54 protein-coding genes (1 of these 54 cut by a window edge) are annotated in these 56,278 nt (G+C 55.8%); 29 read left to right on the top strand and 25 right to left on the bottom strand.

The window, feature by feature from the left end:
* A protein-coding gene (carB, locus tag ACR0DU_RS15085) for a carbamoyl-phosphate synthase large subunit (RefSeq protein ID WP_480875653.1) crosses the window boundary here: on the bottom strand, positions 1-3,325 show its 5' portion. 20 nt of this gene lie to the left of the window's left edge; 3,325 of the gene's 3,345 nt are visible here — the first part of the coding sequence; the start codon lies at positions 3,323-3,325; its stop codon lies off the left edge, out of view.
* Between the two features lie 177 nt (positions 3,326-3,502).
* On the opposite strand from carB, the gene ACR0DU_RS15080 reads away from it, so the two are divergent.
* From ACR0DU_RS15080 to aspS, 4 genes are all read left to right on the top strand, one after another.
* Positions 3,503-4,630, top strand: coding sequence for an aminodeoxychorismate synthase component I (locus tag ACR0DU_RS15080; protein ID WP_480455809.1), 1,128 nt, complete (start codon positions 3,503-3,505; stop codon positions 4,628-4,630).
* The gene (locus tag ACR0DU_RS15075) at positions 4,585-5,232 is read left to right on the top strand and encodes an aminotransferase class IV family protein (RefSeq protein ID WP_480875650.1); all 648 of its coding nucleotides are present in this window, start codon (positions 4,585-4,587) and stop codon (positions 5,230-5,232) included. The genes ACR0DU_RS15080 and ACR0DU_RS15075 overlap by 46 nt, the downstream gene beginning before the upstream one ends.
* On the top strand, positions 5,229-5,900 hold the full coding sequence (locus ACR0DU_RS15070; RefSeq protein WP_480875648.1) for a CPBP family intramembrane glutamic endopeptidase: 672 nt from the start codon (positions 5,229-5,231) through the stop codon (positions 5,898-5,900). Before ACR0DU_RS15075 ends, ACR0DU_RS15070 begins: the two co-directional genes overlap by 4 nt.
* Before the next feature lie 79 nt (positions 5,901-5,979).
* Positions 5,980-7,755 (top strand): aspartate--tRNA ligase, encoded by a 1,776-nt coding sequence (gene aspS, locus ACR0DU_RS15065; protein ID WP_480875645.1) that lies wholly within the window; start codon positions 5,980-5,982, stop codon positions 7,753-7,755.
* A gap of 231 nt (positions 7,756-7,986) precedes the next feature.
* On the opposite strand, the gene ACR0DU_RS15060 is transcribed toward aspS, so the two are convergent.
* Positions 7,987-8,703 carry a response regulator gene (locus ACR0DU_RS15060; RefSeq protein WP_480875643.1) on the bottom strand — a complete coding sequence of 239 codons (717 nt, stop codon included), beginning with the start codon at positions 8,701-8,703 and terminating at the stop codon, positions 7,987-7,989.
* 135 nt (positions 8,704-8,838) lie between these two features.
* On the opposite strand from ACR0DU_RS15060, the gene mce reads away from it, so the two are divergent.
* Positions 8,839-9,243 (top strand): methylmalonyl-CoA epimerase, encoded by a 405-nt coding sequence (gene mce, locus ACR0DU_RS15055; RefSeq protein ID WP_480530325.1) that lies wholly within the window; start codon positions 8,839-8,841, stop codon positions 9,241-9,243.
* 5 nt (positions 9,244-9,248) lie between these two features.
* Positions 9,249-9,524, top strand: a complete 276-nt coding sequence (locus ACR0DU_RS15050; protein WP_170472854.1) for a DUF1467 family protein — start codon at positions 9,249-9,251, stop codon at positions 9,522-9,524.
* A 1-nt stretch (position 9,525) separates the two neighbouring features.
* On the opposite strand, the gene ACR0DU_RS15045 is transcribed toward ACR0DU_RS15050, so the two are convergent.
* From ACR0DU_RS15045 to ACR0DU_RS15035, 3 genes are all read right to left on the bottom strand, one after another.
* Positions 9,526-10,224, bottom strand: coding sequence for an EI24 domain-containing protein (locus ACR0DU_RS15045; RefSeq protein WP_480875639.1), 699 nt, complete (start codon positions 10,222-10,224; stop codon positions 9,526-9,528).
* The gene (locus ACR0DU_RS15040) at positions 10,221-10,799 is read right to left on the bottom strand and encodes a nitroreductase family protein (RefSeq protein ID WP_010441824.1); all 579 of its coding nucleotides are present in this window, start codon (positions 10,797-10,799) and stop codon (positions 10,221-10,223) included. Before ACR0DU_RS15040 ends, ACR0DU_RS15045 begins: the two co-directional genes overlap by 4 nt.
* Before the next feature lie 137 nt (positions 10,800-10,936).
* Positions 10,937-11,185: a hypothetical protein gene (locus ACR0DU_RS15035; protein ID WP_010441825.1), complete on the bottom strand. Its 249-nt coding sequence runs from the start codon at positions 11,183-11,185 to the stop codon at positions 10,937-10,939.
* A 120-nt stretch (positions 11,186-11,305) separates the two neighbouring features.
* Here ACR0DU_RS15035 and ACR0DU_RS15030 point away from each other — a divergent pair, with 120 nt between their 5' ends.
* From ACR0DU_RS15030 to ACR0DU_RS15010, 5 genes are all read left to right on the top strand, one after another.
* Complete coding sequence (locus tag ACR0DU_RS15030; RefSeq protein ID WP_480875638.1) at positions 11,306-12,007, top strand: M48 family metallopeptidase; 702 nt, start codon at positions 11,306-11,308, stop codon at positions 12,005-12,007.
* Positions 12,007-12,375 carry a YigZ family protein gene (locus tag ACR0DU_RS15025; RefSeq protein ID WP_480875637.1) on the top strand — a complete coding sequence of 123 codons (369 nt, stop codon included), beginning with the start codon at positions 12,007-12,009 and terminating at the stop codon, positions 12,373-12,375. Before ACR0DU_RS15030 ends, ACR0DU_RS15025 begins: the two co-directional genes overlap by 1 nt.
* A 67-nt stretch (positions 12,376-12,442) precedes the next feature.
* Complete coding sequence (locus ACR0DU_RS15020) at positions 12,443-12,694, top strand: DUF6455 family protein (protein ID WP_010441828.1); 252 nt, start codon at positions 12,443-12,445, stop codon at positions 12,692-12,694.
* A gap of 9 nt (positions 12,695-12,703) precedes the next feature.
* Complete coding sequence (locus tag ACR0DU_RS15015) at positions 12,704-12,973, top strand: DUF6455 family protein (protein ID WP_480875633.1); 270 nt, start codon at positions 12,704-12,706, stop codon at positions 12,971-12,973.
* Positions 12,966-13,235, top strand: coding sequence for a DUF6455 family protein (locus ACR0DU_RS15010; protein ID WP_170779558.1), 270 nt, complete (start codon positions 12,966-12,968; stop codon positions 13,233-13,235). Before ACR0DU_RS15015 ends, ACR0DU_RS15010 begins: the two co-directional genes overlap by 8 nt.
* A 3-nt stretch (positions 13,236-13,238) precedes the next feature.
* On the opposite strand, the gene ACR0DU_RS15005 is transcribed toward ACR0DU_RS15010, so the two are convergent.
* Positions 13,239-13,481: a CDGSH iron-sulfur domain-containing protein gene (locus ACR0DU_RS15005; protein WP_010441831.1), complete on the bottom strand. Its 243-nt coding sequence runs from the start codon at positions 13,479-13,481 to the stop codon at positions 13,239-13,241.
* 215 nt (positions 13,482-13,696) lie between these two features.
* Between ACR0DU_RS15005 and ACR0DU_RS15000 the strand changes: the two genes are divergently transcribed.
* A complete protein-coding gene (locus ACR0DU_RS15000) occupies positions 13,697-13,885 on the top strand; it encodes a hypothetical protein (RefSeq protein WP_010441832.1) in 189 nt (62 codons plus the stop codon).
* A gap of 134 nt (positions 13,886-14,019) precedes the next feature.
* Positions 14,020-14,376, top strand: coding sequence for a diacylglycerol kinase (locus ACR0DU_RS14995; RefSeq protein WP_480875630.1), 357 nt, complete (start codon positions 14,020-14,022; stop codon positions 14,374-14,376).
* Between the two features lie 12 nt (positions 14,377-14,388).
* Here ACR0DU_RS14995 and rimO read toward each other — a convergent pair whose 3' ends face one another.
* Positions 14,389-15,786 carry a 30S ribosomal protein S12 methylthiotransferase RimO gene (rimO, locus tag ACR0DU_RS14990; protein WP_480875628.1) on the bottom strand — a complete coding sequence of 466 codons (1,398 nt, stop codon included), beginning with the start codon at positions 15,784-15,786 and terminating at the stop codon, positions 14,389-14,391.
* Positions 15,787-15,879: 93 nt separating this feature from the next.
* Between rimO and ACR0DU_RS14985 the strand changes: the two genes are divergently transcribed.
* Positions 15,880-17,811 carry an AsmA family protein gene (locus ACR0DU_RS14985; protein WP_480875626.1) on the top strand — a complete coding sequence of 644 codons (1,932 nt, stop codon included), beginning with the start codon at positions 15,880-15,882 and terminating at the stop codon, positions 17,809-17,811.
* A gap of 45 nt (positions 17,812-17,856) precedes the next feature.
* On the opposite strand, the gene ACR0DU_RS14980 is transcribed toward ACR0DU_RS14985, so the two are convergent.
* From ACR0DU_RS14980 to ACR0DU_RS14965, 4 genes are read right to left on the bottom strand one after another with little or no spacing between them, the layout of a single operon-like run.
* On the bottom strand, positions 17,857-19,353 hold the full coding sequence (locus tag ACR0DU_RS14980; protein ID WP_480875623.1) for a phosphomannomutase/phosphoglucomutase: 1,497 nt from the start codon (positions 19,351-19,353) through the stop codon (positions 17,857-17,859).
* A 15-nt stretch (positions 19,354-19,368) separates the two neighbouring features.
* On the bottom strand, positions 19,369-20,202 hold the full coding sequence (kdsA, locus tag ACR0DU_RS14975; RefSeq protein WP_319545035.1) for a 3-deoxy-8-phosphooctulonate synthase: 834 nt from the start codon (positions 20,200-20,202) through the stop codon (positions 19,369-19,371).
* A 5-nt stretch (positions 20,203-20,207) separates the two neighbouring features.
* On the bottom strand, positions 20,208-21,794 hold the full coding sequence (locus ACR0DU_RS14970; protein ID WP_170472815.1) for a KpsE/RkpR family capsule polysaccharide export protein: 1,587 nt from the start codon (positions 21,792-21,794) through the stop codon (positions 20,208-20,210).
* Positions 21,772-22,431: an ABC transporter ATP-binding protein gene (locus tag ACR0DU_RS14965; RefSeq protein ID WP_480455591.1), complete on the bottom strand. Its 660-nt coding sequence runs from the start codon at positions 22,429-22,431 to the stop codon at positions 21,772-21,774. Before ACR0DU_RS14965 ends, ACR0DU_RS14970 begins: the two co-directional genes overlap by 23 nt.
* A 209-nt stretch (positions 22,432-22,640) precedes the next feature.
* Here ACR0DU_RS14965 and ACR0DU_RS14960 point away from each other — a divergent pair, with 209 nt between their 5' ends.
* Both ACR0DU_RS14960 and ACR0DU_RS14955 read left to right on the top strand, forming a co-directional pair.
* Positions 22,641-23,228 (top strand): uracil-DNA glycosylase family protein, encoded by a 588-nt coding sequence (locus ACR0DU_RS14960; protein WP_480455592.1) that lies wholly within the window; start codon positions 22,641-22,643, stop codon positions 23,226-23,228.
* Entirely contained in the window at positions 23,221-24,009 is a 789-nt protein-coding gene (locus tag ACR0DU_RS14955) for an SseB family protein (protein WP_480875621.1), read from the top strand. The genes ACR0DU_RS14960 and ACR0DU_RS14955 overlap by 8 nt, the downstream gene beginning before the upstream one ends.
* Before the next feature lie 9 nt (positions 24,010-24,018).
* Here ACR0DU_RS14955 and yghU read toward each other — a convergent pair whose 3' ends face one another.
* A complete protein-coding gene (gene yghU, locus ACR0DU_RS14950; RefSeq protein WP_480875618.1) occupies positions 24,019-24,894 on the bottom strand; it encodes a glutathione-dependent disulfide-bond oxidoreductase in 876 nt (291 codons plus the stop codon).
* A gap of 243 nt (positions 24,895-25,137) precedes the next feature.
* Between yghU and ACR0DU_RS14945 the strand changes: the two genes are divergently transcribed.
* A complete protein-coding gene (locus tag ACR0DU_RS14945; protein ID WP_010441843.1) occupies positions 25,138-25,656 on the top strand; it encodes a YHS domain-containing (seleno)protein in 519 nt (172 codons plus the stop codon).
* 60 nt (positions 25,657-25,716) lie between these two features.
* Here the strand turns inward: ACR0DU_RS14945 and ACR0DU_RS14940 are convergent, their stop codons facing one another.
* Complete coding sequence (locus ACR0DU_RS14940; protein ID WP_480875883.1) at positions 25,717-26,379, bottom strand: J domain-containing protein; 663 nt, start codon at positions 26,377-26,379, stop codon at positions 25,717-25,719.
* A 203-nt stretch (positions 26,380-26,582) separates the two neighbouring features.
* On the bottom strand, positions 26,583-27,449 hold the full coding sequence (metF, locus tag ACR0DU_RS14935; RefSeq protein WP_480875615.1) for a methylenetetrahydrofolate reductase [NAD(P)H]: 867 nt from the start codon (positions 27,447-27,449) through the stop codon (positions 26,583-26,585).
* Positions 27,450-27,543: 94 nt separating this feature from the next.
* On the opposite strand from metF, the gene ACR0DU_RS14930 reads away from it, so the two are divergent.
* Positions 27,544-28,449 carry a LysR family transcriptional regulator gene (locus tag ACR0DU_RS14930; protein WP_010441846.1) on the top strand — a complete coding sequence of 302 codons (906 nt, stop codon included), beginning with the start codon at positions 27,544-27,546 and terminating at the stop codon, positions 28,447-28,449.
* Positions 28,450-28,544: 95 nt separating this feature from the next.
* Positions 28,545-29,330, top strand: a complete 786-nt coding sequence (locus ACR0DU_RS14925) for an inositol monophosphatase family protein (RefSeq protein WP_010441847.1) — start codon at positions 28,545-28,547, stop codon at positions 29,328-29,330.
* 56 nt (positions 29,331-29,386) lie between these two features.
* Here the strand turns inward: ACR0DU_RS14925 and bhcD are convergent, their stop codons facing one another.
* The 4 genes from bhcD to bhcA all read right to left on the bottom strand — a co-directional run bounded on the left by bhcD (position 29,387) and on the right by bhcA (position 33,776).
* A complete protein-coding gene (gene bhcD / locus ACR0DU_RS14920; protein WP_480875611.1) occupies positions 29,387-30,352 on the bottom strand; it encodes an iminosuccinate reductase BhcD in 966 nt (321 codons plus the stop codon).
* 75 nt (positions 30,353-30,427) lie between these two features.
* On the bottom strand, positions 30,428-31,591 hold the full coding sequence (bhcC, locus tag ACR0DU_RS14915) for a 3-hydroxy-D-aspartate aldolase BhcC (RefSeq protein WP_480875609.1): 1,164 nt from the start codon (positions 31,589-31,591) through the stop codon (positions 30,428-30,430).
* Between the two features lie 11 nt (positions 31,592-31,602).
* Complete coding sequence (bhcB, locus tag ACR0DU_RS14910; RefSeq protein ID WP_480875607.1) at positions 31,603-32,574, bottom strand: beta-hydroxyaspartate dehydratase BhcB; 972 nt, start codon at positions 32,572-32,574, stop codon at positions 31,603-31,605.
* 11 nt (positions 32,575-32,585) lie between these two features.
* Entirely contained in the window at positions 32,586-33,776 is a 1,191-nt protein-coding gene (gene bhcA / locus ACR0DU_RS14905; RefSeq protein WP_480875604.1) for an L-aspartate--glyoxylate aminotransferase BhcA, read from the bottom strand.
* 203 nt (positions 33,777-33,979) lie between these two features.
* Between bhcA and ACR0DU_RS14900 the strand changes: the two genes are divergently transcribed.
* Complete coding sequence (locus ACR0DU_RS14900) at positions 33,980-34,801, top strand: IclR family transcriptional regulator (RefSeq protein ID WP_480875601.1); 822 nt, start codon at positions 33,980-33,982, stop codon at positions 34,799-34,801.
* A 7-nt stretch (positions 34,802-34,808) separates the two neighbouring features.
* On the opposite strand, the gene ACR0DU_RS14895 is transcribed toward ACR0DU_RS14900, so the two are convergent.
* Positions 34,809-35,552: a rhomboid family intramembrane serine protease gene (locus ACR0DU_RS14895; RefSeq protein WP_010441853.1), complete on the bottom strand. Its 744-nt coding sequence runs from the start codon at positions 35,550-35,552 to the stop codon at positions 34,809-34,811.
* A gap of 42 nt (positions 35,553-35,594) precedes the next feature.
* Positions 35,595-38,993, bottom strand: coding sequence for a bifunctional proline dehydrogenase/L-glutamate gamma-semialdehyde dehydrogenase PutA (gene putA, locus ACR0DU_RS14890; RefSeq protein WP_480875598.1), 3,399 nt, complete (start codon positions 38,991-38,993; stop codon positions 35,595-35,597).
* 103 nt (positions 38,994-39,096) lie between these two features.
* Here putA and ACR0DU_RS14885 point away from each other — a divergent pair, with 103 nt between their 5' ends.
* Entirely contained in the window at positions 39,097-39,582 is a 486-nt protein-coding gene (locus tag ACR0DU_RS14885; RefSeq protein ID WP_260022948.1) for an Lrp/AsnC family transcriptional regulator, read from the top strand.
* Between the two features lie 31 nt (positions 39,583-39,613).
* The gene (locus ACR0DU_RS14880; protein ID WP_480875597.1) at positions 39,614-40,171 is read left to right on the top strand and encodes a tetratricopeptide repeat protein; all 558 of its coding nucleotides are present in this window, start codon (positions 39,614-39,616) and stop codon (positions 40,169-40,171) included.
* 59 nt (positions 40,172-40,230) lie between these two features.
* On the opposite strand, the gene ACR0DU_RS14875 is transcribed toward ACR0DU_RS14880, so the two are convergent.
* Both ACR0DU_RS14875 and ACR0DU_RS14870 read right to left on the bottom strand, forming a co-directional pair.
* Positions 40,231-42,120 (bottom strand): PhoX family protein, encoded by a 1,890-nt coding sequence (locus tag ACR0DU_RS14875; RefSeq protein WP_480875594.1) that lies wholly within the window; start codon positions 42,118-42,120, stop codon positions 40,231-40,233.
* A 170-nt stretch (positions 42,121-42,290) separates the two neighbouring features.
* On the bottom strand, positions 42,291-43,934 hold the full coding sequence (locus ACR0DU_RS14870; protein WP_480875592.1) for a hypothetical protein: 1,644 nt from the start codon (positions 43,932-43,934) through the stop codon (positions 42,291-42,293).
* A gap of 251 nt (positions 43,935-44,185) precedes the next feature.
* Here ACR0DU_RS14870 and ACR0DU_RS14865 point away from each other — a divergent pair, with 251 nt between their 5' ends.
* The 6 genes from ACR0DU_RS14865 to ACR0DU_RS14840 all read left to right on the top strand — a co-directional run bounded on the left by ACR0DU_RS14865 (position 44,186) and on the right by ACR0DU_RS14840 (position 52,600).
* The gene (locus ACR0DU_RS14865; protein WP_480875591.1) at positions 44,186-45,067 is read left to right on the top strand and encodes a LysR family transcriptional regulator; all 882 of its coding nucleotides are present in this window, start codon (positions 44,186-44,188) and stop codon (positions 45,065-45,067) included.
* A gap of 87 nt (positions 45,068-45,154) precedes the next feature.
* The gene (locus ACR0DU_RS14860) at positions 45,155-45,970 is read left to right on the top strand and encodes a putative hydro-lyase (protein ID WP_319545019.1); all 816 of its coding nucleotides are present in this window, start codon (positions 45,155-45,157) and stop codon (positions 45,968-45,970) included.
* A 20-nt stretch (positions 45,971-45,990) separates the two neighbouring features.
* Complete coding sequence (locus tag ACR0DU_RS14855; RefSeq protein ID WP_480875589.1) at positions 45,991-47,028, top strand: TRAP transporter substrate-binding protein; 1,038 nt, start codon at positions 45,991-45,993, stop codon at positions 47,026-47,028.
* 64 nt (positions 47,029-47,092) lie between these two features.
* On the top strand, positions 47,093-47,656 hold the full coding sequence (locus ACR0DU_RS14850) for a TRAP transporter small permease subunit (protein WP_480875586.1): 564 nt from the start codon (positions 47,093-47,095) through the stop codon (positions 47,654-47,656).
* Positions 47,657-47,660: 4 nt separating this feature from the next.
* Entirely contained in the window at positions 47,661-48,944 is a 1,284-nt protein-coding gene (locus ACR0DU_RS14845; protein WP_010441863.1) for a TRAP transporter large permease, read from the top strand.
* 71 nt (positions 48,945-49,015) lie between these two features.
* Positions 49,016-52,600, top strand: coding sequence for a hydantoinase B/oxoprolinase family protein (locus ACR0DU_RS14840; RefSeq protein WP_480875583.1), 3,585 nt, complete (start codon positions 49,016-49,018; stop codon positions 52,598-52,600).
* Between the two features lie 385 nt (positions 52,601-52,985).
* Here ACR0DU_RS14840 and ACR0DU_RS14835 read toward each other — a convergent pair whose 3' ends face one another.
* From ACR0DU_RS14835 to ACR0DU_RS14825, 3 genes are all read right to left on the bottom strand, one after another.
* On the bottom strand, positions 52,986-53,255 hold the full coding sequence (locus ACR0DU_RS14835; RefSeq protein WP_480875580.1) for an HAD family hydrolase: 270 nt from the start codon (positions 53,253-53,255) through the stop codon (positions 52,986-52,988).
* Entirely contained in the window at positions 53,188-53,556 is a 369-nt protein-coding gene (locus tag ACR0DU_RS14830) for an adenylate/guanylate cyclase domain-containing protein (protein ID WP_480875881.1), read from the bottom strand. The genes ACR0DU_RS14835 and ACR0DU_RS14830 overlap by 68 nt, the downstream gene beginning before the upstream one ends.
* 260 nt (positions 53,557-53,816) lie before the next feature.
* Complete coding sequence (locus ACR0DU_RS14825; RefSeq protein ID WP_480875578.1) at positions 53,817-54,179, bottom strand: hypothetical protein; 363 nt, start codon at positions 54,177-54,179, stop codon at positions 53,817-53,819.
* Between the two features lie 256 nt (positions 54,180-54,435).
* Here ACR0DU_RS14825 and ACR0DU_RS14820 point away from each other — a divergent pair, with 256 nt between their 5' ends.
* The gene (locus ACR0DU_RS14820) at positions 54,436-56,145 is read left to right on the top strand and encodes an adenylate/guanylate cyclase domain-containing protein (RefSeq protein WP_480875576.1); all 1,710 of its coding nucleotides are present in this window, start codon (positions 54,436-54,438) and stop codon (positions 56,143-56,145) included.
* Positions 56,146-56,278 lie beyond the last annotated feature (133 nt).

Below are 56,278 nucleotides of genomic sequence, written 5' to 3'. Positions count from 1 at the left end.
CCTCAACATCGCCTTCGGCCTGCGCCTTAATCGCCAGCGCAGCGGCGTAGCTGGCGGCGGCTGTGGTGTAGTATGGAATCTTGTCATACAACGCGATCGAACGGATTGAGCGGCTGTCTTCTACCGCCTGTGCGCCCTCGGTCGAGTTCATGACCAACTGCACGCCACCGTCCTTCATCAGGTCGGTCACATCCGGGCGGCCTTCGTACACTTTGTTGACCACGCCGCACGGTACGCCTTCGCCGTCCAGCCAGCTTTGTGTGCCGCGGGTCGCAACAAGCTCGAAGCCCTGCTCAACCAGAACACGCGCTGCTTCGAGCATATCCGGACCTTTATCGGCATCCTTGATCGAGATAAACGCACGACCTGTGCTGGGCAGCACCATTCCGGCCCCCATTTGTGCTTTCAGGAAAGCGCGCGGGAAGTCGCGGTCCCAGCCCATGACCTCTCCGGTCGAACGCATCTCAGGGCCCAGAATGGTATCTACGCCGGGGAAGCGGGCGAAGGGCAACACCGCCTCTTTCACCGAGAACCACGGCATGTCCGGGTCGGCCAGGGTCATCTGATCGGCGATCTTGGTGTCGTCGACGGTCTTGTAGGCCGGGCGCTGCGGGAAGCTGGACAGCTTCTCGCCGGCCATCACGCGGGCGGCGATGGACGCAATCGCGCTGTCGGTTGCCTTGGCGACAAACGGAACCGTACGCGAGGCGCGCGGGTTTACCTCAATCAGATAAATCTCGCCGTCCTTGATCGCGAACTGCACATTCATCAGGCCCACAACGTTCAGCGCCTTGGCCAGCTTGAACGCCTGATCCTTGATCTGTTCAATGATCTCTTTTGAAAGCGAATAGGGCGGCAGCGAACAGGCCGAGTCGCCCGAATGGACGCCTGCCTCTTCGATATGCTGCATAATGCCCGCGACGTGAACATCGGTGCCGTCACACAGCGCATCCACGTCCAGCTCGACCGCCCCGGCCAGATAGCTGTCCAGCAGAACCGGGCTGTCGCCCGAGACCACGACGGCCTCGTTTATATAGCGCCGCAGCTGATCCATATCGCGCACGATTTCCATCGCGCGACCACCAAGGACATATGAGGGACGGATAACCAGAGGGAAGCCGATCTCTTCGGCAATTTCGAGCGCTTGCTCATCAGTCGAAGCAATGCCGTTCTTGGGCTGTTTCAGACCCAGATCGTTGACCAGCGCCTGGAAACGCTCGCGGTCTTCGGCCAGATCGATGGCGTCTGGAGTGGTGCCCAAGATCGGAATGCCTTCGGCTTCCAAAGCGTTCGCCAGTTTCAGCGGAGTCTGACCGCCGAACTGAACGATCACACCGTGCAGCGTGCCGTTTTCCTGTTCTTTCGTCAGGATTTCCATGACGTGCTCAAACGTCAGTGGTTCGAAATACAGCCGGTCCGAGGTGTCGTAGTCGGTCGAGACTGTCTCGGGGTTACAGTTGACCATGATGGTCTCGTACCCGGCTTCGGTCAGCGCGAAACAGGCGTGGCAGCAGCAATAGTCGAACTCGATCCCCTGGCCGATCCGGTTCGGACCACCGCCGAGGATAACGACCTTCTTGCGGTCACTCGGACGGGCCTCACATTCAACCTCACCCATCATCGGGGCCTCGTAGGTCGAGTACATATAGGGTGTCTGCGCCTCGAACTCAGCCGCACAGGTGTCGATGCGTTTGAAGACGGCGTTCACACCCAGATTGCGGCGGGCGCGGCGAACATTGTCTTCGTCGCGGCCGGTCAAGTTGCCCAGACGCGCGTCGGTGAAGCCCAGCATTTTCAGCTTGCGGATGCCGTCTTCGGTGACGGGCAGGCCGTCTTTACGAACCTGACGCTCGGCTTCGATGATCTCACGGATGCGGGCTAGGAACCACGGGTCGAACTTGGTGACGCCGAAAATCTCATCATCGGTCAGCCCATGACGCATGGCCTGCGCGATGGTGCGCAGACGGTCGGGGGTCTGCTGGCTGATCGCCTTGATCACGGCGGCCTTGTCGTCGGCTTCGTCCCAAACACCTACATTCAGGCCGGGGATTTCAATCTCATCAAAGCCGGTCAGACCGGATTCCATCGAAGCCAGGGCCTTCTGCATTGATTCGTGGATCGTGCGGCCGATCGACATGGCCTCACCCACCGATTTCATCGCGGTGGTCAGGTAGGGCTCAGACCCAGGGAATTTCTCAAACGCGAATTTCGGGATTTTGGTGACGACATAGTCGATGGTCGGCTCGAACGAGGCAGGGGTGACCTTGGTGATGTCGTTGTCCAATTCGTCCAGCGTGTACCCAACTGCCAGTTTTGCCGCGATCTTGGCAATCGGGAAACCGGTTGCTTTCGAGGCCAGAGCAGAGGACCGCGAAACACGAGGGTTCATCTCAATCACGACCATACGGCCATCAACCGGGTTGATCGCCCATTGCACGTTCGAGCCGCCCGTTTCGACGCCGATTTCACGCAGCACGGCAATCGAGTGATTGCGCATGATCTGGTATTCTTTGTCGGTGAGCGTCAGGGCAGGGGCCACTGTGATCGAGTCACCTGTGTGTACGCCCATCGGGTCTACGTTTTCGATGGAGCAGACGATGATGGCGTTGTCAGCGGTGTCGCGTACCACCTCCATTTCATATTCTTTCCAGCCCAGCAGGCTTTCGTCGATCAGGATCTGACCCACGGGCGAGGCATCCATGCCCGAGCGGCAAATATGGATATAATCCTCGCGGTTATAGGCGACACCACCGCCAGTGCCACCCAGCGTAAAGGCAGGGCGGATGATGGCGGGCAGGCCGACGGTTTCGAGGGTTTCAAGAGCCAGCGCGACACCAGCATCCAGGTCTTTCTTGCCGGCGTCATCCTTGGGCGCGCTCACGATTTCGGCTTTGGGGTTTTCGATACCCAGCCGGTCCATTGCTTCGCGGAACAGAGCACGGTCTTCGGCCATTTCAATGGCGTCGCGTTTGGCGCCAATCATCTCGACACCGAACTCGTCCAGCACGCCCATCTCTTCCAGTGCCAACGAAGTATTTAGGCCGGTTTGCCCGCCCATTGTGGGCAGCAGGGCATCGGGGCGTTCTTTTTCGATGATCTTGGCGACAACCTCGGGCGTGATCGGTTCGATATAGGTCGCATCGGCCAGGCCGGGGTCGGTCATGATCGTGGCCGGGTTCGAGTTCACCAGAATGACCCGGTAGCCTTCTTCGCGCAGAGCCTTGCAAGCCTGTGCACCGGAATAGTCAAACTCGCACGCCTGACCGATAACAATGGGCCCCGCCCCGATGATCATGATCGACTGGATGTCGGTTCTTCTCGGCATGGCCTTGTTCCTTCGATTGTCCGCGAGTCAGGGCACCGCCCCAGCGCCCAAATTGTCCTGCGTTATAGGGACCGCGCGAAAAGGTGCAAGAGCTATCGGAAATGGGTTTAAAATTGCCGCTTTCCCCTCTTTCCCTCGGCGCGCTATTCTCTATACCGCGCAGCACGGCAAATGAGGATGCAATTGCGTATTCGTTTCGATCAAGGACCAGCCGGGCGCGGAACTCGTTTCGAGCGTCCAATCCGGATCATCCGCGCGGACAACGCGGAAGAGGTGCCCCAGGCTCTGGCGGCGCTTGATCAGGTGCGCGCGGATGGGGCTTGGCTGGCAGGATACGCAAGTTACGAACTTGGCTATGTGCTGGAACCACGACTCGCGGATCGATTGCCAGCAGGTCGTCGCCTGCCGTTGTTGTGTTTCGGGGTGTTTGATGAACCGGATCGCGTTGGCCTGTCACAAAATACTGGCGGTATCACCGAGTTTGAACCTCGTTGGGACGAGGCGCGCTACACCCAAGCCTTTCGGTTGGTGCATGACGCCATCGGTGCTGGGGACATCTATCAAGCTAATCTCACTTTCCCGATAGACCTTGAAGTGACCGGAGACAGCGCCGCGCTTTACGCTACGCTGGCGGCGGGCCAGCCTGTTGGTCATGGCGCATTGGTCCAGCAGGATGGCTTGCCCGACTTGCTGAGCCGATCTCCTGAACTGTTCTTCCGCACCGATGCCGAAGGTCGGATCGAAACGCGCCCGATGAAGGGCACCCAACCGCGCAGCGAAGACCCGGTCGAAGACGAACGCCGCCGCGTTTTCTTGTCATCAGACGGAAAGAACCGGGCTGAGAATCTGATGATCGTTGATCTGTTACGCAACGATATCAGCCGGGTGGCTTTGGCCGGGTCGGTAAAAGTGCCAGAGCTGTTCAAGGTCGAGACCTATGCAACCGTGCACCAGATGGTCTCGCTGGTGCAGGCGCAATTGCATGTCGGCGTCGGGTTGTCGGATATTCTGACGGCCCTCTTCCCGTGCGGCTCGATCACCGGGGCACCTAAGATCAGGGCGATGGAAATCCTGTCTGATCTTGAGCCGTGGCCCCGCGATGCCTATTGCGGCACCATTGGCTGGGCAGCACCGGATGGGCGATCTGAATTCAACGTGGCCATCCGCACTCTTATGGTTGAAGACGACAAAGCGACCCTGAATGTGGGCGGCGGACTGGTCTGGGACAGCACTGCCCCTTCAGAATATGAGGAGGCGCTATGGAAAGCCCGCTTCGCCCACCAACTGAGCCTGATTTCCGTCTGATCGAAACTCTGGCGTTCCGGCCGGGGCAGGGGTTTGTTCGGCTCGACCGACATCTGTCCCGCATGGCCCGCACAGCTGAGAAGTTGGGGATAGCGTTTGACCGAGCCTCTGCCCATCAAACTTTGGAGAATGCATCGCGGGAAACCTCGATGCGCTGCCGCCTGACGCTGGACGCACGTGGTAATTTTGAGCTGACAACCGGGGAACTTGCAGCCAACCCATCGGTCTGGCGTGTGGGTCTGGCGGATCGGAGGTTGTCCTCGTCGGATATCTGGCTGCGCCACAAAACGACCCGCAGGGCCGTTTATGACATGGCGCGGGCAGAGTTGCCGCAGGGTGTTGACGAACTGCTGTTTCTCAACGAACGGGAGGAGCTTTGCGAAGGTACAATCACGAACCTGTTCCTGACCATGCCCGATGAAAGACAACTGACGCCTTCTCTGTATTGCGGTTTGCTCCCGGGTATTCTGCGTGAGGAATTACTGGATAATAAACAAGTTACCGAAGCAGTTCTAACCTTGAGCGATTTGCAAAACGCACAATCTATCTACTTTGGAAATTCCCTGCGGGGGCTGATCCGGGCGGAGCTTGTGGCACCTTGAGCAAAAACACCGAGCGGGTGGAAACCCCAGAAACCAACCAACGCTTCAGGATCGAGTTCATACTATTCTATGTCGCCGTCCCGGTCCTGATCGCGACTTTGTTCCCGCCGAGCTGGATGTTTCCTTCTCTCTTTGCATTTACCGGCCTCGGCATTTTGCTGCTGCAGGATACGCCCGGATTCTCTTGGGCCGAGCTTCGATATGGTTGGCGAAACTGGTCGTGGACGGAAGTCGTTGCATTTGCCCTGTTCATGGCTGCCTTCTGTTCCGTCCTAGTATTGTGGGCACGACCAGATGCAGCCTTTGCTCTGCTGCTGTATCGCCCGGAGATGCTGATATTCATTTGGATCGGCTACCCGTTGTTGTCCGCTCTGCCGCAAGAACTGCTATTCCGCTCTCTCTTTTTCCGACGCTACCACGCGATCCTGCCCCAAGGCCGCGCGGCCTATCTGCTGAACGCCGGGCTGTTTTCGCTTGCGCACCTGATGTATTGGAGTTGGGTCGTCGCGATCATGACCTTCGCCGGAGGCCTTCTGTTCACCTGGGCCTATCGCAAGCGAGGGTCATTCTTCTACGCTGTTCTTCTGCATGCAATTGCCGGCAATATTATCTTTGCGGCTGGGCTTGGTGTCTATTTCTACTCGGGCAACGTGCAAAGGCCGTTTTGACGGCGCGACCCGCCTTGACTTTCCTAGCCCAAAGGGGTGTATCGGCGCGACGAATTCTGCGCCCGAAGGGATATGATCCATGCACGCCTATCGCAGCCACACCTGCGCCGCTCTGACCGCCGCCAATGTCGGTGAAACCGTCCGCCTGTCTGGCTGGGTGCATCGGGTTCGAGATCACGGCGGTGTGCTGTTCATCGACTTGCGCGACCATTTCGGTGTGACTCAGGTTCTGTGCGATGGCGACAGTGCGGCATTTGCTGAGCTTGAGAAGGTGCGGTCCGAATGGTGTATCCGCATCGACGGTACTGTCAAAGCCCGCGACGCTGATCTCGTTAACCCGAAATTGCCAACAGGCGAAATCGAGGTTTACGTGCGCGAGCTGGAAGTTCTGGGCGCTGCCGATGAACTGCCGTTGATGGTGTTCGGCGATCAGGAATACCCAGAGGAAACGCGGCTGCGCTATCGTTACCTCGACTTGCGGCGCGAGGCGATGCAGCAGAACATGACCCTGCGCTCGGACGTTGTTGCATCCATGCGCCGCCGCATGTGGGATCAGGGCTTTCGTGAATATCAGACGCCGATCATTACAGCCTCGTCGCCAGAAGGCGCACGCGACTTCTTGGTGCCGTCGCGTTTGCATCCGGGCAAGTTCTACGCTCTGCCACAGGCACCGCAGCAGTTCAAACAGCTGATCATGGTGTCGGGTTTCGACAAATATTTCCAGATCGCACCCTGCTTCCGCGACGAAGACCCGCGTGCTGACCGTTCGCCGACCGATTTTTACCAGCTTGACCTCGAGATGTCGTTTGTCGAGCAGCAGGATGTGTTCGACACCATCCAGCCCGTTCTGACCGGTGTGTTCGAAGAGTTCGGCGGCGGTCGCAAGGTCGATCAGGAGTGGCCGCAAATCTCCTACAAGGACTCGGCCTTGTGGTACGGCACCGACAAGCCCGACCTACGCAATCCTATTAAAATGCAAGTGGTCTCTGACCACTTCCGCGGGTCTGGCTTCGCGATATTCGCGAAGCTGTTGGAGCAGGAAGGCACTGAAATCCGCGCCATTCCTGCACCAAGTGGTGGTAGCCGCAAGTTCTGTGACCGTATGAATGCCTTTGCCCAGAAAGAAGGTCTGCCCGGTATGGGTTACATTTTCTGGCGGGATCAGGGCGAAGGTATGGAAGCCGCAGGTCCGCTGGCCAAGAACATCGGCCCCGAACGCACCGAGGCAATCCGTCAGCAATTGGGTCTGGGCGTCGGTGATGCGGCGTTCTTCTTGGGCGGTAAACCGAAGGCCTTTGAAAAGGTCGCTGGCAAAGCGCGGGATGTGATTGGCGAAGAGCTTGGTCTGACTGAAAAAGACCGTTTTGCCTTTGCCTGGATCGTGGACTTCCCGATCTACGAGCAGGATGAAGAAACCGGCGCGATTGATTTCGAACACAACCCGTTCTCGATGCCGCAGGGCGGAATGGAAGCTTTGCAGGGCGACCCTCTGGACGTACGTGGGTATCAGTATGATCTGGCTTGCAACGGCTATGAGTTGGTGTCGGGTGCGATCCGGAACCACAAGCCCGAGATCATGTTGAAGGCCTTTGAACTGGCTGGATATGGCGAAGACGAAGTCAAATCCCGCTTTGGCGCTTTGTTCAACGCATTCCACTACGGCGCGCCTCCACACGGTGGCTGTGCTGCAGGAATCGACCGGATTGTGATGCTGCTGGCAGATGAGGCCAACATTCGTGAGGTCATGATGTTCCCGATGAATCAGCGCGCCGAAGATCTGATGATGGATGCTCCCTCTGATCCAACATCGGATCAGCTGATGGAGTTGGGTCTAAGGATCATTCCACAGGACTAAAGCCAACCGCTCGCCGTGCGCGGGAGGTTTTGTCTTGCTGGTGGCAAAGACCCAAACACGCAGCGATGATTGCGAGATTGGTTGCGTATTGTAGAAGTGCCTGCCACGGTTCAGTCAAACGGGCTTCCATGGTTTCGTCGCTTGCGGCGGATGATTTTAGCGGTGATTCGTGTCCGGCGATAGAACCACACACTCAGGATCGAGGCCGTTAAGAAGTAGGCAGTCAGCATGTCAGATTGCCTCCTGTCGTTCCAGGCGGTCTTGCACAAGGCCTGCGACTCTTGCCGTCTCTGCTGTCGTCGGGGCACCTTTGGATTGCGACCGGGCAAGCTCATGCACCGCCTCCGCAAGCGTTGTGTCATTCGCATCTCGCGCAACGCTTTGCAGAAACTGCGTGGCATAGTTTAGCGTGCGTTGGTCGGTCGGCCCGGTGAGCACATCGGCGATATGGGCCATGTCGTCCTGATATGCCAACGGGTCCGGGTGAATGATATCGTCTTTGACCGTGCCGAGGTCACTGGGGCGCCGGTCTTCCGGCAAAAGCGCAAGAATTGTTTTCTGGAAATAAGCAACCGATTTGAGGGGTTTGGCCAGAAAGCCATCCGCCCCTGCACGCAGGGCAAGTGATTGGGCGTTGTCATCGCCGGACAACCCCAGAATGACGCCGATTCGGGGAACTGCATGGGTCAACTCGGCAATCAGATCTGCGCCCGAACCATCGGGAAGACCCATATCAACAATCAGGACCGAAGGTCGGTAGATCTGCAAATGCCGCCGCGCCGATTGCAGGCAATCCGCCCGCCGAATACGCGCTCCGCTGTGCAAGCACATCAAGCGTATCGCGTCGCAAGCATAGCGGCTGTCTTCGACCACTAGGATGGTTTGGCCCAATAGTGGCCGAATCTTGGTTGGCAACGCCGGAGAAGCGAGAGGTTCCGAATCGTCCATGGCAGAACTCCTGATTAGCAGATATCTCACGCTAGGAACTTCTGGCTAATACAGGGTTAACGCGCGTTTTAGCGCACTTGCCCTTTAGCCGGATAACCCCCATAACCGCCGCAGCGCAGAATGATGGAGAGTCTCATGATCGGTCGCCTGAACCACGTTGCCATCGCTGTTCCCGACCTCGAGGCTGCCTCGGCCCAGTATCGCAATGCGCTGGGTGCCAAGGTCGGCGCACCTCAAGATGAACCAGATCATGGGGTCACCGTGGTGTTCATCGAATTGCCCAACACTAAGATTGAACTCTTGTATCCATTGGGTGAGAACAGCCCTATCAATGGGTTTCTGGAAAAGAACCCTTCAGGTGGTATCCATCATGTCTGCTACGAGGTCGAAGACATTATCGCGGCCCGCGATCATCTGAAAGAGACAGGGGCGCGGGTTTTAGGCACGGGTGAGCCCAAAATCGGTGCGCACGGCAAACCAGTTCTTTTCCTGCATCCAAAAGATTTCAACGGCTGCCTGGTCGAGCTGGAACAGGTTTAACGCCTATGACCATCACTGCAGCTTTTGTTCTATTCGCAGTTATCTGGTTTATGACCCTGCTTGTGGTCCTGCCGATTCGCATCAAAACACAGGGTGATCTGGGCGATATTGTTCCGGGAACCCATGCCGGTGCGCCAGAAGTTCATCACATGAAGAAGAAGCTGTGGATCACGACCGGGATTTCAGTGGTTCTGTGGGCGATCATTGCAGGCATCATCATATCGGGACTGATCAGCGTAAGGGATTTTGATTGGCTGAACCAACTGGAACCACGCGGCTAAATTAGCGTCGGTCATCCGACAAGCCGTGGTAGATATGGGTGAAGGTTGCGGCACCAAGTATCGGGATCAGCAGATTGACCAGCGGAACCGAGAGCGGAACTGCCATAAGGACGCCCGCGACCCAAATCGTTGTTGCATGTTTTGCCCGCAGTTTCCGTGCACCTTCGCGCCCCAGTCGACGCATGGCGGCCAACGTGAAATACTCTCGCCCCAATAGAAACCCGTTCATGCCCCAGAAAATGAACAACGCAAATGGGGTGAAGAATGCATAGAGGATCAGCGCCAGCAGGTTGGCGACGATCAAAACCCCCAAAAAGCTGAGCGTATCCCGCAGGGCGTCGCCGAATGGGATGCGAGTGGCAGGGGGTAGAGTGGGATAGTGCTTGTCCTCAACCGCCTGCGCGACCTCGTCCAGAAACATCGAGGTAATGGCCGAGGCGACGGGGACCATCAGGAATACCGATAACACCATCATCAACAAGAACGAGGAGACACTGAGCAGATCGTTCAGCCATGTCACCTCACCCAATATCGGCAGGGTGGCCTGATCGCCGACCAGTGCGTTTATCAGCCACAAAAAGCCGGCATAGGCAGCCACCAACAGAGCGAAGGTCAGGCCGACACCCAACAGAAGAACCTTGCGAAATCTTGGGTCGCCGATCTGACCCAGAGCCTGCAGAAATGACTGAACGATGATCATTCTGAGACCCATTGCGTCAGTGTAGTTACATCCGGGCGCGGTCGCTCGGGAGGGGCAGTCCCTTCAGTCGCAATGTGGATGAAGCCTGCTATTTTCTCATTTTTGGACAACCCCAGTCCTTGCTCGCAAAAGCTGCGGTTATGGGACTGCCAGCCTGAAAGCCAGTTCGCGCCCCAACCCGCAGCCAATGCCGCGTTCAACAATGCCAGACAAACAGCGCCTGCCGAATAGGTCTGTTCAATTGCCGGGATCTTTTCGGAAGGTTTCTGCACTTCGATGACAGCTACGGCCAGATGGCCCATATCGAACTGGCTGCGTGCCTTGGCGATATCTTCGGCGCTTTTGCCCATGGCCAGACCGCAGGTTTCGGTCAGCGCCGCAAGACGTTGCATGGCCCCATGTTCGATAACGACAAAGCGCCAGGGCTCAAGCTTTCCGTGGTCGGGACTGCGCGCGGCAGCGATGAGCAAAGGCATCAATTCTTCCCGCGTCGGGGCTGGTGCCACAAGCGTCTTAGCTGGGCGCGATCGGCGCACCTGCAGAAAATCCAACGCAGCTTGGTTTTTCAGGGACATATGTTAACTTCCTTCACATGGGCAGTGCTTATGTCGGAGGCATGCCATCTTCTTTCAAGGGCAAATTGCCCCCTAAAAGGTGACTAATTCAATCGGAAAAGCGGCCTGAGATCAGATAACGAGACGGAAAGGAACCGCTATTTCATGAAATCGTCGCTCTCACGAATCTGATATACGCCTTCGGGCAAATCCAAAGCCGCCGCCAGATCGCGTACCTGCTCAGGTGACAGGGTGATTTTTTGGATCTGATCAGTTCGGGGGTCCAACTGCTCAAGCGTGACGCACTCGGCAAAGTTGTTGATGACGACGTCCTCTTGCAAAGGTTTGGCACCTTCGTCCACCAGAGTAATGACCGTCGAGTCGAATTCGTGTTCAATTGAAAACATATCGGCACAGTGCCTAGGCAGAGATCGCAATGCAACCCGTTGCAGCGGCATTCGGCAGTAGCCCAGGCAAGTTGGGCGCGTTATGCTTGCCTGCCAACAGGTTGACTGAAAGGAATAGGAATGCGCGGTTTTGCCTTGTCGCTGGTATTGCTGTTGGCGGCTTGCGGCTCTTCGTCCGTAATCGCGATTCCGGCAGCGGAATGGCAACCCTCATCACCGGCTCTTCGCGAGAAGGCACGGGAATTCGAGCAGGTCAGCCGCGCGGTTGCAGCGTCGGCTGAAAAGGAATGCCGCCGCCAGGCACGTTATGCCAATTGTGATTTTGCCATTCTGGTTGATCTGTCATCAAGAGCGCCAGCAAATGCATTCCAGACGCTGGACGAGGACGGGCGACCGTTGATCATATTCACGCGGCCGATGATTGATTCAACAGAGAATGCGGAAGAGATGGCCTTTGTCATGGGGCATGAAGCCGCCCATCACATTCTGGGTCACATCGCCCGGCAAACGAAAAATGCCAAGGAGAGCGCGCGTATTTTTGGCGAACTCGCCCGCAAGCAAGGCGCAGATGATGCGGGAATTGAGCGTGCGCAGGCGCTGGGTGCCGAGGTCGGGGTGCAGAACTATACGCGCGTGTTCGAGCTTGAGGCGGATCGTTTGGGGACAAAAATCACCCACGCGGCAGGGTATGATCCAATGATTGGAATGGCCTTTTTCCAGCGAATTCCAGATCCGGGTGACCGTTTCCTGGCGACACACCCGCCCAATGCTGAACGGGTCGAGGTGGTTCTGCAAACGGCCCGCCAGTTGGGATTGCGATAATGATTCAGTTAGACCGATTGGGCGTGGTGCTCAGCGATCGCGGGTCGAAATATGCAGTTACCGGTGCAAAGGTAACCAGCCGTTCCGATGTTGATGCAGCGCTAGCAGAGCTTAAATCCGACAAGGTTTATGCCAAGGCAACGCACAACACTTGGGCCGCGATGTTGCCAACCGGAGCGCTTAAGGCCGACGACGGAGAATCCGGTGCCGCGATGGTCATTTTACGGATGATGGAGCGCGCGGGTCTTTCGGATCACGTCATAATCGTGACACGTTGGTATGGCGGCAAGAAACTGGGTGGAGACAGGTTCCGCCGGGTACAAGATGCCACCCGAGTGTATCTGGACCAGTTAGAAGCCGGGCATTGACCTGAGTCAAAGGCATCGTTTGATGCATGGGCTACCTTTTCTTCAGCGAGCAAAGAAAGGGAAACGCATGTCTGACCGCGCAACACTGCGACATCACGCAGGTCTGATGGATGAGATGGCTACAACGCTCGGGGTCGATCTGCAGGAGGCCGCGATCGACGGTGCCTTGCGATTTGATGAAATCTCGGACGCAGTACTGCGCTGTGCCCAATGCCCAAATCCGGGGCATTGCGCGGCCCTTTTGGACCAGGGCACCGACTTGGGCAGTGCACCGGAATACTGCCGCAACCAGGAATTGTTGAACAGGCTAGCGCCATAAAGGAGGAGCATGTTCATGCTGCAACTTGGGCGGATTATGCCCCATTTCCATTTAGTTCAGAGAATGGCGCAGGCGATTGGCGCAGATGTTGTGGCGGCACATCGGAATGGGCGCCTGGATCAGCAAGACTGGGCTCAGATGATCCAGGCATGCCGTGGTTGCGAATGGGCGCACGCCTGTACTGACTGGTTGCATAAGAACGAAAATGTAGAGAAGGCACCAGTCGCCTGCCCAAATCGGGCAATGTTTGCGGCCATAAAGGTAGGAAGCAATGGTTGAGCACGATCCTCGACCCCGACTGGGTGAGATCGAAAAACACTTTTGGCTGACACGATCGGTGGCGCGTTGCATGGGGATATCCCTGACCGAAGGAATGGCCGAGGGAAGGATCACGCCTCAAGAATACGCCCGGATGGTGACCCGTTGCCGCAGTGCTGGATGCAGCGAGCAATGCCAGTTTTGGCTCGCTGATCAGCAGGAAAAAGCATCCGCTGCACCGCAGTTTTGCGCCAATGCCAGTGCTCTGAACGATCTGACCTGACCGTCAGAGCTTATTGTGCGTCCCGTCGCATAGCGGCGGATTGGCGCAGTGCTTACAGCCACAAAAGAACACCTTCTTGCTGGCCTCAGCCGTGTATTTTACTGGTTCGAACGACGTGTCTTTGTGCGAACCGTCGCAAAATGGTTGCCGCTTGGACTTGCCACAGGCACACCAGAAATAGGTTTTTCCTTCGGTCACTTCGACCGGATAGGGCGATTTCTGGGCGATGATCGGGGCGTCTGACATGTGGCTACTCCGTCTTTAGCTAACGTCGAAGTCAGAGTTTAGGGTTCTTTGTCAAAAAAGGTAGTCTGCGAATGAAAACCCGCCTTCCAGCGTGGATTCGCCTTAATTCACGAAAGCGTTATCGATTCGGTTGCCATATGAAATTCTTGGTCCTATTCTGATACCGGCCCCGAAAAACTGGGCAATATCAGAAAAGTAATAGAGGATTGATGGACATGAAACTGAAATTTGCTGCTATCTGCGCCACGGCCGTTGTACTGACTGCGTGCTCGCAGCAAGAGGAACCGACCCCGGTCTATATCCAACCCGACTATGACAAGTATGGCACGCCCAGCTGTTCGGCAGGCTACGAACTGGCCACGACCGAAGCGGGTCAGACCGTGTGTAATCCGGTCACGCAGTAAGCGTTTCGCAGGCGGTCCATATATTCGGACCGCCTGCACATTCAAGCCGCTGCCGCCGCCGAAAGGCGGTTTTTTCTTGCCTTTCTGCCGCAGGTCGCGAACGTCGGTTCAGGTGGAATTGATCGGAAAGGCCTATGCGAAAATTATTTGATCACCTGAAAGATCGCACTCGCTGGAGTTGGCAGGGCCTATCAGCTACTTGGCGCGAAGAATATTCGTTTCGGGCTTGGGGCTGGGCAAATCTTGTTTCAGGCGCTTTGGCATTCCTGCTTCCCCTCGATCCCGCTGAAAAAGCGTTGATCCTTGCTCTCGGTATACTGGTATTGGTGGCTGAACTGTTCAATACAGCCATCGAACGAGCAATCGATCATACCTCGACCGACCACCATGTGCTGGCGGGGCAGGCCAAGGACGCGGCAAGTGCAGCAGTGGCGCTTACTGCTGTTGCCGCTGGTGTTGCTTGGGTCGTGATTCTGTTTGGGCTGTTGTAGTCCGGGTCTCGGTCACACCGACGAACACAAACGTCCCCAAAGATCGTATTCTCCGGCCTCGTCAACCTCGACAGTGACGATATCGCCCGGATTCAGGTTTTCGAAGCCCTCATCGATAAACAGATTTCCGTCGATCTCGGGCGCGTCGGACTTGGTGCGGCAGGTCGCGGCCTCATCATCGATGTCATCTACAATGACCTCGATCGTTTGCCCGACTTTAGCCATCAGCTTAGCCTCAGAAATGGCTTGCGCCTTCTCCATAAAGCGTTCCCACCGATCTTGTTTCACGTCAGCTGGAACATGATCTGGCAGGTCGTTTGAACGTGCGCCATCTACATTTTCGTATTGGAAGCAACCGACACGATCCAATTGCGCTTCGTCCATCCAGTCGAGCAATGTTTGGAATTCGTCTTCGGTTTCACCAGGATATCCGACAATGAATGTCGAACGCAGAGTGATATCGGGGCAGGTCTCGCGCCATGCCGAGATTTCTTCCAGAGTTTTTGCCCCTGCGGCCGGCCGGGCCATGCGCTTTAACACGTCCGGGTGCGCGTGCTGGAACGGAATGTCTAGATAGGGCAGCACGTTACAGCCCGCATCCGCCATAAGCGGAATCAGATCGCGCACATGGGGGTAGGGGTAGACATAATGCAATCGCACCCAAGCATCGAATTGGCCCAGCTCACGCGCCAGATCGGTGATATGACTGCGCACCTCGCGATCTTTCCACGGGTTCAGGTCGTATTTGCGATCAAGCCCATAGGCCGAGGTATCTTGCGAGATCACCAGCAATTCGCGCACACCATTGTCGACCAGCTTCTCTGCCTCGCGCAGCACTGCATGCGCCGGGCGGCTGGCCAGCTTTCCGCGCATGTCCGGGATGATGCAAAACTTGCACTTATGATTACAACCCTCGGAAATCTTGAGGTAACTGTAGTGGCGCGGCGTCAGCTTCACGCCCGAAGCCGGTAACAGATCGACATAGGGGTTCGGATCCGGGGGCACCGCGGCATGAACCGCATCCAGTACCTGTTCGTATTGATGCGGTCCGGTCACCGCCAGAATACGTGGGTGATGCTCGCGGATATAATCGGGTTCGGCCCCCAGACAGCCGGTCACGATGACTTTGCCATTTTCGACCAGCGCCTCGCCGATGGCATCTAGAGACTCGGCCTTAGCGCTATCTAAGAAACCACAGGTGTTCACAATTACGGCATCGGCTCCGGCATAGTCCGGCGAGATACCGTAGCCTTCTGCACGCAAACGGGTCAGAATACGTTCGCTATCAACCAGCGCTTTAGGACAGCCCAGCGACACCATTCCAAGTGTTGGCTGACCGCGGCGGGGTGTCTCGGCGATGCGGGCCTCGGGGGCCAGATCGGGGCGGAGGTTCGGTGGGTTCGTGCTCATGGCCGGGCATATAGAGGGGAATGCTTCCCCTTGCAAATCCTACCCACACAGGGCTGACTTGTACCAGAGCAGATAAGCCGGAAAGGCAAACTCATGAAGTGGCTCATTCGTATTCTCTTTCTCGTGGTTGCAGCCTTCGGGCTGGTGATCGGTGCCTTGCTGCTTATGCCAGGAGACAAACTTGCCACGATCCTGGCTGAGCAGGTCAAGGCACAAACTGGTCGCGAATTAAAACTGTCTGGGGATGTCAAACTATCCTTCTGGCCCGTTTTGGGCATGGAAACCGGTCGCGTAACCTTTGGCAATGCGCCCTGGGCCGGGTCCGAGCCGATGCTGAGCGCTCAAAGTCTGGCTGTAGGGGTCGATGCCTCGGCGCTGCTCTCGGGTGATATCCGGATCAAGAGGGTACTTGCCGATCGTCCAACACTGCGTTTGGAACGTTCGGATGGTCGCGGGAATTGGGAGTTGCACCAACCCGGAAATTCATCTGACACCGGCGCGTCGGCGCAGGCGGTTGAAAGTCGGCCGGTGACTCTGGAACAGTTGGAACTGCAGAACGCGCGGTTGATCTACATTGAGAATGGCGCGGTCAGCATGGAGTTCGCCGATGTTGATCTATCTGCCCGTTGGCCCGACGTGACTGCCCCGATGGAAATGCAGGCCAGCATGCCCGTGCCCGGAGGCAACGTTAAGGTTCACCTGAACATTCCTGACCTGCCTGCGTTCTCGAGCGGGGTGGTGACCCCGTTGGAACTAAGTCTGACTGCACCCGGTGGAGGGATTCAGTTTTCCGGCCGGGTGAATCTGGCCGGAGAAATGGACGGCAAGACTACTGTCACCGCAAAAAATACACACAAGATGTTGGCTGCATTTGGTCAGGGAGGTGTCACCGTTCCCGAAGGCTTGGGCCGGGTTGCGAATGTATCCGGGCAGATGACCTATACCCGAGACGGGCGGATTTCACTGCGGAAAATGGTTGCTGTCCTCGACAATAATCGGCTTGAGGGTGAAGCGGATATTCAGATCTCTGATCCGCCAAAAATCACGGCGCGCCTGAACGCGGGCGATCTCGATTTGTCCAATGCAAGTGGGGATGATGACACATCAAGCAGTGGTTCCGAGGCTGACGGTTGGTCCAAAGCCCCAATAGATGCGTCATCGCTGGCACTCGCAAACGGGACGATCCGACTGCAAGCGAATTCGATTTCGGTGCCAGGCATGCGCTTTGGCAAAAGTGATCTGACGCTCAACCTTGATCGTTCTAGGGCTGTGTTGAAAATGCATCCCGCGTCGCTTTTTTCAGGGCATCTGAAAGGCCAGGTGGTTGCCAATAATCGCAATGGTCTGTCGGTCGGTGGAAATCTGAAGGCCGATAATATCGATATCAATGAAGCCCTTGTAACGCTTGGGGATATCAAGCGCCTGTCGGGAACCGGGTCAGGACATCTAGAGTTTCTGGGTGTGGGGCAGAGTGAAGATCAGATCATGCGGTCGCTGAGCGGCAAAGGGAATATTGAAGTCGGGAAAGGGGTCATTTCCGGGGTGGATCTGGACCGCCTTATGGGGCGCGGAGGGGGTTCAGGCGGCACAACGGTTTTCAATAGCCTCACTGCCAGCTTCACGATGAAAGATGGTGATCTGAACAACGACGACTTGTTGATGAAACTGGATAATTTTCGAGCGGACGGCACGGGCCGAATTGGTCTTGGTGCCCGCGATATCGACTATCTGTTTACGCCGGTGGCTTTACGCGCCAATGCAGGCGAGGGGATATCGGTACCCGTTCGAATCGTGGGGCCATGGAGTGGCCCGTCGATCAAGCCGGACCTCACCAAAGTCATTGAGGCCGCAGCAGAGGGCAAAGTCAAAGCACTGGAAGATGACGCCAAGCAAAAGGTATTTGAAAAGGTCGGGAAGGAACTTGATACCACAGTAACGGACACCGGTCAGATCGAGGATGCCCTTAAAGACAAGCTGGAGGACGAGGCCAAGAAAAGCCTTCTCAAACTGCTGGGCGGGGATTGATTGCGCCGATCAAGGGCGCTGAAACCAGCGCCCTTGTTAGGTGGGCTAGATGGTTTGATCGTACTCGCCAACGCCGGGTTCGGTGCGAATAACAGCGTCAATATCGGCGAAAATCGCCCGCAATTCGTCTTCGCTTTCGCTGCTTTCGCAAACCACCACGAGGTTCGGAGTATTCGACGAGGCGCGCACCAGCCCCCAGCTGCCATTGTCCAGAATGACCCGGGCGCCATTGACGGTCACGACCTCTTTGATCGCCCGCCCTGCAAAGCGTTCGCCAGCATCGGCCATTGCGACCAACTTATCGACGAGGCGATGCAAGATATCATATTTCTCGGTATCCGCTGCGTACGGAGACATGGTGGGTGTTGACCACGTCTTGGGCAGTGCCTTGCGCAGGTCCGACATGCTTTGATCCGGGTTGCGGTCCATCAGTTTGCAGATTTCCACCGCTACGCGCATCCCACAGTCATATCCGCGCCCGACCGGTTCGGCTAAGAAATAGTGACCCGATTTCTCAAACCCGGCCAACGCACCGATTTCCTTGACCCGGCGCTTCATGTGGCTGTGGCCGGTTTTCCAATAGTCGGCTTTTACACCATGAGCTTGCAGTTCAGGGTCGCTGGCAAAAAGACCAGTAGATTTCACATCGGCCACAAAGGTCGAATTCGGATAAATCTTGGCCAGATCGCGGGCCATAATGACGCCGACCTTGTCGGCAAATATCTCTTCGCCTTCGTCATCTACAACACCGCAACGATCCCCATCTCCATCAAAACCAAGCGCCAGATCGGCGCCACTGGCTTTGACTGTATCGGCCATGTCATGCAGCATTTCCATCGCTTCGGGGTTCGGGTTGTAATTGGGGAATGTGTAATCCAGATCAGTGTGGCTTGGCACAACCTGAACACCGATCCGTTCGAAAATTTCGGGCGCAAAGGCAGCGGCAGTTCCATTGCCGGTGGCGCACACCACCTTCAGCGGACGGGACATTTTGAAGTCACCAACCAGATCGTCAACATAGGCCTCTTTCACACCGTCCACGAATTCATATGACCCGCCCGGGTGCGCGACGCCTTCGCCGTTCAGAACGATATCGCGAAGTTCGGACATCTCGTCAGGCCCGTGTGTCAAAGGGCGATCGAAACCCATTTTGACGCCGGTCCAGCCATTGGGGTTGTGGCTGGCTGTGACCATCGCAACTGCGGGCACATCCAGATGAAACTGTGCAAAATAAGCCATCGGGCTGAGCGCCGGGCCAATATCCTTTACCTGAATGCCTGCCTGCATAAGCCCAACGATCAGCGCGTTTTTGATCGACAGGGAATAATCGCGATAATCATTGCCCACCGCAATTACCGGTACGATTCCGCGTTTGTGCATCTGGGTACCCAGACCCAGTCCCAGAGCCGTCATACCCGGCAGGTTGATCTCGTCAGGGTATTTCCACCGCGCATCATATTCGCGAAAGCCCGTGGGCTTGATCATCGGGTCGCGCAGAAAACTCCAGGTGTTTGGGGTCACCTCACTGAAGGGTTTGGTCATTACAAATCTCAATCTTTAAATCTGAATTGGGTTTTCTTTGGCCAGCGCATCAAATCGCATCAATGTGTCAACCAGATGGCCCATCTGATCCAGAGGGATCATGTTCGGCCCATCTGAGGGTGCGGTGTCGGGATCTTGATGGGTTTCTATGAAAACGGCTCCGACGCCCAGAGAGACAGCGGCACGCGCCATCACTGGCGCAAACTCACGCTGTCCTCCTGAGGAACCGCCTTGGCCGCCGGGCTGTTGCACCGAATGGGTTGCGTCCATGACGACCGGATATCCGGTTTGCGCCATCTGCGGCAGCGACCGCATGTCCGCGACCAGCGTATTGTAGCCAAACGAAGTTCCGCGCTCGGTCAGCAGGATGTTCTGATTGCCAGTGCTTTCGATCTTAGTAACGATATTGGGCATTTCCCACGGGGCGAGAAACTGTCCCTTCTTTACGTTGACCGCTTTTCCAGTATTGCCTGCCGCCAGCAGCATGTCCGTCTGACGACACAGAAACGCAGGGATTTGCAGGATATCGACAGCCTCGGCTGTAATCGCGCATTGGGCTTCGGTATGAACATCGGTCAAAACCGGAATGCCCATGGATTTGCGAATGTCGTCCAGCACCTTCAGCCCGGCATCAATGCCCATACCACGCTTGCCGGACAGTGAGGTCCGGTTTGCTTTGTCATACGAGGCCTTGAATACATACTGCGCCCCGGCAGCGTCACATGCCTCTTTCATAGTGCCCGCGATCATCTGGGCGTGATCGGCGGTCTCAAGCTGGCACGGGCCAGCGATGATGGTCAGCGGTAGGTCGTTGCCAACTGTCAGGTCGGCGATTTTTACATGTTTCATGAGTCTTACGAGGATACCTGTTCACGAAGGACCGACGCGGTAAGCGAGATCATCAGGTAGATACCAGCAAATAACAGGAAAGCCAAAATCGTATTTTCGAACTTGCGCGGATAGCTGGGTTCCTGGCTGGCAACAGGGTTCACCGAGACGGTCAGATACCGCACTTTCCGGTTGGCCTCGGTCCGTGTGGCTTCCATTTGCTGCATTGCCGTTTGCAGCATCATGTCTCGCGCCGCTAGATCGGCCTGTGCCATCTGAATACGTACGCTCAGGCGCGCCAGCGAATTTTCGCCTGCTGAAGCATCCAGCATCTCAGCATTCAATTCTGACAGCACGGCCTCCAGCCGTTTAATATCTGCACGCGTGCCGTCCACTTTAGCTTTGTTGGGCCGTGCATTGTCAAGAAGGGCGGCCAGCTGCAATTCTTTATCCTGCAGCTCAATTTCAAACTGATCGATTCTGGCACGCAAGCTGGCGATCACGCTTTGCGGATCCAGTATGGCACCCTGCAACTGCAATTCGATCAGGTCTTCCTGTGCCTGCCTGCGCGCTTCTTGCGCGGCTTCAAAGCCCGCCAATGCATCACGCATTTGATCTTCGCGTTTCAGCTCGGTCAGGCCATTAATCCTCTCCTCAGCGTAAGAGATCAGACGATTGGATAGATCGACCGAGATTTCAGGGCTGGGCGCGGCGACCTCCATGCGTATGACACCATCACTAGGGTCGTACCCGATCGTGATCATTCGCTTAAAAAGCTTGTAAGTTTCTTCAAGCGTCGCATCAGAGGGCAAACGTTGGATCGGATCAATATTGTCTTGCTGAAAGAACTCAGCAAACCCGACATCCCGTTCAAGGCGTTCCAGCGCGTCCTTGGATTCCAAAAACTCCTGAGTGGATACCGAATCCTGTGCCGTTGCAAACTGTGTCCCCGCGAGGAAGCCACCGAAAGAGGCCCCTCCGCCGTCGGCTTGCAAAATCGAAAACACGGAATCGCTGGCGTACATCGGCGTTGCGACCCGATAGAAATAGTATCCCACAATGAATGTAGGCAGGATCACAAAGGCCGTTAGCCGCGCAAATAATGCAACGAGTTTGCGGCGCCGTCTGCGGGCGATGTCTTTCTGGATTTGCCCGATCTCATATTCGCGGCGTTGGGCCGGGCTGAGCTCTGGACCTGGCAGGTTCTTTTGAGTTTCTTTGGCGGTCTGAGGTAAGTGAATTTTGATGTTATCTTGCGTCGCTTTGTCGTCGGTTGAATTGCGTTGATCGTAAGCTGCAAGATCTAGCAGATTGGAACGCTGAAACGGATCAATCCCTTTCTTACGCAACAGTCGCACTGCGTCATAATCAGAGGTTGCCGCCAACCCATTCTTGTGGGCAAGCCGTCTGGCGACCCGCAATTGCCGCCCGGTTAACCCTTCGCGCTTGATTGCGTCCAATTCGGTCCCCGGCTGCTGCGCGTCTGTGCCGGAACCAGAGGCCTGAGTCGCCTTGCGAATACGATCGATCGCATCCGAGCGCGCCTCAGCAGTGCCAGCTCCGCGCGCTGCGCGGTCAGGGTTGTATTTTCTAGCCTTGGGCTTGGTAGTCATAGAGCTGCTTCGCCTCTTCCAAGGTTTCAAACATATAAAGCTGACCATCTACCAAAACAGCAGCTTGGCGCGCGAATTTCTCGAGGGTAGATGGATTGTGTGACACGATTACCAAGGTTGTTGTCCGAAGCTTCTCTTTCAGGATATCGCCGGCTTTCTTGTTGAATTCCACATCTGTGGTCGAGGGCATCCCTTCGTCAATCAGATACATGTCGAAATCCAGAGCCAACATCAGCGCAAAGGTGAATCTGGCGCGCATACCGGACGAGTAGGTGCCAAGCGGCTGGTTAAAATACTCACCCAGATTGCACAGCCATTTACAATAGGCTTCGACATAATCAGGGTCCATGCCGTAGATCTTGGCGATCGAGCGCGCGTTTTCGAGCGCTGACAGGCGTTTGGCGACACCCCCGGTGAAGCCCATGGGGAAAGACACACGGCAATCCCGTCGAATTACACCTTCGTCCGGTTTTTCCAACCCTGCCATCATATTGATCAATGTGGTTTTGCCTGTTCCGTTCGGGGCCAGGACCCCAAGGGAGGTGCCCAGTTCGACACGGAACGACACCTGATCCAGAATCACTTTGCGGCGGGTTCCGGTCCAGAATGACTTGCTGACATTTTCGAATTCCAGCATTTGCGGCCTGTCATCGTACTGTTTTGCTATGGTTCGAAGGTGTGTGTGCTACGGGTCCATGTTGGCCACATTATGTCGAAATATGAAACAAATGATCAATGCGGATCCCGCGATATGACATTGAAGTGTTGCCAAGTTAGGTGCTGTTGGCTCCGGCCGCGTTCATTCCTATCTTGATTGAGTGTTCATTGCGGGAACGTTTCAATCCGATGAAGTCGCTCATTAAGGATATCGCAGAGTGCCGACTTTGCGCGGACAGGTTTGCGCAGACGGCTACCGCGCACAAGCCACGCCCGGTTGTCTGGTTCCAATCCGGTGCACGAATTCTGATCGCGGGTCAGGCACCGGGGGCTCGGGTGCACCTGTCGGGAAAGCCCTTTACCGATCCCTCGGGTGATCGCCTAAGGGATTGGTTGGGGCTGGACGAACAAGGCTTTTATGACCGCTCGCGTGTATCAATTGTGCCGATGGCATTTTGCTTTCCTGGATATAATGCGCGTAAGGCCGACCTACCACCACCGCCGATATGTGGGCGCACATGGCATGAAAAAGTGATGAATGCGCTGGGAGAGGTGCCGCTGACAATCCTCGTTGGCGGTCACGCGCACAAATACCATCTGGGTGTGAAAACGCCGGTCACCGAGACCGTCAGCCGTTGGAGAGACCATGCGCCGCGGGTCTTTGCCTTGCCACACCCGTCTTGGCGCAATACGGCTTGGCTGAAGAAAAACCCCTGGTTTGAGGCCGAGCTTTTGCCGGTTCTTCGGCAACGGGTGCAAGAGGTTCTGAATGACTGAAACTACAGCTTTAGATGCTGCACATGCCGCTATGCTTGCAGCTCCAGAAGACGATTCAGCACGGCTGCGTTTCTTTGAAAGGTTAGCCGACAGCGAGCTGTTCCTGATGCTGTCGGAAGAGGCCAGGGACGAGAATATTTTGCCTGAGCTCTTCGATGTGGCTGATGGCCGTTTCGTGCTGGCCTTTGATCTTGAGGAACGTTTGGCAGAGTTCGCAGGGCATCCGGTTCCGTATGTTGCTCTGTCCGGGCGTGTCTTATCCGGAATGCTGTCAGGGCAAGGAATTGGTTTGGGCCTGAACCTTGAGACCGCGCCGTCATCGATGTTGATCCCGACCGAGGCATTGGGCTGGTTGGAAAGCACGCTGCAGCACGGCCCGCAAGAAGTGCAGCAGAGACTTTCCGAATTTCACCCGCCCGCCGGTCTGCCAGATAAATTGCTGACTGCACTTGATACCAAACTGGCGACTGCAGCAGGCCTCGCCACTGCGGCTTTTCTAGTGGGAACGAAGACGGATGATGGCGGTCGGGGCCATCTTTTGGGATTTGTCTCGGCAGTTGAAAACGCGAAGCCTGCTCTGGCGCGCGCCGTTTCTGAGGCGCTGACATTTTCGGGGATCGAGGCGGGTGCATTGGATGTCGGGTTCTTTGAAGCGGATGAACCGGCCGCCGCCGCGCTGGCAAAGGTCGGACTTAGGTTCGATTTACCCCAGCAACAGGCCCCGCAAATTGAAAGGGCCGCCCCGGGCAGTGATCCCGAGCGGCCCCCGATCCTGAGATAACAAAACGCGTTAGTCTGCCGCTTCCAGCTTGTCCTGTGTTTGCGTCTCAAAGTCGCTTGCATCGTGACGTTCGTGCAATTGAGTGTGAGGTTCGCCAAATGGGCGATTGACCATTCGACCACGCTGAACGGCGGGGCGCGCATCGATTGCTTTGGCCCACCGCATTACGTTCTTGTAGCTTTCGACATCAAGGAATTCCGCCGCATCATATAGACGGCCCAGAACCAGTTGTCCGTACCAAGGCCAGATAGCCATATCGGCGATCGTATATTCTTCGCCAGCGATATAGGTCTTTTCAGCAAGTTCCCGATCCAATACGTCCAACTGACGTTTGGCTTCCATCGCGAAACGGTCAATCGGGTATTGCCACTTCTCAGGGGCGTAGGCGTAGAAGTGGCCAAAGCCGCCACCCAGATAGGGTGCGCTGCCCATTTGCCAGAATAACCAGTTCATAACCTCAGTCCGTTCCGCACCACTCGCGGGTAGAAACTCATCGAACTTCTCTGCCAGATGCAAAAGAATTGAGGCACTTTCGAACACGCGCACAGGTGTTTTATCCGAATGATCCCAAAGCGCGGGAATTTTCGAGTTGGGGTTGGCTCTGACAAAGCCCGAACTAAACTGGTCGCCTTCGCCAATATTGACCAGCCAGGCATTGTACTCTGCCCCACTGTGGCCCAGAGCCAGCAGCTCTTCGAGCATTACAGTGACTTTGACGCCGTTGGGTGTGGCGAGCGAATAAAGCTGCAGAGGGTGCTTTCCGACCGGAAGGTCCTTATCATGTGTGGCCCCAGCAATTGGCCGGTTGATATTGGCAAATTGTCCGCCGCTTTCACTGTCCCACGTCCAGACCTTAGGAGGGGTATAGGTGGATTGTTCGCTCATATCATGCCTTTCCTGCGTTGCTGGTCAATGGACCGCTAAATCAACAGCTAATATTGCAGAACTCAGAGTCCAACCCCAAACACCGCGGGAATTTTGTAACAATCCCCCGGATACACCTCACAATTCCCAATTCGTTTTCACAGCGGCGCGAGTGGGTCTTCGCGCGAGGCCAAAAACACCTATTGTCTGAGCAGCCCCGTAGCACGGGTGCCCAGAAACCGATAGGACATGAGGACAATTCACATGAAACGCTTTGCACTGACCCTTGCAGCGACGATGGCTTTCGCCATGCCTGCATTCGCAGGAGATCAATATGTTGATGGTACCGGATTTGCGGTGTCAGGGTATGACGTCGTTGCCTATCGCGACTTGGATCAAGTAGCCGTGGGTCAATCGCAGCCCGAGGCAGTTCGCGGCCGGTCTGACATCACTGCCGATTATAACGGTGCGACCTGGGCATTTTCGACTGAAGAAAACCGCGACAAGTTTCTCGAAAATCCGGCCTATTATGCGCCGCAATATGATGGACACTGCGCCTATGGCGTGTCGCGTGGCGGCAAGGTTCCGGCCAACCCGAACCTGTGGCGGATCGTCGATGACAAACTGTATCTGAACATCACCGATGTAGTCGTCGGTTTTTGGGAAGAGGACGTTCCCGGCAACATCAATTTGGCAGAAGGCAACTGGCCGGGTATCGAACCCGACGCGGCGTCTACCAGCGTGATCCCGAAATTTACTTCGGAAGGTCCAGTGTCCAACTGATATTGGTGAAAAAAATAAGCCCGGCCTTAGCGGCCGGGCTTATTTTGCTGGTAGGTTCTTTCACCCTGCCAACTCAAACAAATCCCGCATTTGCTGGTCTGCTTCAAACCGAATCCTAACGTTTCGGGCACCGGGAAACTTCCGTTCGCGTATAGGGTCGGGAACGACAATTTCACCCGAACCCGCACCTTTGGATTTAAATGTCAAAATCTCGGTTTCAGTTTTCCTGCAACTTGCCAGAACCGAGGTTGGCAAGGCGACTCGGTTTTCACCCTTGCAGACGGAAGAAGCGACGAAGTAAGTCAGATCGCGTCCGAAACAGCCGATTGCATCTGGCACATGGTCAGATGACTGGTCTTGGTCGTCGCTTGTCGCGGCGTGGTCAATCGCAGACATATCTGAAAGCACGTATTCGGGATTCAGCAAATCACGGCAAGCTTTGATCTCATCGGCGTCCAGTTCGATCACACGTTTCTTTAGGCGTGGACGACGTGGTGTCGACGAACTCGTCACCCCTTTTCGGGTCAGACCCTCGCTACGCAGAAAATCGTAAGCCGATTTGGCTTTGGAAAAAACCGAATGGTCACCATCTGTATGATCAGGGTGATCATGAAAGGCGATATTTCGCCAGGCGTCTCTGATGTCGTTTGCGTTGGCGTGGGTAGGCAGGCCAAGAACCTGAAACGCTTCTGCCCGAGCCTTAACTTTGCTCACTGGCTCCATACTGATAACACTCATTAAAACTACACTGCGCTCAGAGTGCCATCGATCACATTTTTGTCAAATTTTCTTAGATATTAGCGTTAATCCCAGCAACAGTTTCTGGAATCAATTCTGGATTGTCGCCCGCGCTTTAATCGGCGTGCCGCACATCGGTAGTGGTGGGTGTGCCCAGCGACAGATTTGCCACCGGGCAGGCCACAAGATCAAGCGACGTTCTGCAATTCGGTCTGAGGCGTAATTCCCAGAGCAAAACACACATCGCGGGTCAGTTCAGGGCGATTGAGCGTATAAAAGTGCAGTTTGTCCACACCACCTTCGATCAGGTCCGAGCAGAGTTCGGTGCAAAGCGCAGTGGCAAGAAGGTCTTCGCGATCGTCGCGGATCGCCTTCTCAAATGCATTTTCGATCCACTCGGGTACTCGGGTTCCACAGCGTTTTGCGAAGTTGCGTGCCCCTTTCCAGTTTTCGATTGGAAGAATTCCCGGCACGATTGGTTTATCAATGCCTGCTTTTTCGCAAGCATCCCGGAACCGGAAAAAAGTCTCGGCTTCGAAAAAGAACTGGGTTAGCGCTTCGTCCGCACCCGCGTCCAGTTTTGCCTTTAGCCAATCCACATCGGTTCGGGCGTTCTGCGCCTCGGGGTGGATGTCAGGATAGGCACCGACGCGAATACTGAACATCTCCGTTTCTGCCAGCGCGGATATCAATTCGACCGAATTGGCAAATCCTTCCGGATGTGGCTGGAACCGGTCCTGTCCCTTGGGAGGATCGCCGCGAAGCGCGACGACATCCTGAACGCCTGCGCGTGCGAACGTATCGGCAATCTCAAGGGTTTCTTGACGCGAGGCATCTACACAGGTCAGATGCGCGGCAACGGGCAGGCCTGAAGATTTGTGCAGGGTTGCAACCGCATCGCGTGTCAGTTCGCGCGTCGTGCCCCCAGCGCCATAGGTGACGGACACAAAGCGAGGGTTCAGCGGAGCCAGCGTCTGAACCGTATCCCACAGGCGAAACGAGGCCTCCAGCGTCTGGGGCGGGAAAAATTCGAATGAGATCTCAGGCTTGGTCATAATGGCCTCGTAACTGTCATTTACGCTCTTGTGCCACCTGAGGCGTTGTGAGACAAACTCATATTATTCAACAACAACATGAGTCACGCAGCATATGCATATTGAGTTCCGACATCTGCGGACGATCAAAGCCATCCACGAATGTGGCGGTTTGGCACGTGCTGCTGATCAATTAAACATTACCCAGTCAGCATTGAGCCATCAGATCAAGGGCTTGGAAGATCAAGCCGGGGTTGAATTGTTCCTGCGCCGTTCTAAGCCAATGAAACTGTCTGCAGCCGGTCTGCGACTGTTGCGGCTGGCAGAGCAAATACTGCCGCAGGTCGAGGCAATGCAGGATGAGTTTTCATCGCTGCGCGACGGTCGCACCGGGCGTATGCATATTGCGATCGAATGTCACGCTTGTTTCGAATGGCTGTTCCCTGTGCTCGAAGCCTTCCGAAAATCCTGGTCTGATGTCGATGTAGACATTCGCCCAGGTCTCGCATTCGACGCGCTACCTGCGTTGCAGAAGGAAGAGGTAGATCTTGTGGTCTCCTCCGACCCTGAAGATTTGCCGGGTGTCGAGTTTATTGAACTCTTTGACTATCAAGCCGTGTTTGTCGCGGCGTCCTCGCACCCGCTGGCTGATAAACCATTCATAGATGCCGAGGATTTTCGCGGCCAGACACTGATCACCTATCCGGTCGAACGGACACGTCTAGACGTATTCAGCCAGTTACTAATCCCGGCTCGTGTTGAACCCGCCACAATCCGTCAGGTTGAACTGACAGCTGTGATCCTTTTGTTGGTTGCGTCGAACCGAGGTATTTCTGTTCTGCCGGATTGGGTCGTGCGTGAGGTAAAGTACAATTCAGACTATGTAACCCGCCCACTGACCAAAGATGGGATCACCCGCAGGCTTTATGCTGCAGTACGCAGTGAGGACCTTGAAAAACCCTTTGTGCAAGAGCTGGTAAAACTGGCCCGGACTGAGGCGCGCAAGCTGCAGACGCAATAGCGCCAGACGCAGATCAGCCATGCGCATCATTCCTCTTGGCAAGGGCGCGTTGCCCCAGTATACGCGCGGCTTGACCGGACAGGAGCCTATTTAAAATGGTTGGCAGTGCAAATCTCAACATCATGATCAAAGCCGCGCGGAAAGCGGGGCGTTCTCTGGTCAAGGATTTTCGTGAAGTCGAGAACCTGCAGGTGTCGATGAAGGGCGCGGGCGACTTTGTGTCCAAGGCCGACATTGCGGCCGAAGCAATTTTGAAAGAGGAACTGCTGGGTGCCCGCCCGACCTATGGCTGGCTGGCCGAAGAAGGCGGTTCGATAGATGGCGAAGACCCGACCCGCCGCTGGATTGTTGACCCGCTGGACGGGACCACCAACTTCCTGCACGGTCTGCCGCATTGGGCAGTCTCGATCGCTCTCGAACACAAGGGCAAGATCGTCTCCGGTGTGATCTATGACCCAGCCAAGGACGAGATGTTCTTTGCCGAAAAAGGCGAGGGTGCGTGGATGAACGACATGCGCATTCGTGTCTCGGGGCGGCACCGTATGATCGAGTCGATCTTCTCAACCGGTTTACCATTCGGCGGCCGTTCGGACCTGCCTGCGACCCTTCAGGATCTCGCCCGTTTGATGCCAGCCTGTGCTGGTGTGCGCCGCTGGGGTGCTGCTGCTCTGGACATGGCTTATGTTGCCGCAGGTCGTTATGAGGGCTTCTGGGAACGCCGGCTCAACGCGTGGGACGTGGCAGCGGGCATCATCATCGTGAAAGAAGCAGGCGGGTTCGTTCAGGCGCTGAACCCCGAAGGCAGCGTGCTTGAAGATGGCGAAGTAATTTGTGCGAATGAGCCGATCTTTGACAACTTTGCCAAAGTGATCCGGGGCTGAACGGCTCTTCCAGCGTAATAGATGAACGCGCGCCCGATTGGAGCGCGCGTATTTGTCTAGAAATCCACTTCGATCGCGATCCCTTGCTCAACAGCTAGCTCGACCACGGCGCTTGCGACGGCCAAGTCCTGCAACCCGACGCCCGTTCCATCGAATAGTGTGACCTCTTGATCGGATTGCCGTCCGGGATGTGTGCCATTGATGACTTCACCAATCTGCCGGATATCGGTTTCGTTTTTCGATCCACTGGAGACTGCGTGCTGACATTCGCCCAGTGTGATGGACTGAGCGACCTCATCCGTAAAGACAGTGGCGCGGCTGATCAGGTCGACCCCGACTTCTTGTTTGCCGACCGTATCGGTGCCCATGCAGGCGACATGTGTGCCGTCTGATACATGATCCGACATCAGAGTAGGCGCAAATGACGATGTAATCGTGATGATCACATCCGCCTCGACCATGCCGGGCAATTCAACAGCTTCAAAGGGCAGGCCAGCCTCAGACGCGACTTCTTCGATGTTGGGCAACATATCGGGGTGCAGATTCCAGCCGATGACCTTCTCAAACTCTCTTTGCTCCAACGCAGCACGCAATTGGAACTTGGCCTGATGGCCCGCACCGACCATGCCGATCACCTTGGCGTCTTTACGTGCCAGATGGTTGATGGATACGGATGAGGCAGCCGCCGTGCGCAGGGCTGTCAGCAAATTGCCTCCGACAATCGCCTCCACCCGGCCCGTATCAGGATCAAACAGGAATACGGTGGATTGATGATTGATCAGCCCGTGCGTTTCCAGATTGTTGGGCCAATATCCACCGGCTTTGAGGCCAAGCGTCATGCCCGCCCGATCAAATCCGCCTTTGAAGCCATAAAGCGCATCTGCATGGCCAATGGCTTCGCGCACGACTGGAAAATTATAGGCGTCTCCTGCCGCCATTGCGGCAAATACCTGTTCGATCGCCTCGTAGCTTTCGTTGCGGCCCAGCAGAGCGCCGATTTCCTTTTCAGGAACGATGATCATCTATTTTGCCTTTCGTGAGTACTGATGATCTACGGTTAGACAGGCGACCTGAACCGCCTGCCTTTCCTGTTATGATCAATAGGCCTTGCCGCGTGCCGAGACTGGCCAAAGCGCTTCGACTTTTCCGTTCCGCACACCAACGTACCAGTCATGAACATTGCAGGTCGGGTCGCAATGCCCCGGTACAAGCCGTAATCTGTCGTTCACCTTCAACGCGCCGTTTGGATCACCGATGACCCCGTGCTCGTCCGAACATTTGAGGTATTCCACATCGTCGCGTTCAAATATGAAGGGCAGGCCGCTATCGACTGATTGCGCCTTAAGACCTGCATCACAGATCGCCTTGTCAGCTTTGGCATGGCTCATCACGCTGGTCAGAATGAACAGCGCGTTTTCCCATTCGCCTTGGTCAATCCTGTTGCCATCCTTATCGAGAATTCGGCCATAATCGGCATCCATGAAGGCGTAGGACCCACATTGCAGTTCATTATACACGCCTGAGTTGGCCTCAAAGTAATACGATCCTGTCCCACCGCCCGAGACCAGTTCGCAGTCGATACCAGCGCTCTTTAGGCCGTCATACGCGTCTTCGACCATAGCGATGGCGGCATCCAGTTTCTCTTTTCGGGCCTCATAGGTATCAAGGTGCTGCATCGCGCCCTGATAGGCCTGAATGCCAGTGAATTTCAGGTTTGGCGCAGCTTCGGCTGCCTTGGCGATGGCAACGACATCCTCGGTCGTTGTTACCCCACACCGACCGGCACCGCAGTCGATTTCAACGAATACTTCCAGATCGGTCCCGTGGCGTTGCGCCGCTTCGGACAGGTCGGAGATATTCTCGATGTCATCGACGCACACAATCGTACGCGCACCCAACTGAGGCAAGCGTGCCAAACGATCGATCTTGGCCGGATCGCGCACTTGGTTGGACACCAAAATGTCTTTGATACCACCACGGGCGAACACTTCGGCTTCGGACACTTTCTGGCAGCAAACGCCAACGGCACCGCCCAGCTTTTCCTGCAGCTTCGCCACATCTACCGATTTGTGCATTTTGCCATGCACCCGATGGCGCATCCCATGGGCCTTGGCGTAATCGCCCATCTTTTTGATGTTCCGCTCAAGCGCGTCCAGATCGAGGATCAGGCAGGGCGTCTGAATTTCACTTTCATCCATACCGATTGCGGCAGGGATGTCGTAGCCAACTTCAAGCTGATCAATGTTCATCGGTTTATTCATCCTGTTTCTCCTTACCCGTTGAGCCAGGGCAGTTTGTCCAAATCCACGTTGCCACCTGTGATGATCACTCCGACCCGCTTGCCTCGGAATGTGTCGGGGTTCTTGATAATGGTCGCAAGCGGGACAGCTGAAGATGGCTCCATCACTACCCGCAGGTATTTCCAGGTGAGCTTCATCGCGTCGATGATTTCTTGTTCGGACGCGGTGAAGATGTCGGTCACGTAGTTTGAAACGAAGTGCCAGGTGTTTTCCTTGAGCGGCACCAACAGACCATCGGCCACCGTTTTTGGGGCATCATCCGCGATAATATGACCTGCTTTGAATGAACGGTACGCATCGTCCGCCTGCTCGGGTTCAGCCGCGTAGATTGCGGTTTCCGGCGCCAGGTTTGACACAGTCAGGCAAGTGCCCGAGACCATGCCTCCGCCCCCGATCGGTGCGATTACCGCATCCACACCATCCGTTTGCTCCAGCAACTCGGCCGAACAGGTCGCCTGACCAGTGATGACGCGCGGGTCATTATAAGGGTGTACGAATTCGCCCCCGGTTCTGGCCTGAATCTCGGCGAACGTTGCTTCGCGGGAAGAGGTTGAAGGCTCGCATTCGGTGATCGTACCACCATAGCGACGTACTGCGTCTTTCTTGGCTTGCGGGGCTGTTCGCGGCATGACCACATTACAAGGAATACCTCGGCGACCCGCAGCATATGAAAGAGACAGTGCGTGGTTTCCGCTGGAATGGGTGCAAACGCCCTTGGTTGCCATCTCATCGCTTAGACCAAAGACAGCGTTGCTGGCTCCTCGCACTTTGAAAGCGCCGGCCTCTTGAAAGTTCTCACACTTGAAGAACAGCTGTGCGCCAGTCAGGTCATTTAGGTAATCAGACGTCATAACCGGCGTGCGCCGAATATGTGGCCTGATCCTTTCATGCGCTGCCAGCATATCTTCAATAGTCAGGTCAGCAACTGGGATTTGATCCAACATTATGGTCCTCCTCAGGCTGCAGCTTTGGCGTGGCCGGATGTTCCAGCACGATAAAATTCTTGTGCCGCCGCGACGCCGCTGCCCAGCTCAATTGGATAGTTCAGATCGGCCATCGCCATTTCTATCGTGGCCAAACCCGACAGAACCATCACATCCGTCAGACTGCCCAGATGGCCGATGCGGAAGGCTTTGCCATTCAACTCTCCCAACCCGATGCCGAACGAAACGCCATAGACGTTAAAGGCATGATCGGTCAGTTCGTTACTGTCGAACCCTTCGGGCACATAGATCGCGCTGACAGTATCGGAATATAGGTCCGGAGTCTGCGCGACGAGTTTCAGTCCCCATGCGTTGGCCGCGCGTCGAACCCCTTCGGCCAGGCGCGTGTGGCGGGCATAAACATTGTCCAGTCCTTCCTCGAACAACATCTTCAGGCTTTCGCGCATACCGTAGATCAGTTGCAACGGAGGCGTGTAAGGAAATCCACCCGAGGCATTGGCCGCCATCATGTCACGAAAATCAAAGAATGTCCGGGGCAGCTTCGCAGTTTCCATTGCTGCCAGCGCCTTGGGGCTAACACACAGGATTGCCATGCCGGTCGCCAGCATGAACCCTTTTTGCGATCCCGAGACAGCGATATCGACGCCCCACTGATCGAATTCAAATGGCATCGAGGCCAGCGAGCTGACGCAATCCACAAACAACATCGCTGGATGATTTGCTGCGTTCATAGCGTGCCGTACGGCCCTGATGTCAGAACGCACTCCGGTTGCGGTTTCATTGTGGGTTACCAAAACGGCCTTGATGTCGTGCGCTTTGTCAGCTGACAGGATCGCTTCAAAGCGGTCTGCAGGTGCACCAATGCCCCACGTGCATTCGACGATCTGAACGTCCAGCCCATGCCGTTCGCACAGGTCAATCCAGCGGTGACTGAAAACGCCGTATCGCGCGACCAAAACCTTGTCTCCTGGGCTGAGCGTATTAGTGATCGCTGCCTCCCAACCCCCGGTGCCGCTGGCGGGGAAGGTGATGATCTGACCCTCGGTCGTGCCGAAGACTTTCTTTGTATCCTCCAGCACCGGGGCGAAAGTCTCAACGAAATCCGGGGCGCGGTGATCTTGTGTCTGCACCTGCATGGCAAGGCGCAAGCGATCAGGTATGTTGGTTGGGCCTGGGATAAAGACCGGGTTTTGGTTCGACATGACTCAATCCTCTGCTTTGGAAATAAGTGTCGCTGGAACGGGCTTAGGTTGCAATTTTCTTGAAAAACATTTTCATTTTATTCATTAAATGGATAAGGCGCTGAAATGGATGGGAATTTAGTTTCTCAATTTTATTCCCATGGAATTGCGATCTGAAAAACTTGAATCAGTACGGACACTAATATCGGAAGGTGAGCTAGAAAATGGAGTCTCAGAAAAGGCCTCGTGGTCGGCCGAAATCGATGTTCAAGGAAAGCTCAGCCGGAACCATGCAGTCGCTGGACCGAGCGCTGGGCGTACTTACAACCGTCGCCGGGCTGGAACGTGTCGCGCTAAGTGACCTGGCGCGCGAGGTCGATGTACCAACTGCCACCACGCACCGTATTCTGGTGACATTGCAGAAGCACGGGTTCGTCAGTTTTGACGAAGAGCGGCAAGAATGGATGGTCGGTATCGAAGCGTACCGGACTGGTGCATCTTTCCTTCGGCGCAATTCCGTTCTCGAGATTGGTAGGCCAATCCTTCGTCGTCTGATGCTGGACAGTGGTGAGACCGCTAATCTGGCGGTGCCTGATGGGCCAGAAGTTGTCTTTGTCGGGCAGGTTGAAACCCAAAATCCGATCCGGGCCTTCTTTCCGCCAGGTGCGCGAACTCCAATGTATGCTTCGGGTACGGGGAAGGCGATTCTCGCTGCTCTGAGCGAGGATGGTTTAAACAAGGTGTTGGCTCGGACTGACTTGATTGCCTTTACCGAGAACACCAATCTCCCCCAAGCAGGGCTGCATGACGATCTGGCGGAGACCCGTAGGCGCGGCTGGTCTTACGATCATGAAGAGCGCTACGAGGGCATGTCCTGCATTGGCGCGGCGATCTTCAATGATCGCGCCGAACCCTGCGCAGGCATCTCAGTGTCCGGCCCAACTGTGCGGTTCAGCCTCGATCGCGCGCCTGAGCTGGGTATGCTGGTACGAAACGCGGCACAGGAGATTACCCATCTGAGTGGAGGTAGATCGCCCAGCCAGTGATCCGCGATTACTTGCGCGGCACTTTGGGAATACGTGATTGCGACAGCTTATACTTGTGTCCCGGGTGTGGAGGATGGCCATGGGTGCGGTCCCAGAATCCAGGGCCTCCGCGCTTGAGCCAAAGAGGGACACACAGGATCAGGCCAACAAAGAACCCTCCGGTATGGGCCCAATAGGCAACGCCACCCTCATCAGGATTGCTGGACAGGCTTCCAAAGAACTGAAGGCCCAGCCAGACCCCAAGCATGACAAATGCCGGGATGGTGAATATCCGAATATAGACAATCAGGATCAAAAGGATATCGACGCGCGCCTTTGGGAAAAGCAGAAGATAACCGCCCATGACCCCGGCAATTGCGCCGGAAGCGCCGATTGTCGGCACCAAAGAGCCAGGTGCCGAGACAACGTGGATAAGCCCCGCGCCGATCCCCGCCAGCAGATAGAATACAAGAAACAGAACATGCCCCATTTCATCTTCGAGATTATCGCCGAAGATCCATAGAAACAGCATGTTCCCGGCCAAATGCATCCAGCCCCCGTGCAGGAACATTGAAGTCACAAGCGTCTCGAGCCCATAGCCGTCGGTGATCCGTGCAGGAATGACGGCGTAGTCGAAGTAGAGCCGATTCATGGCCCGCGCATCGTCCATGATCCCTACATAGCCGAGGAAGATCAGGATATTTGCCGCCAGAAGGGCATAGACGACATACGGAGTACGCCCCGAAGGGTTATGATCGCGGATCGGAAACATGGCGCGACGCTGGGCTTTTCACCGCCCAGCGTCAAGGCCCGGTTATGCCGCACCTCCGAGTAGGGCGGCATTACCTCCGGCAGCGGTCGTGTCGACGCAGACATGGCGTTCGCCAAGAACACGCGCACGGTCAGGGTGACCGGGTATCAGTGGGATAATCGGACCATTGCGCCGGGCCAGATGCTGCTCGATCTGGCGGGCGGTGTCGTAGTCGCCCCACCACAATACGCCCGAGAAACCGGTCAGGTTTTCAAGCCGGTGTAGATCCAGCGCTCCGGTCATCCGGACTGCCGTTCCGCCCAAGCCTATAACAGCCTGCGCCTGTGCCTCGGCTGCATCGGGTCCAGGGCCCATACACAAGAGTGGATCACGCGCATATTCGGTCAATCGGTTTGATTCGCCAGTTGGGCCGGGCAGCGATTGCGTGCGAGGTGGGGCAGGTTGTCCTTCGGGTGCGTTCATCTCTGTCGCACTGTCCCAGTGTCCCGAAGAATTCTGCCGATCCGTGGCGCAGAACCGCGCCATATAATTCGGTCCGCCCGCTTTGGGCCCTGTGCCCGAAAGGCCCTCACCACCGAACGGTTGTGAGCCTACGATTGCGCCGATCTGGTTGCGGTTGACATAGATATTGCCGGCGTGGATCGCTTCGGTCACATGCTGCACGCGATCGTCGATCCGTGTGTGTAAGCCGAAAGTCAGGCCATATCCTGTGGCGTTGATTTCTGCGATAACCTTGTCGATCTCTTGCGCCTTGAAACGGGCGACATGCAGCACCGGTCCGAATATTTCACGTTCTAATGCTGAGATGCCGGGGATTTCGATCAGAGTTGGTGCGATGAACGTACCTTCGGGTGGGGTAGAGAGTTCTTTCAGAACCCGCCCCTCTGCGCGCGCTTTGGCGACGTGATCTGCGATACCCTGACGAGCCTGCTCGTCAATGACTGGGCCACAATCGGTTGAGATCAGCCAAGGGTCGCCAACTTGCAGAGCGTCCATTGCCCCTTGCAGCATTGTCAGAACATCCTCGCCGATATCCTCCTGCAGATAGAGACAGCGTAGGGCGGAACACCGTTGTCCCGCTGACTGGAAAGCGCTTTCGATGATCGATTGCACGGCTTGCTCCGGCAAGGCGGTGCTGTCCACGATCATGGCGTTCAAGCCGCCGGTCTCGGCGATCAGAGGTGTGCCGGGACGCATATGCTGGGCCATGGCAGACCGGATTTTCAATGCGGTTGCGGTCGAACCGGTAAAGGCCACACCCGAGACACGTTCATCTGAGGTCAGCGCTGCGCCCACTTTTGGTCCTCCGGGCAACAATTGCAGAACATCGCGCGGGACGCCTGCTTCGTGCATCAACTGAACAGCGCGATGTGCTATGAGGGGCGTTTGCGGGGCAGGGGCGGCGAGCACGGCATTGCCAGTGGCCAGCGCGGCCGAAATTTGCCCCGTGAAGATCGCCAGAGGGAAATTCCAAGGGCTGATACAGGTGAAAATCCCGGCAGGCTTGGCCGCCGGAATATTGGCGGCGTAATAACGTAGGAAGTCGACAGCCTCGCGTAGCTCGGCAACCGCATCGGGTACAGATTTCCCGGCTTCGCGAGCGAGCAGGGCGAATAGCTCGCCGTAGTGCGCCTCGTAGAGGTCGGCGGCTTTGTTCAGGACTTCAGCGCGGGTGGCTGCCGTGGCCTGCCATGGGCAGGCACTGGCAAGCGCCAGCTCGACATCGGTCGGACTGGCAACAGCAACTGAGCCCGGGCGGTCCTGCGGCCGGGCCGGGTTGATAACAGGCAAATCTGACTCGGGCTGAGCATCGTCCGAAAGCAATGGCCGGGCGTACCAGTGATGGGCGCGGTAAGCATCGCGCGCAATGTCGACCCGGTCCAGTGTTGGCGTATGATGCAAATCGAACCCTTTCGAGTTCGGACGCTCGGGTGCAAACAATTCTGGTCCGGTCGGCAGTGGTTTTGCGGGTGTCTGAATGGCTTGGAAAGGGTCTGCCGCAACAATTTCCGGTGCGACATCTTCATCAACAATCTGGTTGACGAAGGACGAATTCGCCCCGTTCTCCAGCAGACGCCGCACCAGATAGGCCAACAGGTCACGGTGCGCGCCGACAGGCGCGTAGATACGGCAGCGGGCGCTCTGCTTGTCGCGCACGATCTGATGCAGGGTCTCTCCCATTCCGTGCAGGCGCTGGAACTCGAACGGTTGGTCGTCAGCCATATGCAGGATTGCACTGACCGTATGGGCGTTATGGGTGGCAAATTGCGGATAGATGCGGTCGGTCATATCCAGCAGCTTGCGGGCATTGGCGATATAGGACACATCGGTCGCGGCCTTCTGGGTGAAGACGGGAAACCCATCGACGCCTTCGACCTGAGCGCGCTTGATTTCGGTGTCCCAATACGCGCCCTTCACCAACCGCACCATCAGCTTGCGGTCATGACGTTCGGCCATCTCGTAGAGCGTATCCAACACGAGACCGGCGCGGGGGCCGTAGGCTTGTACGACAATGCCGAACCCGTCCCAGCCTGCCAGTGCAGGCTCGGCCATGACTTCTTCGATGACCTGCAGCGACAGAGAGAGGCGATCGGCCTCCTCTGCGTCGACGTTCAGCCCCATGCCCGCGGCCTTTGCAAGCAGTGCCAGAGCCCGAAGGCGGGGCACCAACTCCTCCATGACTCGCTGTTCCTGCGCCAGTTCATAGCGAGGATGCAGCGCGGACAGCTTGACCGAGATACCGGGGTTTTCGCGGATGTCTTTGTGGGTGCAGGCTTCGGCAATGGCGGCGATGGCACGGGAATAGGACAGATGATAGCGGGCGGCGTCGGCTTCGGTCCGCGCGGCTTCGCCCAGCATGTCGTAGGAATAGGTATATCCTTTGTCTTCCATCCCCTTGGCACGTTTCATGGCTGACTGAATGGTCTCGCCCAGAACAAATTGGCGCCCCATTTCTTTCATCGCACGACCCACAGCAGTTCGGATCACCGGCTCGCCCAAACGTTTGATTGCCCCGCGCAAAGCGCCCACTGGCGAAGTCTTGTCCTCATCCAAAACGCGCCCGGTCAGCATCAGCGCCCATGTTGAGGCGTTCACCAGCGACGAGGATGATTGTCCCAAGTGCTTGCCCCAGTCCGATGGCGCGATCTTGTCTTCGATCAATGCGTCGATAGTGTCCGCATCGGGGACACGCAACAGTGCCTCGGCAAGACACATTAGCGCGACGCCTTCATCGGTGGACAGGCCGTATTCGGCTAGAAATACCTCCATCATACCGGGCGACGTGCTGGAGCGAATGTCGCGTACGAGCTGCGCCGCCGCCTTACAGATGTCGGCGCGGTCAGTTTGTGACAGGTCGGCTTGAGCGATCAAAGCGTCCAGCACGGTGGATTGCTCGGCGTAGGTTTGGGTATCGATCTTGGTGCGCAGGCTATGTGACATGTGTACTCCGGGGCTTTTGCCTAATATAACTGGCCTTGAGCAGGAGAATGGACTGAATTTTTTCTTCCGATAGTCGAATAGACCGAATTTACGGGGATAGATGATGCGAAACGACTTGTCCGGTCTTGATCAGTTCGATCAGGCCATCCTCACGGCGCTGGCCGAGGATGGTCGCATTTCAGTAACAGATCTTGCGCGCAAGATCGGCTTGTCGAAGTCCCCGACGCAAGCACGACTCAAGCGGCTTGAGGCGGACGGGATCATCACAGGCTATCGGGCCATGCTTGATCCGATCCGTTTGGGCCTTGATCATGTAGCCTTTGTCGAAGTGCGTCTGACGGATACACGCGAAAAGGCGCTGGCTGAGTTTAACGCGGCTGTGCGTAAGGTTGCCGAGATTGAACAGGCCCACATGATCGCGTCAAACTTTGATTACCTGCTCAAAATACGCACCCGTTCGATGTCGGAATACCGCACTGTTCTGGCCGAAAAAATCTCATCCCTGCCGCATGTTGCGAATACCTCTACTTTCGTGGCGATGGAGGCGGTGAAAGAAACCGGGTTACTGGCCCCGCTAGAAAACGGTTGACCTATGGGTTCTGGGGATCAGGTTAGAGGGGATGAAACTCGCATATGCCGTTTTCCTTGCCGTCTCTGCTGTGCAGGCCACCGCTGACTGCCCGGTCGCACCCGACCATATCTCTGGGATCGACTCTTTGATAGCGCAGGCTCAAGATGCGTCAACCGAGCAAGAAGCGCGAGGCATCTCTGGCCAGATGTGGCAGCTCTGGACCGATGCTCCGGATGCGAGGTCGCAAACCTTATTGGATCGTGGAATGTCCATGCGCGAAGCCTGGGATTTGGCTGGAGCGTTGGCAGAATTCGATGCTCTCGTTGCTTACTGTCCTGAATATGCCGAAGGGTACAACCAACGCGCCTTTGTCAATTACTTGCAGCAAGACTTTGGGGCGGCTCTGATTGATCTGGACCGGGCCATAGCGCTCTCGCCGAACCATGTTGCCGCGCTCAGCGGGCGGGCATTGTCGCTGCTGGGGCTGAAGCGCTTGGATGAGGCGCGCGCGGCGCTGAACCATGCACTGGAATTGAACCCCTGGCTATCCGAACGTGCCCTGCTTGCCCCGGGTGGGCTACTTGACCCGCCGGGCGAGGATATCTGAACAAAGCTGAAAACGCCCCCGAACCCGAGTTCGAGGGCGCTTTCACTCATTGGATCGGTTTAGCCAACAAGCCCGTTATCGGTACGTTTGATCGCGATCACCGATGAGCGTGGCGTGCCGCCATCGGGCCAATTGCTGCCCGGGTGCTGGATGCCCACGAACATGGTACGCAGGTCGGTAGACCAGGCCAGGCCGGTGACCTCGCAGCCATTCGGACCAGTCATAAAGCGCACGATCTCGCCGGTGGCAGGATCACCAACCAACATCTGGTTATTGCCATTGCCAGCGAAATCTTCTTCGTTGTTGTCTTTGCCATCCGTCTGAATCCAGACCAGTCCTGTCGAGTCGATCGCCATACCGTCTGGCGAGTTGAACAGGTTGCCCTCATTCACGTTCGCTGAACCAGCGCGGTCGTCCGAATGTACGGTCGGGTTTCCGGCCATGATATACAGGTCCCAGTCAAAGCCTGTGGCCGCGTGATCCTCATTCGCTGGGCGCCAGCGCACGATTTGACCGTATTTGTTGGCATCGCGCGGGTTTGGACCGTTGGCCGAGGTATCATCGCCACCGGCATTTGGTTTCACGCCGCGGTTCTTGTTGTTGGTCAGACAGCAATAGGCCTCAACTGCAACAGGGCTTGAGGCCACCCATTCCGGGCGGTCCATGGTGGTGCCGCCCACTGCCGAAGCGGCCATACGGGTAAAGATCAAGATCTCGGCCGCATCCATACCTGTAGAATCCGGCGTCAAAGGCAGCCACTCACCGCTCATGTCGTCGTTAAATTTGGCGACAAAAAGTGTTCCGTCATTCAGCAGATTTTCGGTGTCGACGCCGGGAGCGTAGGCAGCGTTCGAGACGAATTTGTAAAGGTACTCGCCGCGCTCATCGTCGCCCATATAGACCACGACACGACCGTCGGCCGCCAGCGCCACCTCGGCATTTTCGTGCTTGAAGCGGCCCAGACCGGTGTGCTTGACCGGTGTGCTGTCGGGCTTGGTCGGGTCGATTTCAACGATCCAGCCTGCGCGATGTGGTTCGTTAGGGTTTTTCGAGGTGTCAAAGCGTGGATCAAACGACTCGTAGCCATTCCAGCTTTCGGCCTTGATGCCATAGCGCTTCATGCCATCTGCGACCTTCTGGTCGTAGCTGGCATTTTCATCAGAGGAGCCGAAGTAACCGTTGAAATTCTCTTCGCAGGTCAAGTAGGTGCCCCAAGGCGTCTTGCCCGAACCACAGTTATTCATCGTACCCAGCGCCGCGGTGCCGGTGGGATCAGATTCGGTCTTCAGCAACTCGTGCCCCGCAGCAGGGCCGGCGATCCTCATCGGCGTATTGTGGTGGATCCGGCGGTTGAAAGGACTGTCCTTGACGGCCACCCAGCCCTCAGGGCCTTCCTTGATCTCCATCACAGTTACGCCCTGAATGTTTTGGAGTTTCAGAACGTCATTTGCGCTGGCAGGCACTCCCTCCTGCGCAGCAGGCAGGTTTATCTTGCGGTTCGGATATTCGTGGTTGATCGCGATCAACTCGTGGCCCTGGAATGAAAAGGTTTCCATCCCATCGGTGTTCTCACCAAAGATCTTGTCAGAGTTCTCAACCGAACCGCCATCTGTCAGATCATAACCGTCCGCTTCCGAAAACAGCGGATCACCCCAGCGCATCAGCATCTTCCACTCATAGCCTTCGGGAACGTGGACGGTGCCATCGGTCTGGGCAGGGATCGGGGTGAAGGCAAAGCGCGAAGCTCCAACAGCCTGTGCTGCGGTTGAGGTCAATAGACCTGCACCCATGGCTGCAGCACCCGATCCGAATGCTACAACACCCGCCAGAAATCCGCGGCGAGAGATGGCACTTTCGACGACGCGATCAAAATCGTTTTCCTCGGGGCGAGGGAAGTGCAGCTCATCCCAATCATCGGCGGACATGTTTGTAGGATCGAAGTCTTTCATGGATAGCTCCTGGCTGTCGGAATGCAATTTCGTTCAGCGGGTGTAGGGCGCTCACATGACAGAAATATAATAGTTTTATCAAATAATTTTTACACGTCGTTGGGGGGCAAACCAGTACTGATTTGCCCACGGGTCTGAACAAATTACAACCGCTACATAGGTGAGGACGGCTAGGCAGCTCTCACCTTGCTGCGGCAATAGCAGGATGCGTGAACCGGAACCGTCGCGCGCGCCGCCGCCTGATCCAGCAGGAGTTTGATATGCCGCGCTTCAGTCTCTTCGCCGCGCTGCACCAGACATTCGTGCAAGCCATGAAGACTCCAAATATTGCGCGGATGTTGGCAGGCGCGCGCCAGCGTATCGTCAAGGCCCAGATCGGCGCGGTAGACCGCTTCAGCCTCGTCAAATTGACCAGCCTCCATCAACAACGCGCCCAACGCGTGGCGCGTCGGCTGCATCCACCCCCAGGGTTCGTCATAGACCAAGGCGTCATCCAGTTCGACCGACCGACGTAGATGGGTTAGTCCGCCTTCATGGTCTCCGGATTTGAAAGCGATCTCACCATCCATCATGGCTTCGCCAATCATCAAAACATCCTCGGCTGTATTGTTGAAGACCAGACGGCTTTCTGGCACCGCCTTGCGCGCCTCAATAGCCACTTCACGGGCTTGGTAGGCGGCGTCCAGCTGTCCCAGGTTTGCAAGTGCGACCGCGCGTGCCTGTTGAATCGCGGCTGTTGTGTAGCTGTATAGTTCAGCATCTTCGGGCAATGGTTCATCCAGAATTTCCTGCCACATGCCAAATCGGACCATGACATGCACCTTCTTGCCATAAAAAGATTCAAATAGGTCTGGGAAGAACCGGATCACATTGTCAGGCAGCATCCGCATCAGCTCTTCCGATGCAGCGAGTGCCTTTTCAGGCTGCCCAAGGAACATGGCGCCGTAGGCTTCGAAATGCACATTGTGGACACGATAGACGGTATAAAAGTTCTCGCCACCTGCCGTCGCTTCGTATTTCTGGTCAACGGTGGCGGCTCGATGATTGCGCCAGACGACATTCTGATAGTCACCACAAAGAACATCGATATGCGTGGCCATATGCACCAGGTGTCCGCTATCTGGGACCAAATCGACCAGCCGATCCCCGTGTCGCAGGGCCTTTTCGGGTGTAGGCGACATCTCCATCAGATGGATATACATATGCAGCAGCCCTGGGTGGTCCCAAGCGCTAGGCAGGTTATCAAACGCTGTTTCCAATACGGTCTGTGCCTCTTTGGTCGAAGCCCCTTCGGCAGGTATCCCTTTCTTCAAATCCCAAAGCTGCCATGGGGTGCGGTTCATCAAAGCCTCGGCAAATACGGATGAGACCTCAAGATCGTCTGGATTGTTTGAATAGACCTCACGCATTGAGTCCGCGAACGCGTCATTCCAAGGTGTGTAATCCTCAATATCGGGGTCCGAAGGAAAACGATGTGATATCGCTTCGATCAAAGCGGCCTCGACCTGCGTAGATGTTTTGCGCAACGCCATAGCCGCCTCGATTGACTGTTGGGCTTTCTCGAGCGTTGCGACTTTTTCATCGGGCTCAAAAAACTCCCACGGCTTGTTGTAATTGGGGCCAATGGCATAGGCGACGCCCCAATGTGCCATGCCACATTTCGGGTCATATGTGAGTGCTTGTTCGAAACAGGCGGCTGCAGCCTCATGATTATATCCGAACAACCAGACCAGACCCTGGTCGAATAGTTCCTGAGCTTTATCAGATGAAGTTGTTATGGCACGACTATACGTGCCGAGGTCAAATTCGGTCATCAATCAATCCCCCGTGTGATATCCGCCGAGGAAGAGCGAGCAGCGCCTGTCGGCGGATGTCTGAAGGATAGCACATTTTGAGCGGGGCTTTGGGGGCACTAAGAATAGCGTCTGAAAAAGCGTGTATCGGAATGATTTCGCTTCTTGGCGATCGTGAGTGCATGGAATACTCAGCGTCCGTGCTGAGAGGGCGTTGTGTAGTGGTAATACGATAGTAAGATCAGGACCGTTCTCAGCAGAAAGCGATCAGCGTGTCTCGGCTCAAACTCGATCATCTACAAACATTTCTTGCTGTCGTGCGCTTCGGCAGTGTCAGCAAAGCAGCCGATGTGCTCAACCTTACGCAACCTGCCGTGACAACGCGCATCAAGTCCCTTGAAGACGTCTTGGGAACGTCGTTGTTTGAACGTGAAAGCGCCGGAATGCGCCTGACCAAGCGTGGGGATATGCTGATCCACTATGCCGAGCAATTTCAGCACCTTTCCGATCTGGTCGAAGAGCACGTTGTGGACACGAGCGCTGTTGACAGGTTGATCCGCCTTGGCGTGTCCGAAACCATCGCACAAAGCTGGTTGCCCGAATTCGTCGGTGCGTTGCGCGCAAAATACCCCTCTCTCAAGATCGAGATCAGCGTCGACATTTCATTGAACCTACGGGACCAGTTGCTGGGGCGTGAAATCGATCTGGGTATCCTGCTTGGGCCGGTCTCGGATTACACGGTTGACAACGTGGTATTGCCGGATGTGCCACTGGCATGGTTCCAGGCGTCGGGTGGACCTGTTGGTCAAAATATCGATCTGGCCGGCATTCCCATCGCGACCTACGCCAAGAACACTCGGCCGTACCGGGTATTGAGAGCCGCTCTGTACGAACGGTTCGGTTCCGGAATCTCCCTTTTCCCGTCCTCCTCATTGTCATCTTGCTTTCGGATGGTTGAGGCTGGGCTATGCGTAGGCGCCCTCCCGATCTCGCTGGCAAAAAAACTGGTGCAAGAGGGAAAACTGGTCGAATTCAACCCGGGATGGGTTCCCGAACCCCTTCAATTTTCTGCGTCTTATCTGGGTGATCCACGCAACCATCTGCTTGAGGCTGCAGCGGGTATCGCCAAGGAAATAGCGCTTCAACAAGCATAAAAATTTTTTATGTAGAAGCCAAAAATAATACAATTTGATTTTATGCCTCGGTCACACGAACGTATTCCAAATGAGGGAGGCGTCGTGATGAACGATCTGTTTGAGCCACTAAAATCTGCGACAACAGAGTCTGTGCGCGCGCAGATCAGGTCACAGGCCTATCGCGGGCACACTGCCGGTTTGGGCGGAAATACCCTGCAGGCCAACCTGGCGATATTGCCCGAACCTTACGCGTTGGATTTCATGCGCTACTGCCAGCGAAATCCAAAACCCTGTCCGATTGTTGGTGTTTCCGACACAGGTAATCCGAACATGAACACCTTGGGCAGTGATATCGATATCCGCACCGATACTCCGGCCTACTACATTTATCGCGATGGCATTCACACCGACACGGTTTATGATCTTGAGAACCTGTGGCGTGCTGATTTTGTGGCTTTCGCATTGGGGTGCTCGTTTACCTTCGAACATGCATTGCAACAGGCCAAAGTACCGCTCTGGCACATCGAAAACGACCGCACTGTGCCAATGTTCGCGACCAGCATCCAGACGATAAAATCCGGTCCGTTCGAGGGACCCATGGTCGTCAGTATGCGGGCGATCCCTAATGCAAGGGTCGACGAGGTTGTCGAAATCTCGCGCAAGTTTCCTTTGGCGCACGGCGGTCCGGTGCATTGGGGCGATCCTGCGATCATTGGGATCGCCGACATTAGCAGCCCCGATTGGGGTGATCCGGCTCCGGTCCCGGACGGAACCACGCCAATGTTCTGGGCTTGTGGCGTCACACCTCAGGCTGCGATCAAGAATGCCAAACCTTCAATCGCGATCACACACAAACCGGGTCACATGCTGATCACCGACATCGCTGATGACGCCGAAACACCAATCTACCAATCAAGATGATGCAACAGGAGAGAAACCAGATGAAGAAACTCGCAACAACACTCGGCGCGCTCGCTGTTTCAGCAACCGCTGCAATCGCCGACAGTCCCGTGGTTCTGAATGCAGTTGGAACTTGGTCCAGCCTTACGAATTACCAGAAACACGAAGAGCCTTTCTTTAACCAGAGGCTCAACGAGGCATCAGGTGGAGAAATAGTCGGAAAGATCCAATCGCAATCCGGTTTGGGGCTAAAAGGCTTCGAGATCATGCGCATGGTCAAGAACGGCGTCTTTGACTTTGCATTCGGGTTGCCTGGCTACGTCGCTGCTGAAAATGCGATCTTCGAAGGTGCAGATTTGTCTACCCTGACACAGGATATCGACACTCAACGAAAGGTGGCCGATGCCTATTTCCACACGCTGTCCGCGGCGTTCGAAGAAATCTACAATGCCAAGCTGTTGATGCTGTACCCGTTCCCAAGCCAAACCTTGTGGTGCAACGCCGAAGTGAACGGGATTGCCGATCTGGAAGGCAAGAAAATCCGTGTCTATTCGACGACCTTGGGTGATTTTGTCGAGGGCGTCGGGGGCACATCCGTGACCGTCGCCTTTTCCGAGGTTATCCCGGCACTGGAGAAAGGTGTCGTCGACTGTGCGATTACGGGGACGATGTCAGCCTATACAGCCAAGTGGAACCAGGTCGCCACCCACGCTTATACCTTGCGTGTCGGTTGGGGTCTCGCATTCGGAGCCATGAACCTGGACAAATGGAACAGCCTGTCGCCCGAGCAACAGGCACTCTTGGAAACCGAACTCGCAGCGCTGACGGACTCCATGTGGGCCGAGACTGCAACCGAAGATGACATTGCGATTTCATGCATCACTGGCGGCACATGCGAGATCGGAGAAGCCGGATCCATGACGCTCGTCGAACCCTCGGCAGACGATCTGTCCGCACGGGACAAGATCGCGACCGATGTCGTGCTGGCCCGTTGGGCGGAACGCTGCGGCGCCGATTGTGCCGCAAATTGGAATGAAACCGTTGGCCCGATCCTTGGCCTGAAAGCCGAAGCCAAGTAATCCGGCCTATTCAGTGGGGCGGCCGGACTCCCGCCGCCTCACCACAAAACATCAGGTTATCAAAATGTTAGACAAGCTCTTAGGCGGCGCGCAGAGGCTCAGCCTCTGGATGACGTGGCTGGGCGGTACACTGATCGTGTTTTCGGCCTTCCTCATCACTCTCGAAGTCTTTCTGCGCAAAGTTTTCAACATCTCTCTGGGCGGGGCGGACGAAATCTCGGGCTATGCCTTCGGTGTGGCAACCGCTTTGGCGCTGTCTTTTGCGCTGTTTGAACGCGCGCATATCCGGGTTGACGCTCTGCTTGGAGCAATTCCCAAAGCGCTGCACCCGTTTATCAACCTGTTTGGCCTCGTGCTTTTGACGGGGTTTGCGTTGGTCATCGTTGTGATGGTGTGTGGAATGGTGGCGGATACGCTGGCTAACGGTTCCCGATCAATTACGCCGATGCGCGTTCCGCTGGCCATTCCCCAGATACCGTGGCTCTTGGGTTGGATGTTCTTTGTAGGCTCGGGCGTTCTGATCGCTCTGACCGCGATCCGACAGTATTTCCGAGGCGATCTGGCCGCAGTGCAGGACCTGATCGGCGTGAAATCCCTGGACGAACAAATAGAAGACGAGACGGTATAGACCAATGCTGATCAAGACACTCCTGATCCTTCTTGCTCTCATCGGTCTGGCCGTTCCTATTGCCGCCTCGTTGGGTTGGCTGGGCCTGATCCTGCAATGGACCGATAGCCCGATGCCGTTGCACCGCGCAATATCGGATATGGCATGGCAGACCAGCACGGACTTTCTGCTGGTGGCAATCCCGATGTTCGTAATGATGGGAGAGATCCTTTTGCGTGCTGGCATCACCGAACGGATGTACGACGGTATCGTCAAATGGCTTGGATGGTTGCCGGGTGGGTTGATGCATTCCAATATCGGATCCTCGGCCCTGTTTGCGGCAACGTCTGGGTCATCCGTAGCCACAGCCGCAACCATCGGAACGGTGGCTGTGCCGCAGATCAAAAAACGGGGTTACAACGAACGGCTGTTTCTCGGCACCGTGGCTGCCGGAGGAACGCTCGGCATTCTCATCCCGCCTTCGATCAACCTGATCCTGTATGGTTTGTTGACCAATACGTCCGTGCCGGAACTGTATCTGGCGGGCTTCCTGCCCGGATTTCTGCTGGCACTGCTGTTCATGGCGACCGTCGTTGTGGCATGCATGATCAGGCCGGAATGGGGCGGGGACCAATTACGCCACAGCTGGGCAGAGCGGCTTGCTGCACTTCCCGCACTGATCCCGCCACTTGGCATCTTCATGGTAGTCGTCGGCTCCATTTATGCGGGACTGGCAACTCCGACAGAAGCCGCAGCTTTGGGGGTTGTTGCCTCGATGGCGCTTGCGGCGTTCAACGGCAAGATGTCGATGGAAACCATGCGTCACGCAATTGAAGGCACGATGCGTACGACGGCCATGATCATGCTGATCATCATAGCTGCGGTGTTCCTGAACTTTGTCCTTTCAATCATCGGTCTGACCCAAGCTCTGACCGATTTCGTCACAGGGCTGGGCTGGAGCCCCATGCAAACCATGTTGATGATCGTCGCGGTGCTGATCCTGATCGGCTGCTTCATGGAGACGCTTTCCATGCTGTTGACCATGGCACCGCTGGTTACACCGATCGTTGTGGCGCTTGGCTTTGATCCGGTTTGGTTTGGCATCTTGTTGATGGTACTTCTGGAAACCGCTCTGATCACGCCGCCCATTGGGATCAATCTGTATGTGGTGCAGGGGATCAGAAAAGCAGGGCCCATGATGGATGTGATCCGCGGCGCATTGCCATTTGTTGTCACCATGTTCGTCATGCTCGGGCTTCTTTTGGTCTTTCCTAAGCTCGCAACCTGGTTGCCTTCTCTGGTGTACTAAACCGCCAAGGCACCTTTCCACTTTCATGAAATTCAATGCCGGTTTGTCCGGCAAACAGAGGAGTTATGTCCATGTGGCAGTTTTGGGTTGATCGAGGTGGCACGTTCACCGACATCGTTGCACGCAAGCCGGATGGGAGTTTGCAGACACATAAGTTGCTGTCCGAGAATCCTGAGCGCTATGCTGACGCCGCCGTACAAGGGGTCCGTGAATTACTGGGTTTGGAAAGTGATCAGGACATCCCAAAAGGGTCAATTCGTGCGGTAAAGATGGGAACCACGGTCGCGACCAACGCGCTGCTTGAACGGAAAGGCGACCGAACCATTCTGTTCATAACGAAGGGGCTGCGCGATCTTTTGCGGATCGGATATCAGAACCGTCCTCGCCTGTTCGACCTGAACATCCAACTGCCCGAGCTTTTGTACGAAGACGTAGTCGAAGTCGAAGAACGCATCGCGGCGGATGGCGAGGTCGTAACGCAGCTGGATATCGACAAAACGAAAACCGCTTTGGAAAAGGCCTATTCGGAAGGATATCGTTCCGTCGCTGTCGCGCTTATGCACAGCTTTCAGCATCCCAATCATGAAAAACTGATTGGCGAGCTGGCGCGTGCCGTTGGGTTTCCACAAATCTCGCTTAGCCACGTGGTGAGCCCGCTGATCAAACTGGTCGGCCGCGGAGATACCGCAGTGGTTGATGCCTATTTGTCACCCATTCTTCGCCGATATGTAGAGCAGGTAGCGAAAGCTCTGGGCGCGGATGAAGGCGGGTGTAATCAATTGATGTTCATGCAGTCTAACGGCGGCTTGACTGACGCTGATCTCTTCCAGGGCCGTGATGCCATCTTGTCCGGGCCGGCGGGCGGTGTCGTCGGGATGGTACGCACCGCTGCAGATCATGGCTTTGACAAACTGATTGGTTTCGACATGGGTGGTACGTCTACGGACGTGTGTCACTATGCCGGTGAATATGAACGATCCTTTGAAACCGAGGTTGCTGGCGTCCGGATGCGTGCGCCGATGATGTCGATCCATACGGTCGCTGCAGGTGGCGGATCAATCCTGTCCTTTCGCGATGGCAGGATGCAGGTCGGGCCGGAAAGTGCTGGCGCCAACCCCGGACCTGCTGCCTATAGGCGCGGCGGCCCGCTGACCGTCACCGACTGCAATGTCTTGCTTGGTAAACTGCAGCCCGAGCATTTCCCTTCGGTTTTCGGCCATGAAGGCAACGAACCGTTGGACAAAGAAATTGTGCGCAGAAAATTTGAATCTCTGGCGGCCGAAATGCGCACGGATAAATCAATTGAGGAACTTGCCGAGGGCTTTTTGCGGATCGCTGTTGAGAACATGGCGAACGCGATCAAGAAAATCAGTGTGCAACGCGGTTACGACGTTACCAAATACACTATGAATTGCTTTGGCGGCGCCGGGGGACAGCACGCCTGTCTGGTCGCCGACGCGCTGGGGATGGAACGGATTTTTATTCACCCTTATGCAGGCGTTTTGTCAGCTTTTGGTATGGGTTTGGCGGACATCACAGCGATCCGGGAACACCAGTTCCAGTCCTCTATTCTGGATCCAGAGGCACAGAATATCTGTGATGCTCTGGCACAGTCCGCTACGGCTGAGGTTGCAGCGCAGGGTGTGGCCGAAGTAGATATTTCGATCTCAGCAACTGCCCATATCCGTCCCGCGGACGCTCAGCAAAGTCTGTCGGTGCCGTTTTCCGACCCGGATACGATGCGTGACGCATTTGTCGTGGCGCACAAGCAGCGCTTTGGCTTCACGCCGGATACCAGCGATCTGATCATCGAGATGTTGGTGACAGAGGCAATCGGAAAGACGGGTGAGCAGGTCACTTTGCCCGACAACACCGCGGCCGAGGCCACTCAGGTTCCGGTGACGATTTATTGCAGTGGGCAACGCAAACAGGTTCCCCTTATTGATCGGACGGAGCTTGGCATAGGCCAATCGATCAAAGGTCCGGCGATCTTGACCGAACCCACCGGGACAAATGTCGTCGAAGCCGGCTGGACCGCCACCTGTCTGAGCGGTGGCAACCTAGTTCTGACGCGGGAGATACCACTGCAGCGGGTTGAGGCGGTTGGCACAAATGTCGATCCGGTTATGCTGGAAGTGTTCAACAACCTTTTCATGTCTATCGCCGAACAGATGGGGGCGACCCTCGCCAATACGGCGTATTCAGTGAATATCAAAGAACGGTACGACTTTTCCTGCGCGATATTTGACCAAAACGGTGATCTGGTTGCCAACGCACCGCATGTGCCCGTGCACTTGGGCTCGATGTCGGAAAGCGTTCGAACGATCCTGCGCCAAAACAAGGGTAAGATCCGTCCAGGCGACGTATTCATGATGAATGACCCCTATAACGGCGGAACCCACCTTCCCGACGTCACCGTTATCACCCCAGTTTTTGACGAAGCGGGTGAGAAAATTGTGTTCACCGTCGCCTCGCGCGGCCATCACGCTGATATCGGAGGTAAAACCCCCGGCTCGGCTCCGCCTGACAGTCACCACATAGAAGAGGAAGGCGTGTTGATCGACAACTTCTTGTTGGTCGATCGGGGTGAATTGCGTGACGACGCGGCGCGCGAACTGTTGGCGTCGGGGCGTTACCCCTGTCGCAATGTCGATCAGAACATGGCGGATCTTGCGGCGCAGATTGCCGCGAACGAGACCGGAGCGGTCGAGCTGCGCAAGATATCGGCACAGTTTGGTCTGCCAACAGTCCACGCCTATATGGGGCACGTTCAGGACAACGCTGAGGAGAGTGTGCGACGGGTTCTCGACGTCCTGCGAGATTGCAGCTTTTCCTACCCATTGGACGGAGGGGCAAAAATCGAAGTTGCAATTTCGGTAGACAAGGCATCCCGAACCGCCACCATCGATTTTTCGGGCACTTCCGGCCAATCACCGCTCAACTACAATGCGCCACTGGCGATTTGCCGTGCCGTTGTCTTGTACGTGTTCCGAACGTTGGTCGGCAGCGACATTCCGATGAACGAAGGCTGTATGAAACCTCTGAATCTGATTGTTCCGACGGGAACGATGATCAATCCCAACGCGCCCGCGGCTGTCATTTCCGGCAATACTGAAGTCTCACAAGCCATTGCGGACACCCTTTATGGTGCACTTGGGGTTGTTGCAGGCAGCCAGGGCACGATGAACAACTTTGTCTACGGCAATGCAACCTATCAAAATTACGAAACCATCTGCGGAGGGACCGGAGCTGGCAAGGGCTTTGACGGTGCCAGTGCAGTACACAGCCACATGACAAACACCCGTATGACGGACCCGGAGGTACTGGAAAGCCGGTTCCCGGTGCGGTTGGAGGAGTTTTCGATCCGCTCTGGTTCGGGCGGGACCGGTGAGTTCCAAGGTGGCGATGGTATCCGCAGGCGGTTGCGGTTCTTAGAAGAAACAACCGTGACCGTCCTTTCGTCCCACCGGGATATCCATCCACACGGTGCCTCTGGCGGCGCCCCGGGCGCGACGGGACAGAACGCTATTGTCCGCGGCAACGGGTTGGTTCAAGAGCTTAGCGGTAACGACCAGTCAGTACTGCTTCCGGGAGATGTTTTCGTAATGGAGACACCAGGCGGAGGTGGGTTCGGCCAACCAGACAAAATGGTATGATTTGGAGATACATGATGAAATAGGGATTGTTGTGGCAAAAGGGTGCTCTTGACTTGCTCGGGATGTGGCGAAAACGCTTTTTTTGACAGGAAAAACAGCTGAGACCAGCTTCGTCCAGTGACGCTGGCCCGCTGCCAATCGGCTATTGCTAGTGTTATGAACGACCGCTTTGGGGATTCGGTTTTGAAGCGTCGAATTGGTGTTTGAAAGGCCGCTCTGGGCCACCCCGTGTCAGTTATTTGCGGGGCAGGGGGCTTTGCTGCACCGGCACCGAGGTCAGCATCGAACCCATTCTGCAAAATGCTGCGTTTCGAAGGACTGGTGGAAGATAGACTATACCTAACACCAACGGCGGCAATTAAATGCCCGTGCTTCAATCGATAAGCTATAGGACGCTCATGCCCGCGTCTATTGCTGCCTGAACACCTTGCGGTGAATCCTCGATAACCAAAACGTCGTTTTGAGGTACCGCCAAACGTTTTGCCGCTAGTTTGAATAACTCTGGCGAAGGTTTTGGCCGAACGCCGTCAGAGATACTGATCAAATGGTCGAAAAGATCTCTCGTCCCTACGGCTGCAAGTGACTGCTCAGCGACACTTCGTTCCGCATTCGTTGCGACCGCCAATGAAATCCAGCCTTCTTTCAGTGCCAACATTGCCGTAAACGGCAGCCCCCATGTGCAGACCAATACCAAAGTCCATTCGGTCCTCAGTCAAGATTTCCTCCCGCCTTTGGAATGATTCTCTTGCGGCCGACAATGCTGCTTCACACACGTCCTCTGGTAACCTTCTTCGTCCGTCAAACGGGAATATCGCAAGCAAGCCGTCGCCAACAAATTTTAGAACTTCTCCCCCGTGGTCGTGAACCGCGCCGGCAACACAGTCAAAATAGCGGTTAACTGCCGCGACGTATTTACTCGGAGACAGACGTTGACTTAGGGCCGTCGAGCCATGCATGTCACTGTACAGAAGAGCACAGTCGATCTCTCGAACATCGCCACGCGATATTTGTCCACTTAAGATAGAGCGACCTGAATTCCTGCCCAAATGTGCTTCCATCAATTCGGCAGCCAAAAACTGCTCAGAGAAAACACGTGCCGTCCCAAAAAAGGTGTGGACAGACGCCTAAGACCATTGATCTCACGGTCAGAAAAAACGAGGTAGTCAGTGATGCCCGATGCGGCAAGCTCTTGGTATATTAGGTAGTTTTCCCAGACCTACGGATCAGTGAGATCAGCGCGAATTGACGGCATCATTTCAAATTTGCCATCCATGCTGTCGACCAAGTCCCAAATCTCGGTATTCATGAACTTCTTAGCGAGTTTTTCTGTTACTTTGGTGTTTTCACCAAATGGAGCTTTGTCAAAAAGATCATCCGTAACCGAACTCCGTGGCATAACAGTCCAATCCATTCGGTCGCTTGAAGCATCCCAAGTCGCATCAAGCAGCCCAACAACGGGGTGCATTATCAAACGACCAAGTGAAACACGCGCGACCGGAACTCCACCATCGACCAACCGATGGCTTAAATACTGGACTAAACCACCGATATCCCCATCGAAAAAGGCCAGCTTCTGCAACCAGTCTGAAATGCGGTCAAATACATCTCACATAGTACTCTCCTCAACCATATTGTGTTACAGCTAGTTGTTCATGTCATTCGGTTTATTGGTGGGGGGTTTGCGAATGATCAGCTTGGCATATGGATGCTGCAATGCACCTAAGGTAGGAGCGAGCCAAAAGCGGTTGCGCTTTCCCAATGGGACCTCTTTGCCAAAATATCTGGCTGACAGTGCTATTTCTTCTAGCTAGCTTCCAACAAGCGGGGGGAGAAACATGGAAAAGAGGCTTGCTGCAGTGCTGGCGGCTGATGTCGCCGGATACTCGGCGTTGATGGATCAGGACAGGGACGGAACGCTCAAAGCACTGAAGATTTTCCGTGAAGATCATTTGATACCCGCTTTGGCAGTTCATGAAGGACAACTGATCAAAAGCATGGGTGACGGCTGGATTGTCGAGTTTCGCTCCGCATCAGCCGCGACAGAATTCGCGATTGCTGTTCAGATCGCTGACCGACCAAAGGAGATCCAAATCCGCATCGGTATACATACCGGGGAAGTCGTTTCGGAAGGCGAGGACATATTCGGTGACGGTATCAACATAGCTTCCCGCCTGGAGGCATTAGCAGAACCGGGGCAGATACTGCTTTCAGACACAGCACATAACAGCTTAGACAGGAATGCCGCCGCGTCGTTCTCTGGTGGCCAGCAGACTGAGTTGAAAAACATTACTCGCCCCGTTGGTGTCTGGCAGTGGCCCGTCGGTTCGGCGACGACAAGTGCATCTGTCAAATCTGAGAAACCCGGTATTGCTGTGCTGCCGTTTGACAATATGTCGGGCGACCAGGAGCAAGAGTTTTTCGCCGACGGAATTACCGAGGACATCATAACAGAGTTGTCTCGATTTCGTTGGTTGATGGTCGTGGCGCGAAACTCATCTTTCACGTTTAAAGGAAAGAGTACCGACATTCGCGAAGTCGGGCAGGCGCTCGGCGTGAGATATGTGCTTGAGGGGTCGGTAAGGCGAGCAGGCCAGCGCCTTCGCATTACAGGACAGTTAATTGATGCAGAGAATGGCAGTCATCTTTGGGCTGATCGTTTCGATGGAACGCTGGACGATGTTTTTGACCTGCAAGATCAAGTCACACAGGAAGTTGTCACGGCGATCGAACCGTCCGTTCGCCATGCCGAGACGGTCCGCGCTCGGGCGAAACCGACGGAAAATTTGGATGCCTATGAACTTTATCTTCAGGCTCAATCACACTTTCATCTGCTGACGGACGAAGACAACCGTGAGGCCATTCGCCTTACGCGTCTGGCGTTGGAGCGCGATCCCGATTACCCGTCGGCAGCTGGATTGCTTGCGTGGTTGCATATCCAAAGGATGGTGCAGGGGCTGAAACCGATTGACGAAGGGCCAAAGGCTGCCGTCGCCGCAGCGGAACGTGTATTGTTAAGTGATCGCGCGGATGGAATTGCGTTGGCTTACGCCGCACACTCGATCTCGATGCTTGCACAAGACCTGCCGCGCGCGCGCGCAGTTTTCAAACAAGCACTCTCTGAAAATCCAAACGCTGCGATCGTTCATATGCTCGCTGGCATCAATCTGAATTTTCTCGACAGACCCGAAGAAGCCCTAGAACACGCTACACACTCGATCAATCTCAGTCCAAAAGATCCGATGCGGCACGCAGCCTATGTCGGGCAAGCCTCCGCATTTTTCCAACTTGGGCGCTATGCCGAAGCTGTAGAGGCCAATCGAAACGCCTTGGCCATTAGGGCGAAATTCGTGATTACGCATCTCATGCTCATCGCATCCCTGGCTCAAAACGGAGACCTTGAGTCAGCAACGGCTGCGGTCGCTGAACTGAAGGAACTTCGTCCCGATCTCGACATCAAAGAGCAAACGAGACTGCCCATATTCAGCGTTCCCGAATGCTCGGAGCAATGGCGGGAAGGATGGTTAAATGCAGGCCTTCCAATCTGAGATAGAAAAACCAAAAAAGTGATCCAATCCGGAGGCTTCGTTGGATGTGTCGCAAATATTTGGAACGGCCAAAGTCAGCGACTTGCTGGATACACCTATCCTGCGATCTCGGCGAATAGCTGAAAGCCAGACG

The sequence above is a fragment of the Ruegeria sp. G2 genome (genome assembly GCF_056533505.1).
Note: the sequence above shows the minus strand (reverse complement) of the source record. Positions and strands in the feature narration are given on the sequence as shown.

Bases quoted from the DNA above. Each gene is read 5' to 3' on its own strand.
- ACR0DU_RS15080 (WP_480455809.1), top strand. From the start codon at position 3,503: ATGCAATTGCGTATTCGTTTCGATCAAGGACCAGCCGGGCGCGGAACT.
- ACR0DU_RS15075 (WP_480875650.1), top strand. From the start codon at position 4,585: ATGGAAAGCCCGCTTCGCCCACCAACTGAGCCTGATTTCCGTCTGATC.
- aspS (WP_480875645.1), top strand. From the start codon at position 5,980: ATGCACGCCTATCGCAGCCACACCTGCGCCGCTCTGACCGCCGCCAAT.
- ACR0DU_RS15060 (WP_480875643.1), bottom strand. From the start codon at position 8,703: ATGGACGATTCGGAACCTCTCGCTTCTCCGGCGTTGCCAACCAAGATT.
- mce (WP_480530325.1), top strand. From the start codon at position 8,839: ATGATCGGTCGCCTGAACCACGTTGCCATCGCTGTTCCCGACCTCGAG.
- ACR0DU_RS15050 (WP_170472854.1), top strand. From the start codon at position 9,249: ATGACCATCACTGCAGCTTTTGTTCTATTCGCAGTTATCTGGTTTATG.
- ACR0DU_RS15045 (WP_480875639.1), bottom strand. From the start codon at position 10,224: ATGATCATCGTTCAGTCATTTCTGCAGGCTCTGGGTCAGATCGGCGAC.
- ACR0DU_RS15040 (WP_010441824.1), bottom strand. From the start codon at position 10,799: ATGTCCCTGAAAAACCAAGCTGCGTTGGATTTTCTGCAGGTGCGCCGA.
- ACR0DU_RS15035 (WP_010441825.1), bottom strand. From the start codon at position 11,185: ATGTTTTCAATTGAACACGAATTCGACTCGACGGTCATTACTCTGGTG.
- ACR0DU_RS15030 (WP_480875638.1), top strand. From the start codon at position 11,306: ATGCGCGGTTTTGCCTTGTCGCTGGTATTGCTGTTGGCGGCTTGCGGC.
- ACR0DU_RS15025 (WP_480875637.1), top strand. From the start codon at position 12,007: ATGATTCAGTTAGACCGATTGGGCGTGGTGCTCAGCGATCGCGGGTCG.
- ACR0DU_RS15020 (WP_010441828.1), top strand. From the start codon at position 12,443: ATGTCTGACCGCGCAACACTGCGACATCACGCAGGTCTGATGGATGAG.
- ACR0DU_RS15015 (WP_480875633.1), top strand. From the start codon at position 12,704: ATGTTCATGCTGCAACTTGGGCGGATTATGCCCCATTTCCATTTAGTT.
- ACR0DU_RS15010 (WP_170779558.1), top strand. From the start codon at position 12,966: ATGGTTGAGCACGATCCTCGACCCCGACTGGGTGAGATCGAAAAACAC.
- ACR0DU_RS15005 (WP_010441831.1), bottom strand. From the start codon at position 13,481: ATGTCAGACGCCCCGATCATCGCCCAGAAATCGCCCTATCCGGTCGAA.
- ACR0DU_RS15000 (WP_010441832.1), top strand. From the start codon at position 13,697: ATGAAACTGAAATTTGCTGCTATCTGCGCCACGGCCGTTGTACTGACT.
- ACR0DU_RS14995 (WP_480875630.1), top strand. From the start codon at position 14,020: ATGCGAAAATTATTTGATCACCTGAAAGATCGCACTCGCTGGAGTTGG.
- rimO (WP_480875628.1), bottom strand. From the start codon at position 15,786: ATGAGCACGAACCCACCGAACCTCCGCCCCGATCTGGCCCCCGAGGCC.
- ACR0DU_RS14985 (WP_480875626.1), top strand. From the start codon at position 15,880: ATGAAGTGGCTCATTCGTATTCTCTTTCTCGTGGTTGCAGCCTTCGGG.
- ACR0DU_RS14980 (WP_480875623.1), bottom strand. From the start codon at position 19,353: ATGACCAAACCCTTCAGTGAGGTGACCCCAAACACCTGGAGTTTTCTG.
- kdsA (WP_319545035.1), bottom strand. From the start codon at position 20,202: ATGAAACATGTAAAAATCGCCGACCTGACAGTTGGCAACGACCTACCG.
- ACR0DU_RS14970 (WP_170472815.1), bottom strand. From the start codon at position 21,794: ATGACTACCAAGCCCAAGGCTAGAAAATACAACCCTGACCGCGCAGCG.
- ACR0DU_RS14965 (WP_480455591.1), bottom strand. From the start codon at position 22,431: ATGCTGGAATTCGAAAATGTCAGCAAGTCATTCTGGACCGGAACCCGC.
- ACR0DU_RS14960 (WP_480455592.1), top strand. From the start codon at position 22,641: ATGAAGTCGCTCATTAAGGATATCGCAGAGTGCCGACTTTGCGCGGAC.
- ACR0DU_RS14955 (WP_480875621.1), top strand. From the start codon at position 23,221: ATGACTGAAACTACAGCTTTAGATGCTGCACATGCCGCTATGCTTGCA.
- yghU (WP_480875618.1), bottom strand. From the start codon at position 24,894: ATGAGCGAACAATCCACCTATACCCCTCCTAAGGTCTGGACGTGGGAC.
- ACR0DU_RS14945 (WP_010441843.1), top strand. From the start codon at position 25,138: ATGAAACGCTTTGCACTGACCCTTGCAGCGACGATGGCTTTCGCCATG.
- ACR0DU_RS14940 (WP_480875883.1), bottom strand. From the start codon at position 26,379: ATGGAGCCAGTGAGCAAAGTTAAGGCTCGGGCAGAAGCGTTTCAGGTT.
- metF (WP_480875615.1), bottom strand. From the start codon at position 27,449: ATGACCAAGCCTGAGATCTCATTCGAATTTTTCCCGCCCCAGACGCTG.
- ACR0DU_RS14930 (WP_010441846.1), top strand. From the start codon at position 27,544: ATGCATATTGAGTTCCGACATCTGCGGACGATCAAAGCCATCCACGAA.
- ACR0DU_RS14925 (WP_010441847.1), top strand. From the start codon at position 28,545: ATGGTTGGCAGTGCAAATCTCAACATCATGATCAAAGCCGCGCGGAAA.
- bhcD (WP_480875611.1), bottom strand. From the start codon at position 30,352: ATGATCATCGTTCCTGAAAAGGAAATCGGCGCTCTGCTGGGCCGCAAC.
- bhcC (WP_480875609.1), bottom strand. From the start codon at position 31,591: ATGAATAAACCGATGAACATTGATCAGCTTGAAGTTGGCTACGACATC.
- bhcB (WP_480875607.1), bottom strand. From the start codon at position 32,574: ATGTTGGATCAAATCCCAGTTGCTGACCTGACTATTGAAGATATGCTG.
- bhcA (WP_480875604.1), bottom strand. From the start codon at position 33,776: ATGTCGAACCAAAACCCGGTCTTTATCCCAGGCCCAACCAACATACCT.
- ACR0DU_RS14900 (WP_480875601.1), top strand. From the start codon at position 33,980: ATGGAGTCTCAGAAAAGGCCTCGTGGTCGGCCGAAATCGATGTTCAAG.
- ACR0DU_RS14895 (WP_010441853.1), bottom strand. From the start codon at position 35,552: ATGTTTCCGATCCGCGATCATAACCCTTCGGGGCGTACTCCGTATGTC.
- putA (WP_480875598.1), bottom strand. From the start codon at position 38,993: ATGTCACATAGCCTGCGCACCAAGATCGATACCCAAACCTACGCCGAG.
- ACR0DU_RS14885 (WP_260022948.1), top strand. From the start codon at position 39,097: ATGCGAAACGACTTGTCCGGTCTTGATCAGTTCGATCAGGCCATCCTC.
- ACR0DU_RS14880 (WP_480875597.1), top strand. From the start codon at position 39,614: ATGAAACTCGCATATGCCGTTTTCCTTGCCGTCTCTGCTGTGCAGGCC.
- ACR0DU_RS14875 (WP_480875594.1), bottom strand. From the start codon at position 42,120: ATGAAAGACTTCGATCCTACAAACATGTCCGCCGATGATTGGGATGAG.
- ACR0DU_RS14870 (WP_480875592.1), bottom strand. From the start codon at position 43,934: ATGACCGAATTTGACCTCGGCACGTATAGTCGTGCCATAACAACTTCA.
- ACR0DU_RS14860 (WP_319545019.1), top strand. From the start codon at position 45,155: ATGAACGATCTGTTTGAGCCACTAAAATCTGCGACAACAGAGTCTGTG.
- ACR0DU_RS14855 (WP_480875589.1), top strand. From the start codon at position 45,991: ATGAAGAAACTCGCAACAACACTCGGCGCGCTCGCTGTTTCAGCAACC.
- ACR0DU_RS14850 (WP_480875586.1), top strand. From the start codon at position 47,093: ATGTTAGACAAGCTCTTAGGCGGCGCGCAGAGGCTCAGCCTCTGGATG.
- ACR0DU_RS14845 (WP_010441863.1), top strand. From the start codon at position 47,661: ATGCTGATCAAGACACTCCTGATCCTTCTTGCTCTCATCGGTCTGGCC.
- ACR0DU_RS14840 (WP_480875583.1), top strand. From the start codon at position 49,016: ATGTGGCAGTTTTGGGTTGATCGAGGTGGCACGTTCACCGACATCGTT.
- ACR0DU_RS14835 (WP_480875580.1), bottom strand. From the start codon at position 53,255: ATGTTGGCACTGAAAGAAGGCTGGATTTCATTGGCGGTCGCAACGAAT.
- ACR0DU_RS14830 (WP_480875881.1), bottom strand. From the start codon at position 53,556: ATGCATGGCTCGACGGCCCTAAGTCAACGTCTGTCTCCGAGTAAATAC.
- ACR0DU_RS14820 (WP_480875576.1), top strand. From the start codon at position 54,436: ATGGAAAAGAGGCTTGCTGCAGTGCTGGCGGCTGATGTCGCCGGATAC.